Source organism: Nocardioides sp. NPDC058538 (assembly GCF_042719275.1).
Classification (GTDB): domain Bacteria; phylum Actinomycetota; class Actinomycetes; order Propionibacteriales; family Nocardioidaceae; genus Nocardioides.
On sequence record NZ_JBHXNY010000030.1, the window covers coordinates 1 to 56,378 of the forward strand.

Annotated in this window: 51 protein-coding genes and 3 tRNA genes (1 of these 54 running past the window's edge); 30 read left to right on the top strand and 24 right to left on the bottom strand. The window is 69.3% G+C overall.

Going from position 1 to position 56,378, the window contains the following annotated elements; translation table 11 throughout:
• Positions 1-66: 66 nt before the first annotated feature.
• The gene (locus tag ACFWQC_RS21860) at positions 67-3,444 is read right to left on the bottom strand and encodes a pyruvate carboxylase (protein WP_378682806.1); all 3,378 of its coding nucleotides are present in this window, start codon (positions 3,442-3,444) and stop codon (positions 67-69) included.
• 137 nt (positions 3,445-3,581) lie between these two features.
• Between ACFWQC_RS21860 and ACFWQC_RS21865 the strand changes: the two genes are divergently transcribed.
• Complete coding sequence (locus ACFWQC_RS21865; RefSeq protein ID WP_378682809.1) at positions 3,582-4,502, top strand: hypothetical protein; 921 nt, start codon at positions 3,582-3,584, stop codon at positions 4,500-4,502.
• 3 nt (positions 4,503-4,505) lie between these two features.
• On the opposite strand, the gene ACFWQC_RS21870 is transcribed toward ACFWQC_RS21865, so the two are convergent.
• From ACFWQC_RS21870 to ACFWQC_RS21880, 3 genes are all read right to left on the bottom strand, one after another.
• Complete coding sequence (locus ACFWQC_RS21870) at positions 4,506-5,171, bottom strand: hypothetical protein (protein ID WP_378682812.1); 666 nt, start codon at positions 5,169-5,171, stop codon at positions 4,506-4,508.
• Positions 5,171-6,301, bottom strand: coding sequence for a hypothetical protein (locus ACFWQC_RS21875; RefSeq protein ID WP_378682815.1), 1,131 nt, complete (start codon positions 6,299-6,301; stop codon positions 5,171-5,173). The genes ACFWQC_RS21870 and ACFWQC_RS21875 overlap by 1 nt, the downstream gene beginning before the upstream one ends.
• A gap of 70 nt (positions 6,302-6,371) precedes the next feature.
• Positions 6,372-7,280, bottom strand: a complete 909-nt coding sequence (locus ACFWQC_RS21880) for a LysR family transcriptional regulator (protein WP_378682818.1) — start codon at positions 7,278-7,280, stop codon at positions 6,372-6,374.
• A 94-nt stretch (positions 7,281-7,374) separates the two neighbouring features.
• Here ACFWQC_RS21880 and ACFWQC_RS21885 point away from each other — a divergent pair, with 94 nt between their 5' ends.
• Both ACFWQC_RS21885 and ACFWQC_RS21890 read left to right on the top strand, forming a co-directional pair.
• Entirely contained in the window at positions 7,375-8,763 is a 1,389-nt protein-coding gene (locus ACFWQC_RS21885) for an MFS transporter (protein WP_378682821.1), read from the top strand.
• On the top strand, positions 8,760-9,545 hold the full coding sequence (locus ACFWQC_RS21890; protein ID WP_378682824.1) for a 3-hydroxybutyrate dehydrogenase: 786 nt from the start codon (positions 8,760-8,762) through the stop codon (positions 9,543-9,545). The genes ACFWQC_RS21885 and ACFWQC_RS21890 overlap by 4 nt, the downstream gene beginning before the upstream one ends.
• Before the next feature lie 17 nt (positions 9,546-9,562).
• Here ACFWQC_RS21890 and ACFWQC_RS21895 read toward each other — a convergent pair whose 3' ends face one another.
• Complete coding sequence (locus ACFWQC_RS21895; protein WP_378682827.1) at positions 9,563-10,492, bottom strand: NAD-dependent epimerase/dehydratase family protein; 930 nt, start codon at positions 10,490-10,492, stop codon at positions 9,563-9,565.
• Between the two features lie 147 nt (positions 10,493-10,639).
• Here ACFWQC_RS21895 and ACFWQC_RS21900 point away from each other — a divergent pair, with 147 nt between their 5' ends.
• Entirely contained in the window at positions 10,640-11,356 is a 717-nt protein-coding gene (locus ACFWQC_RS21900; protein WP_378682830.1) for a TetR/AcrR family transcriptional regulator, read from the top strand.
• Positions 11,357-11,400: 44 nt separating this feature from the next.
• Here the strand turns inward: ACFWQC_RS21900 and ACFWQC_RS21905 are convergent, their stop codons facing one another.
• Together ACFWQC_RS21905 and ACFWQC_RS21910 are read right to left on the bottom strand one after the other, a co-directional pair.
• Positions 11,401-13,170 (bottom strand): acetyl/propionyl/methylcrotonyl-CoA carboxylase subunit alpha, encoded by a 1,770-nt coding sequence (locus tag ACFWQC_RS21905; protein WP_378682833.1) that lies wholly within the window; start codon positions 13,168-13,170, stop codon positions 11,401-11,403.
• An 82-nt stretch (positions 13,171-13,252) separates the two neighbouring features.
• The gene (locus ACFWQC_RS21910; RefSeq protein WP_378682835.1) at positions 13,253-14,215 is read right to left on the bottom strand and encodes an N-acetylglucosamine kinase; all 963 of its coding nucleotides are present in this window, start codon (positions 14,213-14,215) and stop codon (positions 13,253-13,255) included.
• Positions 14,216-14,339: 124 nt separating this feature from the next.
• On the opposite strand from ACFWQC_RS21910, the gene ACFWQC_RS21915 reads away from it, so the two are divergent.
• From ACFWQC_RS21915 to ACFWQC_RS21940, 6 genes are all read left to right on the top strand, one after another.
• The gene (locus ACFWQC_RS21915) at positions 14,340-15,113 is read left to right on the top strand and encodes a sugar isomerase domain-containing protein (protein ID WP_378682837.1); all 774 of its coding nucleotides are present in this window, start codon (positions 14,340-14,342) and stop codon (positions 15,111-15,113) included.
• Positions 15,114-15,164: 51 nt separating this feature from the next.
• Positions 15,165-16,574, top strand: a complete 1,410-nt coding sequence (ngcE, locus tag ACFWQC_RS21920) for an N-acetylglucosamine/diacetylchitobiose ABC transporter substrate-binding protein (protein ID WP_378682839.1) — start codon at positions 15,165-15,167, stop codon at positions 16,572-16,574.
• Positions 16,575-16,578: 4 nt separating this feature from the next.
• Complete coding sequence (locus ACFWQC_RS21925) at positions 16,579-17,604, top strand: carbohydrate ABC transporter permease (RefSeq protein ID WP_378682842.1); 1,026 nt, start codon at positions 16,579-16,581, stop codon at positions 17,602-17,604.
• A 79-nt stretch (positions 17,605-17,683) separates the two neighbouring features.
• On the top strand, positions 17,684-18,571 hold the full coding sequence (locus ACFWQC_RS21930; protein WP_378682845.1) for a carbohydrate ABC transporter permease: 888 nt from the start codon (positions 17,684-17,686) through the stop codon (positions 18,569-18,571).
• 66 nt (positions 18,572-18,637) lie between these two features.
• Entirely contained in the window at positions 18,638-19,816 is a 1,179-nt protein-coding gene (locus ACFWQC_RS21935) for an acyl-CoA dehydrogenase family protein (RefSeq protein WP_378682848.1), read from the top strand.
• Between the two features lie 94 nt (positions 19,817-19,910).
• Positions 19,911-20,516, top strand: a complete 606-nt coding sequence (locus ACFWQC_RS21940; protein ID WP_378682851.1) for a GtrA family protein — start codon at positions 19,911-19,913, stop codon at positions 20,514-20,516.
• On the opposite strand, the gene ACFWQC_RS21945 is transcribed toward ACFWQC_RS21940, so the two are convergent.
• Positions 20,473-21,072 carry a Maf family protein gene (locus ACFWQC_RS21945; protein ID WP_378682854.1) on the bottom strand — a complete coding sequence of 200 codons (600 nt, stop codon included), beginning with the start codon at positions 21,070-21,072 and terminating at the stop codon, positions 20,473-20,475. The genes ACFWQC_RS21940 and ACFWQC_RS21945 overlap by 44 nt on opposite strands.
• Here ACFWQC_RS21945 and ACFWQC_RS21950 point away from each other — a divergent pair.
• The 4 genes from ACFWQC_RS21950 (at position 21,000) to ACFWQC_RS21965 (ending at position 22,641) form a co-directional block, all read left to right on the top strand.
• Positions 21,000-21,401 (top strand): DUF805 domain-containing protein, encoded by a 402-nt coding sequence (locus tag ACFWQC_RS21950; RefSeq protein ID WP_378682940.1) that lies wholly within the window; start codon positions 21,000-21,002, stop codon positions 21,399-21,401. The two genes, ACFWQC_RS21945 and ACFWQC_RS21950, sit on opposite strands and share 73 nt — an antisense overlap.
• Positions 21,402-21,472: 71 nt before the next feature.
• Positions 21,473-21,955, top strand: a complete 483-nt coding sequence (locus ACFWQC_RS21955; protein ID WP_378682857.1) for an HNH endonuclease signature motif containing protein — start codon at positions 21,473-21,475, stop codon at positions 21,953-21,955.
• A 69-nt stretch (positions 21,956-22,024) separates the two neighbouring features.
• Positions 22,025-22,106: transfer RNA gene (locus ACFWQC_RS21960), tRNA-Leu, on the top strand.
• Positions 22,107-22,218: 112 nt separating this feature from the next.
• Positions 22,219-22,641, top strand: coding sequence for a hypothetical protein (locus ACFWQC_RS21965; protein WP_355021105.1), 423 nt, complete (start codon positions 22,219-22,221; stop codon positions 22,639-22,641).
• Positions 22,642-22,643: 2 nt separating this feature from the next.
• Here the strand turns inward: ACFWQC_RS21965 and bcp are convergent, their stop codons facing one another.
• Positions 22,644-23,114 (bottom strand): thioredoxin-dependent thiol peroxidase, encoded by a 471-nt coding sequence (bcp, locus tag ACFWQC_RS21970; protein ID WP_292651693.1) that lies wholly within the window; start codon positions 23,112-23,114, stop codon positions 22,644-22,646.
• Between the two features lie 82 nt (positions 23,115-23,196).
• On the opposite strand from bcp, the gene ACFWQC_RS21975 reads away from it, so the two are divergent.
• Together ACFWQC_RS21975 and ACFWQC_RS21980 are read left to right on the top strand one after the other, a co-directional pair.
• Positions 23,197-23,454 (top strand): DUF3618 domain-containing protein, encoded by a 258-nt coding sequence (locus tag ACFWQC_RS21975; RefSeq protein WP_355021104.1) that lies wholly within the window; start codon positions 23,197-23,199, stop codon positions 23,452-23,454.
• 53 nt (positions 23,455-23,507) lie between these two features.
• Positions 23,508-23,810: a co-chaperone GroES gene (locus tag ACFWQC_RS21980; RefSeq protein WP_355021116.1), complete on the top strand. Its 303-nt coding sequence runs from the start codon at positions 23,508-23,510 to the stop codon at positions 23,808-23,810.
• Here the strand turns inward: ACFWQC_RS21980 and ACFWQC_RS21985 are convergent.
• The 4 genes from ACFWQC_RS21985 to ACFWQC_RS22000 form a co-directional block, all read right to left on the bottom strand.
• Complete coding sequence (locus ACFWQC_RS21985) at positions 23,807-24,412, bottom strand: class F sortase (RefSeq protein ID WP_355021103.1); 606 nt, start codon at positions 24,410-24,412, stop codon at positions 23,807-23,809. The genes ACFWQC_RS21980 and ACFWQC_RS21985 overlap by 4 nt on opposite strands.
• On the bottom strand, positions 24,405-25,643 hold the full coding sequence (locus ACFWQC_RS21990) for a hypothetical protein (protein ID WP_378682862.1): 1,239 nt from the start codon (positions 25,641-25,643) through the stop codon (positions 24,405-24,407). The genes ACFWQC_RS21985 and ACFWQC_RS21990 overlap by 8 nt, the downstream gene beginning before the upstream one ends.
• A gap of 103 nt (positions 25,644-25,746) precedes the next feature.
• Positions 25,747-26,610, bottom strand: coding sequence for a DUF1524 domain-containing protein (locus tag ACFWQC_RS21995; RefSeq protein WP_378682865.1), 864 nt, complete (start codon positions 26,608-26,610; stop codon positions 25,747-25,749).
• A gap of 216 nt (positions 26,611-26,826) precedes the next feature.
• Positions 26,827-28,134, bottom strand: a complete 1,308-nt coding sequence (locus ACFWQC_RS22000) for a hypothetical protein (protein WP_378682868.1) — start codon at positions 28,132-28,134, stop codon at positions 26,827-26,829.
• Positions 28,135-28,606: 472 nt separating this feature from the next.
• On the opposite strand from ACFWQC_RS22000, the gene ACFWQC_RS22005 reads away from it, so the two are divergent.
• Both ACFWQC_RS22005 and ACFWQC_RS22010 read left to right on the top strand, forming a co-directional pair.
• Positions 28,607-29,278 (top strand): heme oxygenase (biliverdin-producing), encoded by a 672-nt coding sequence (locus ACFWQC_RS22005; protein ID WP_378682871.1) that lies wholly within the window; start codon positions 28,607-28,609, stop codon positions 29,276-29,278.
• Positions 29,279-29,290: 12 nt separating this feature from the next.
• Entirely contained in the window at positions 29,291-29,854 is a 564-nt protein-coding gene (locus tag ACFWQC_RS22010) for a TetR/AcrR family transcriptional regulator (RefSeq protein ID WP_378682874.1), read from the top strand.
• A 168-nt stretch (positions 29,855-30,022) separates the two neighbouring features.
• Here ACFWQC_RS22010 and ACFWQC_RS22015 read toward each other — a convergent pair whose 3' ends face one another.
• Positions 30,023-30,484: an Lrp/AsnC family transcriptional regulator gene (locus ACFWQC_RS22015; RefSeq protein ID WP_378682877.1), complete on the bottom strand. Its 462-nt coding sequence runs from the start codon at positions 30,482-30,484 to the stop codon at positions 30,023-30,025.
• Between the two features lie 223 nt (positions 30,485-30,707).
• Here ACFWQC_RS22015 and ACFWQC_RS22020 point away from each other — a divergent pair, with 223 nt between their 5' ends.
• Positions 30,708-33,050 carry a transketolase C-terminal domain-containing protein gene (locus tag ACFWQC_RS22020; protein WP_378682880.1) on the top strand — a complete coding sequence of 781 codons (2,343 nt, stop codon included), beginning with the start codon at positions 30,708-30,710 and terminating at the stop codon, positions 33,048-33,050.
• Between the two features lie 538 nt (positions 33,051-33,588).
• Here the strand turns inward: ACFWQC_RS22020 and ACFWQC_RS22025 are convergent.
• The 5 genes from ACFWQC_RS22025 to ACFWQC_RS22045 all read right to left on the bottom strand — a co-directional run bounded on the left by ACFWQC_RS22025 (position 33,589) and on the right by ACFWQC_RS22045 (position 37,006).
• On the bottom strand, positions 33,589-34,152 hold the full coding sequence (locus ACFWQC_RS22025) for a DUF1254 domain-containing protein (RefSeq protein WP_378682883.1): 564 nt from the start codon (positions 34,150-34,152) through the stop codon (positions 33,589-33,591).
• Between the two features lie 226 nt (positions 34,153-34,378).
• Positions 34,379-34,451, bottom strand: a tRNA-Lys gene (locus tag ACFWQC_RS22030).
• 83 nt (positions 34,452-34,534) lie between these two features.
• Positions 34,535-36,112: a phytoene desaturase family protein gene (locus tag ACFWQC_RS22035; protein WP_378682886.1), complete on the bottom strand. Its 1,578-nt coding sequence runs from the start codon at positions 36,110-36,112 to the stop codon at positions 34,535-34,537.
• A gap of 10 nt (positions 36,113-36,122) precedes the next feature.
• A complete protein-coding gene (locus ACFWQC_RS22040) occupies positions 36,123-36,545 on the bottom strand; it encodes a hypothetical protein (protein ID WP_378682889.1) in 423 nt (140 codons plus the stop codon).
• Between the two features lie 2 nt (positions 36,546-36,547).
• On the bottom strand, positions 36,548-37,006 hold the full coding sequence (locus tag ACFWQC_RS22045; protein WP_378682892.1) for a MarR family winged helix-turn-helix transcriptional regulator: 459 nt from the start codon (positions 37,004-37,006) through the stop codon (positions 36,548-36,550).
• Positions 37,007-37,082: 76 nt separating this feature from the next.
• On the opposite strand from ACFWQC_RS22045, the gene ACFWQC_RS22050 reads away from it, so the two are divergent.
• The 4 genes from ACFWQC_RS22050 (at position 37,083) to ACFWQC_RS22065 (ending at position 41,271) form a co-directional block, all read left to right on the top strand.
• A complete protein-coding gene (locus ACFWQC_RS22050) occupies positions 37,083-37,463 on the top strand; it encodes an MmcQ/YjbR family DNA-binding protein (RefSeq protein ID WP_378682895.1) in 381 nt (126 codons plus the stop codon).
• Positions 37,464-37,472: 9 nt separating this feature from the next.
• The gene (locus ACFWQC_RS22055) at positions 37,473-37,697 is read left to right on the top strand and encodes a transcriptional regulator (RefSeq protein ID WP_378682898.1); all 225 of its coding nucleotides are present in this window, start codon (positions 37,473-37,475) and stop codon (positions 37,695-37,697) included.
• 129 nt (positions 37,698-37,826) lie between these two features.
• On the top strand, positions 37,827-38,411 hold the full coding sequence (locus tag ACFWQC_RS22060) for a hypothetical protein (protein ID WP_378682901.1): 585 nt from the start codon (positions 37,827-37,829) through the stop codon (positions 38,409-38,411).
• A 133-nt stretch (positions 38,412-38,544) separates the two neighbouring features.
• Positions 38,545-41,271 carry a BTAD domain-containing putative transcriptional regulator gene (locus tag ACFWQC_RS22065; RefSeq protein WP_378682904.1) on the top strand — a complete coding sequence of 909 codons (2,727 nt, stop codon included), beginning with the start codon at positions 38,545-38,547 and terminating at the stop codon, positions 41,269-41,271.
• Positions 41,272-41,280: 9 nt separating this feature from the next.
• On the opposite strand, the gene ACFWQC_RS22070 is transcribed toward ACFWQC_RS22065, so the two are convergent.
• Positions 41,281-42,906 carry a long-chain fatty acid--CoA ligase gene (locus tag ACFWQC_RS22070; protein WP_378682907.1) on the bottom strand — a complete coding sequence of 542 codons (1,626 nt, stop codon included), beginning with the start codon at positions 42,904-42,906 and terminating at the stop codon, positions 41,281-41,283.
• Between the two features lie 114 nt (positions 42,907-43,020).
• On the opposite strand from ACFWQC_RS22070, the gene ACFWQC_RS22075 reads away from it, so the two are divergent.
• The gene (locus ACFWQC_RS22075; RefSeq protein ID WP_378682910.1) at positions 43,021-44,085 is read left to right on the top strand and encodes a DUF1152 domain-containing protein; all 1,065 of its coding nucleotides are present in this window, start codon (positions 43,021-43,023) and stop codon (positions 44,083-44,085) included.
• Between the two features lie 6 nt (positions 44,086-44,091).
• Here the strand turns inward: ACFWQC_RS22075 and ACFWQC_RS22080 are convergent, their stop codons facing one another.
• Positions 44,092-45,522 carry a PLP-dependent aminotransferase family protein gene (locus ACFWQC_RS22080; protein ID WP_378682913.1) on the bottom strand — a complete coding sequence of 477 codons (1,431 nt, stop codon included), beginning with the start codon at positions 45,520-45,522 and terminating at the stop codon, positions 44,092-44,094.
• A gap of 78 nt (positions 45,523-45,600) precedes the next feature.
• Here ACFWQC_RS22080 and ACFWQC_RS22085 point away from each other — a divergent pair, with 78 nt between their 5' ends.
• On the top strand, positions 45,601-46,224 hold the full coding sequence (locus ACFWQC_RS22085) for a YitT family protein (RefSeq protein WP_378682916.1): 624 nt from the start codon (positions 45,601-45,603) through the stop codon (positions 46,222-46,224).
• Between the two features lie 22 nt (positions 46,225-46,246).
• On the opposite strand, the gene ACFWQC_RS22090 is transcribed toward ACFWQC_RS22085, so the two are convergent.
• Positions 46,247-46,323, bottom strand: a tRNA-Arg gene (locus ACFWQC_RS22090).
• 405 nt (positions 46,324-46,728) lie between these two features.
• On the opposite strand from ACFWQC_RS22090, the gene ACFWQC_RS22095 reads away from it, so the two are divergent.
• Positions 46,729-48,540 carry a hypothetical protein gene (locus tag ACFWQC_RS22095; RefSeq protein ID WP_378682919.1) on the top strand — a complete coding sequence of 604 codons (1,812 nt, stop codon included), beginning with the start codon at positions 46,729-46,731 and terminating at the stop codon, positions 48,538-48,540.
• Positions 48,541-48,607: 67 nt separating this feature from the next.
• Here ACFWQC_RS22095 and ACFWQC_RS22100 read toward each other — a convergent pair whose 3' ends face one another.
• Positions 48,608-49,396 (bottom strand): N-acetylmuramoyl-L-alanine amidase, encoded by a 789-nt coding sequence (locus ACFWQC_RS22100; protein ID WP_378682922.1) that lies wholly within the window; start codon positions 49,394-49,396, stop codon positions 48,608-48,610.
• 124 nt (positions 49,397-49,520) lie between these two features.
• Positions 49,521-50,945, bottom strand: coding sequence for an aminopeptidase P family protein (locus ACFWQC_RS22105; RefSeq protein ID WP_378682925.1), 1,425 nt, complete (start codon positions 50,943-50,945; stop codon positions 49,521-49,523).
• 124 nt (positions 50,946-51,069) lie between these two features.
• Here ACFWQC_RS22105 and ACFWQC_RS22110 point away from each other — a divergent pair, with 124 nt between their 5' ends.
• The 4 genes from ACFWQC_RS22110 to ssb all read left to right on the top strand — a co-directional run.
• A complete protein-coding gene (locus ACFWQC_RS22110) occupies positions 51,070-52,236 on the top strand; it encodes a PrsW family intramembrane metalloprotease (RefSeq protein WP_378682928.1) in 1,167 nt (388 codons plus the stop codon).
• Positions 52,233-54,110 (top strand): dynamin family protein, encoded by a 1,878-nt coding sequence (locus ACFWQC_RS22115; protein ID WP_378682931.1) that lies wholly within the window; start codon positions 52,233-52,235, stop codon positions 54,108-54,110. The genes ACFWQC_RS22110 and ACFWQC_RS22115 overlap by 4 nt, the downstream gene beginning before the upstream one ends.
• Before the next feature lie 42 nt (positions 54,111-54,152).
• Positions 54,153-55,805 (top strand): YfjP family GTPase, encoded by a 1,653-nt coding sequence (locus ACFWQC_RS22120; protein ID WP_355021061.1) that lies wholly within the window; start codon positions 54,153-54,155, stop codon positions 55,803-55,805.
• A gap of 149 nt (positions 55,806-55,954) precedes the next feature.
• Positions 55,955-56,378 carry the 5' portion of a single-stranded DNA-binding protein gene (gene ssb / locus ACFWQC_RS22125; protein WP_378682934.1) on the top strand. 128 nt of this gene lie beyond the right edge of the window, so 424 of the gene's 552 nt are visible here — the first part of the coding sequence; it begins with the start codon at positions 55,955-55,957; the stop codon falls past the right edge of the window.

Below are 56,378 nucleotides of genomic sequence, written 5' to 3' on the forward strand. Positions count from 1 at the left end.
CCCCTCGGCCGGGGGGCCCCCCCCCCCCCCCACGCGGCTGACGTCTCGGCCGGCGGGGGTGACGTCTCAGTCGAGGACGAGCACCAGGTCGCCGCCGTCGACGGCCTGGGTGCCGGAGAAGGCGAGGCGGGAGACGGTGCCGTCGACGGGGGCGGTGATGGCGGCCTCCATCTTCATGGCCTCGATGGTGGCGACGGTGTCGCCGGCCTTGACCGACTCCCCGGCCGCGACCGAGATGGTGACGACGCCCTGGAACGGCGCCGCGACCTGGCCGGGAACGGCGGGGTCGGCCTTCTCGGCGGCGGCGACCTCGGCGGCGACGGAGCGGTCACGTACCCCGATCGGGCGCAGGTGGCCGTTGATCGTCGCCATGACGGTGCGGATGCCGCGCTCGTCGGGCTCGGAGACGGCGGTGAGCCCGAAGATGACCGTCTTGCCCTCGGAGAGCTCGACGATGTGCTCCTCGCCCTCACGTAGACCGTAGAGGTAGTCGAGCGTCGAGATCACCGATACGTCGCCCCACTTCGAGCGGGCCTCGGCGAAGTCCTTCGTCGGTCCGGGGAAGAGCAGCCGGTTGAGCGTCCCACGGCGGTCGGAGGCGAGCCCGGCGGCGTCCTCGGCCGATAGCGTCGGCGACGCCGCCTTCCAGGTGCGTCCCGCGGTCGCCTTGCTGCGGAACGGCTCGGGCCAGCCGCCCGGCGGGTCACCGAGCTCCCCGTTGAGGAACCCGATGACCGAGCCCGGGATGTCGTACGCAGCCGGGTCGGCCTCGAACGCGGCCGGGTCGGCACCGGCCGCGACCAACGACAGAGCCAGGTCGCCGATGACCTTGGACGATGGCGTGACCTTGGGGACGCGACCGAGGATCTGGTTGGCCGCGGCGTACATGTCCTCGATCTGCTCGAACTTCTCGCCCAGCCCGAGCGCGATCGCCTGCTGGCGCAGGTTGGAGAGCTGGCCGCCCGGGATCTCGTGGCGGTAGACCCGGCCGGTCGGCGCGGGCAGTCCGGACTCGAAGGGCGCGTAGACGCGGCGTACGGCCTCCCAATAGGGCTCGAGCGAGTTGACCGCCGCCAACGACAGGCCGGTGGCACGAGAGGTGTGGTCGGTCGCCGCAACCAGGGAGGAGAGCGGCGGCTGGGAGGTGGTGCCGGCCATCGACGCGGTCGCGGCGTCGACGGCGTCGACACCGGCCTCGATCGCGGCCGTCAGCGTGGCCAGCTGGCCACCGGCGGTGTCGTGGGTGTGCAGGTGGACCGGCAGGTCGAACCGCTCCCGGAGCGCGGTCACCAGGGTGCGCGCAGCGGGCGCCCGCAGCAGCCCGGCCATGTCCTTGATCGCGAGTACGTGTGCACCGGCCGAGACGATCTCCTCGGCCAGCCGCAGGTAGTAGTCGAGCGTGTAGAGCTTCTCGTCGGGCGAGGAGAGGTCGCCGGTGTAGCAGAGCGCCACCTCGGCGACGGACGTCCCGGTCGCCCGCACCGCGTCGATCGCGGGCCGCATCTGGGACACGTCGTTGAGCGCGTCGAAGATCCGGAACACGTCGATCCCGGTCTCCGCGGCCTCCGAGACGAACGCATCGGTGACCTCGGTCGGGTAGGGCGTGTAGCCCACCGTGTTGCGACCGCGTAGCAGCATCTGCAGGTTGATGTTCGGGATCGCCTCGCGCAACGCGGCGAGCCGCTCCCACGGGTCCTCGGAGAGGAAGCGGAGAGCCACGTCGTACGTCGCGCCACCCCATGCCTCCATCGACCACAGCTGCGGCGTCAGCCGGGCGACATGGCCGGCGACGCCGAGCAGGTCGGTGGTGCGGACCCGGGTCGCCAGCAGCGACTGGTGGGCATCGCGGAAGGTGGTGTCGGTGACCGCGACCGACTCCTGGGAGCGCAGCGCGGCGGCGAAGCCCTCCGGCCCGAGCTCGCGAAGCAGATCGCGAGAGCCCTTCGGCGGAGTCTCGGAGAGGTCGAGCTTCGGCAGCTTCTCGACCGGGTGGAGCGAGACCGGCGCGGCGCCGTGCGGCTGGTTGACGGTCACGTCGGCCAGGTAGGTGAGCAGCTTGGTGCCGCGGTCACCGGAGGCCCGCGCGGTCAGCAGCTGCGGGTGGGTCTCGATGAACGAGGTCGTGATCGAGCCCGAGATGAAGTCGGGGTCGTCGAGCAGCGCCTGCAGGAACGGGATGTTCGTCGCCACACCGCGGATGCGGAACTCCGCCACGGCCCGTCGGGCCCGGGTGACGGCGTCCTCGAAGGTGCGCCCGCGACAGGTGAGCTTGGCGAGCATCGAGTCGAAGTGGGGCGAGACCTCGGCTCCGGCGTACGTCGTGCCGCCGTCGACGCGGATCCCGGCACCGCCGGGGGAGCGGTAGGTGGTGATCATGCCCGTGTCGGGGCGGAAGTTGTTGGCCGGGTCCTCGGTGGTGATCCGGCACTGCATCGCCGCGCCGCGCAGCTGCACCGAGTCCTGGGTGAGCCCCAGGTCGGCCAGCGTCTCGCCGGACGCGATCCGCATCTGCGAACGCACCAGGTCGACGTCGGTGACCTCCTCGGTCACGGTGTGCTCGACCTGGATGCGCGGGTTCATCTCGATGAAGACGTAGTTGCCCGCGGGGTCGAGCAGGAACTCGACGGTGCCGGCGCAGGAGTAGCCGATCTCCTTGGCGAACCGCACCGCGTCCGCGCACATGCGTTCCCGCAGCTCAGGAGGCAGGTTGGGGGCGGGGGCGATCTCGACGACCTTCTGGTGGCGGCGCTGCACCGAGCAGTCACGCTCGAAGAGGTGGATCACCTCACCGGTGCCGTCGGCGAGGATCTGCACCTCGATGTGACGCGGCTCGACCACGGCCTGCTCGATGAAGACGGTCGGGTCACCGAAGGCCGCCTCGCCCTCGCGCATGCAGGTCTCGACCGCCTCGCGCAGCTTGTCGGGGGAGTCGACCCGCCGCATCCCGCGACCACCGCCACCCGCGACCGCCTTCACGAACAGCGGGTAGGGAAGGGCGGAGGCGGCGGAGACGAGCGCGTCGACGTCGGTGGACGGCTCGACCGACTGCAGGGTCGGCACGCCGGCAGCCTTGGCCGCAGCGATGGCGGTGGCCTTGTTGCCGGTGAGCGTGAGGACCTCCGCCGACGGTCCGATGAACGTGATCCCCGCCCGGGCGCAGGCCTCGGCCAGCGCCGGGTTCTCGGAGAGGAACCCGTAGCCGGGGTAGATGGCGTCCGCGCCGCTCTGCTTGGCGACCTCGACGATCGCGTCTGGATCGAGATAGGCCCGGATCGGGTGACCGAGCTCTCCGATCTGGTAGGCCTCGTCGGCCTTCAGCCGGTGCTCTGAGCCCCGGTCCTCGTAGGGAAAGACGGCGACCGTCTTGGCCCCGAGTTCAAAGCCTGCGCGGAAAGCTCGGATCGCGATCTCGCCGCGGTTGGCAACCAACACCTTCGTGAACATGGCGGCCACGCTACCCATCCGAAGTGCGTCGTCCAGGTTATGGGACGATTTCGCCCAGTCAGTGGACGTTGAGAAGTCGCGAACTGTGCGGATTCGTTGGGACCGCTGAACGGGTCGCGAGCCATACCCTCGGCGACATGAAGATCAAGACTCGACAGCGTCGTTCAGCTCTGGTCGCCATCGCTGGCACGGCCCTGCTGGCCGGATCGCTCACCGCGCTCGGAGCGGCGAGCTCGCCGGCCGCCGCAGCAGGCACGGTGAACTGCTCCGGCTCGATCAACGGCAAGGCCGGCGGCTACATCCGCAAGCGCGGCATCAAGAACAGCACGATGACAAGCAACTATCGCAGCGCCGGCACCGTCACCTGGTCGCCGCGGGCGTGGATCGAGATCGGCGGAGCCGGTGACGAGACCACCTGGAAGACCAGCTACATCGTGCCCGGCACCGACGGCACCGGCCGCACCGTGACCATCGGCGGGACCAACGGGCAGTCCGTGCTGTCCGAGACCAGGTCTGCGCAGCTCTACCGCTCCAACGGCACCGCGGTGACCGGCTGGAACCCCAAGAAGGTCGTGAACGGCCCGACGACGGCGGTCTACAGCGTCACGACGTCCGGCGTCGTGCAGCAGACGGCGCTCTCGTACTCCACTGCGGGCACCCGCCTCGGCACGGTCACGAACCTGCCGGTCACGCTGCCGAGCACGACGACCGTCGCAGGCGTGTGGACGAGCCACAACGGGGTGATGTACAACCTGCTCTACTCGATCAACCCGAGCACCAACAAGCTCGAGCAGATCGTCGTACGTCCCGACCGCCCGGCGGAGGCGAAGAAGTACGTCGTCCGCAGCCTCGGCACCGGATGGCGCTACATGTCGGTGCACAACTGCTACGACGCCGACGGTGCGGTCGCGGCCAAGGACATCGTGCTGATCAACCCCACGACCGGCAAGGCCGTGCGCATCCGTCAGAGCAGCGGCATCGGGCACAGCACGACCTTCTCCGCCTCGACCCGGGTCGGCACCGACGGCTCGTGGAAGTGGAGCGGGATCAGCAGCTAGCGCTCACCCTGGCCAGAGGTCGAGCAGGTCCCCCGGGCGCAGCCCGAGGGCGTGCTCGATGTCGCCGGGCGAGGTCTCGCGCAGGTACTCCGAGACCAGCTGCGCGAGCTCCATCCAGTAGCCGCGCAAGGTCGACTCGGACAGATACATCGACCGGCTCATCTCGGCGTACGTCAGACCGCGGGCGCGATGGGCGAGGACCTCGCGCTGCCGCGGCGTGAGGACGGTGATGCTGCGGCGGCGTACGAGGACCTCGATGAGACCGGTGATGCCCGGGGGGATCACCGGCTCTCCGGCGGCGACCGCACGGAACGCCGCCTCCGCCTCGGTCAGCGAGGCCGCTTTCGAGACGACTCCGGTGGCCCCGGCGGCGAGGCAGGCGGCGAGCACGAAGCGGCGCTCCTCCTGGGAGTAGACGCAGACCCGGTAGCCGGCATCGACGATCCGTCGGATGGCCGTGGTGCCCTGTGAGGCGTCGGGCTGGCCGGTGTTGGCGAGGTGGAGGTCCAGGATCACCACGTCGGCCGCCGGCCGCGCCGTGAGCAGGTCCTCGACGGATCCGTGGCTGGACACGAAGTTCAGATCGGGCAGGAGCAGGCTCAGCGAGGCGCGCATCGCCGTCGCGTCGTCCACGTGGCTGAAGCGCGGCCCGGGGGTCACGGCAGACATCACGAGACCTCCGCGGCGGTCGTCTGCGCGAGCGTGACCGTGGTGCCGAGGTCGCGGATGCTGTTGATCTCGACGTCGATGCCGGAGCGCGCGAGCTGCGCGACGACCACCTCCCGTAGCCCGACCCCGTACGCCGTCGCGGAGGTGTCGAAGCCGATACCGTCGTCGTGGAGCGTGACCTCCCAGCCGGAGCCGTCCTCGTCCTCGGCGGCGTGCAGGACGACCCGGCCCGCCTGCGCGTGCTGGCGTACGTTGAGGAGCAGGCTGCGCATTGCGGCGGCCAGGTCGTCGGCGAGCGCGCGTCGGAGCGCGACGTCCTGGGCGAGGTCGGCGACCACCGTGATCGGCAGGTCGTCGAACTCCGCGCCGACGGCGGTGACCACCGCGGCCAGGTTGGTCGCCTCGCTCACCGGAGGCGGGGTCTGACCGCTCAGATAGGCGCGCATCCGGTTGAGCTCGACCTCGGCCTGCGACCGCAGCGCGCCGTTGCCGCTGGCGGTGTCGGTCTCCACGAGCAGTCGCATCATCGCGGTGCCGTTGTGGATCGCGAGCCGAGCACGTCGCTCCTCCTCGGCCTTGGCGGCCTCGGCGGCATAGCGCCGGGCCTCATCGGCCTCCGTCCCGATCCGCACGATCGTCTGACAGCCGAACCAGGCCAGCGGCCCGAGCACGAGCAGCGTCAGGCACGTGCTCAGCGCACCGGTGAGGTCGGCCCAGCCGCCCACGGTCGGCGCGATGTAGACCGCCTCGGCGACCGCCAGCGAGGTGAGCAGGGACATCCACAGCCACCGCGAGCGTACGGCCGAGAGCCCGCAGGACACGCACAGCGCGTAGCCCAGCTGGAACCCCACCCAGGTGCCTGTACGCAGCTCCACCGGCACCGTCCACAGCCCCACGATCAGCAGCGCCACGGCCACGGCGACGTCGAGCACGGCGTACGTCACGCCCGGCGGGCGCCGGGTGACCAGGGTGATCGCCGCGATCGCGACGAGCATGACGGTGGCCAGGATCCAGCTCGCCCCGGTCAGCCAGGGGTGGTCGACGCGGGAGAGCGCGGGCATCGCCGTCAGCAGCGACGGCGCCATCTGCGCGAGGGTCGCCAGTCGCATCCCGGCCACGAAGAATGCCACCAGGCGCGTAGCGTCTGCCCGAGTCGAATGTGGCACCCGTGAATTGTCGCTGATGGTCGACCCGCGGGCGTCACCGGCCGATCAGGGCACCTCGCTGCTCGTCCATCTGCTTCCGCAGACCGCCCACGACGGCGGCCACGGCCGGCCTGCGCCAGGACTCGGGATGCACGACCGCCCAGTAGGGCAGCCGCTGGTGGATGTCCTCGTGGAGCATCCGGACGAGGTCGGGGTGCCGGTCGGCCATGAAGCAGGGCAGCAGGCCCAGCCCGGCGCCTGCCCGGGTCGCCTCGACGTGCACGAACACGTTCGTGGAGGTGACCGCGTCGCGGATGCCGGGCAGCAGCCGCCGGGGGATGTCGAGGTCGTCGACCTGGAGCATCGAGTCGACGAAGTAGACCAGGCGGTGGCGTACGGCCTCCTCGATCGTGCCGGGAGCGCCGTGGCGCTCCAGATAGCCGGGGGAGGCGTAGAGGCCGAGCTCGTACTCACCCAGGTGCATCGCCCGGCCGCGGTTCACCGCCGGCTCGCCGACCACCACCTCGATGTCGACGCCGGAGCGGTGCTGGGCCGCCTGCCGGGTCACGGTGACGATCTCGACCGAGAGCTCGGGATGGTCCTGCCGCAACACGGCCACCGCAGGCGAGGCGATGTACGCGGCGAACCCGTCGGTCGTCGACATCCGGACCACGCCGGCCACCGGGTCGGCCGGCTCGTCGGCAGCCAGCCGGGCCAGCGACTCGGCGACTCCCTCGGCGGCCCGCGCCGCACGCTCACCGAGAGCGGTCAGCGCCCAGCCGTCGGAGCCGCGCAGCAGGACCCTGCCGCCGAGGGCGCGCTCGAGGGCGGAGATGTTGCGGCTGACCGTCGTGTGGGTCAGGCCCAGCGAGCGGGCGGCGGTGGTGAAGCGGCCGCTGCGCGCCACCTCCAGCAGCACCAGCAGCTGGTCGGCGGAGGGCGGCGTCGACGGGGAGGTGGCCATCGGGCCACCCTATCCGTGGATGTGCATTTGCGTTCACGCCGTGTGCCAACATGCGCGTTGCAAGCACATTATGATCGCTGTCACACTCCGAGCCATGTCCACGACACAGCCGGGCGCCACTGCCGCCCCCAACGACCCCCCAGTCGACGAGCAGAGCCTGCTCCGCAGGACCGTGGCGGCCTCCATGGCCGGCACGGTCGTGGAGTGGTACGACTTCTTCCTCTACGCCACCGCCTCGGCGCTGGTCTTCGCCAAGGTGATCATGCCGGCCACCGGCAACGCCTACGACGCGATCATCGCCGCTTTCGTGACGTACGCCATCGGGTTCGTCGCCCGCCCGCTGGGTGGCGTCGTCTTCGGCCACATCGGCGACCGCCTCGGCCGCAAGTACACGCTGCAGCTGACCATCATGCTGATCGGTGTCGCCACCGTGCTGATGGGCTGCCTGCCGACGTACAACCAGATCGGCCTCGCCGCGCCGATCGCGCTGGTGGTGCTGCGGTTCGTGCAGGGGCTCGCCCTCGGCGGTGAGTGGGGCGGCGCCGTCCTGCTGGTCGCCGAGCACGCCCCCGACGACAGGCGGGCGACCTGGGCCGCGTGGCCGCAGGCCGCGGTGCCGGTGGGCAACCTGCTCGCCACGCTGGTGCTCACCGTGATGACCCTCGCGCTCTCCGACGCCGCCTTCCTGGCGTGGGGCTGGCGGGTCGCGTTCTGGCTCTCGGCCGTGGTCGTCGTTGTCGGCTACTTCATCCGCCGCTCGGTGACCGACTCGCCCATCTTCGAGGAGGCGAAGGCGGAGCAGTCCGAGTCCGCATCGGCCGGTTACGGCGTCTTCGAGGTGCTTCGCCGCTACCCGCTGGGCGTGCTCAAGGGCATGGGCCTGCGGTTCGCGGAGAACATCATGTACTACCTGGTGGTGTCCTTCTCGATCGTCTACCTGGTCGAGGACCAGAAGATGGACCAGGGTGCTCTGCTCGGCCTGATCGCGGTCGCGCACGCCTGCCACTTCTTCTTCATCCTCGCCGTCGGCCGGATCGCCGATGGCGTGGGCCGCAAGCCGGTCTACCTGATCGGCGCGGTGCTGGGCGCGACCTGGGGTTTCTGGGCGTTCCCGATGCTCGACACCAAGAACAACCTCGCGATCGTGGCGGCGCTCATCGCCGGTCTGGCCATCCACGCGCTGATGTACTCCACGCAGCCCGCGATCATGGCCGAGATGTTCCCGACCCGGATGCGCTACTCCGGCATCTCGATCTCCTACCAGGTGACCTCGATCTTCGCCGGCTCGCTCGCGCCGCTGCTGGCCATCGCCTGGCTCAAGGACACCGGCACCTGGACCAACACCGCGATCTACCTCGCGGTGGCCGGCATCATCACCAGCCTGGTCGTGCTCACCCTCAAGGAGACCCGGGGCACCTCGCTGCGGGCCCTGGACCGTGCCGACGCCGACCGTGAGGCCGCACGCGAGGTGAGCCCGGCGTGAACTCCGCTACGGCTGTCTCGGGCGCCGTCGATTCCGGACGTACGCTGCAGGGTCGGCAGGCCCTGGTGACCGGCGGCGCCTCGGGGATCGGTGCGGCGGTGGCCCGCGAGCTCGCTGCCCGCGGCGCCCGGGTCGTCGTCGCCGACGTGGCCGGCGATGCCGCCCATGCCCTCGCCGGGGAGATCGGCGGCGAGGCGTGGGTGGTCGACCTGACCGCCACCGAGGCCTTGGACGATCTCTCGCTGGAGGTCGACATCCTGGTCAATAACGCCGGCATCCAGCGGGTCAGCCCGATCGAGAAGTTCGACCCCGACGACTTCCGCAGGATCCACTCGATCATGCTCGTCGCTCCGTTCCTGCTGGTCAGGGCCGCCTTGCCGCACATGTACGCGAACGGCTGGGGCCGCATCGTCAACATCTCCTCCGTGCACGGCCTGGTCGCCTCCCCCTTCAAGAGCGCTTACGTCTCGGCCAAGCACGGTCTGGAGGGACTCTCGAAGGTCACTGCCCTCGAGGGCGGCCCGCACGGGGTGACCAGCGTCTGCGTCAACCCGGGCTATGTGCGTACGCCGCTGGTGGAGAAGCAGATCGCCGACCAGGCCGAGGTGCACGGTGTCCCGGTCTCCGAGGTCGTCGAGCAGGTGCTCCTGCAGGACGTGGCGGTGAAGCGGCTGGTCGAGCCGGACGAGGTCGGCTCCCTGGTCGGCTGGCTCACCGGCCCGGACGCTTCGATGGTCTCCGGCGCCTCCTGGGCCATCGACGGCGGCTGGAGCGCCCGGTAGCGTCCCGCCTTCCGTCCTCAGTCCTGGGTACGCCACCAGTCCACCGTCGCCTTGGCCCCGGTCTCGAGCGGGGTGGGTGCCAGGCCGAGCAGTGACTCGCTGGCCGAGGAGTCCAGCACGAACGGCTTGTCGAACTGGTAGACCATCTCGGCCAGCTCCCGGGTGCCGGGGTGCACCGCGCCGATCGCCTTCATCGTCCAGGTGGGGATGCGGCCGACCCGAGGTGCGGGGACCCCGGCCAGGTCGGCATAGAGCTGGACGAGCTCCCGCTGGGAGATGGCGGGCGCGGTGGGCGCATGCAGGAACGAGTTCCACAGGCCCTCCTCGTCGGCCGCCCGGATCATCGCGGCGCCCAGGTCGGGGACGTACGTCCAGGAGTGCGGTGCGTCCGGGTCGCCGAGGACGCGCATGGTGCGGCCGGCGAGGACCGTCGGCACCATGCGCTCACCGGCGTGGGCGTTGCGCACCAGTGGACCGTAGAAGTCCGAGGCCGCGACGCTGACCGTCGGGGTCGGGGAGGCGTCGCGGGCGCGGAGCAGCTCGACCCGCACCGCGGGCTTGCCGAAGTCGGCGGTGCGCGGCGTCTGTTCGGTCATCGGCCCGGTGACGTGGCCGTAGGCGTAGAGGCTCTCCGGGAAGAGGACCACGGCACCGGCCCGTCCGGCGCCCTCGAGCACGACCTTCTCTGCCCGCGGGAGCTCGGCGCGCCAGGTGTCGGCGGCGTAGGCGCTGCCGTGCATGCAGTGGAAGACGGCGCTCACGCCCGCTGCCGCGTGGGTGACGGTGTCGAGATCCGTGGCGTCGCCGCGGAGCCGCTCGATGCTCGCGTGCACCGGGCCGCTGCCGGAGCGAGTGAGGAGGCGTACGTGATCCCCGCGGGCGGCGAGCTGCTGGGCGATGGTCGCGCCGACGGGGCCGGCGCCGATGACGAGGTAGGTGCTGTTCATGGCTGTCTCCTGTGTTTCGGATGGTCGAGCCTGTCGAGACTTCGAGAGCGGTGCTCTCGGAATGAGTCTGACGCGAGCCTTCGGCAAAAGCAAGAGCAGTGCTCACTTTTGTTGACAGCGCTCTCTGGATCGGGTCACGATGGCGTCATGACAGCCACCTCACGAGACGGCACCCCACGCGAACGGGCGCGGGCGCAGACCATGGACGAGATCGTCCGGATCGGCCGCGAGCACCTGGCGATCCACGGTGCCGCCGCGCTCTCGCTGCGCGCGGTCGCCCGCGATCTCGGAGTGGTCTCCTCGGCGGTCTACCGCTACGTGAAGAACCGCGACGAGCTGCTGACCCTGCTCCTCGTCTCCGGGTACGACGAGCTGGGCGACGCCGCCGACACCGCCGTCGCCTCGGCTCCCGCCGACGACTACCGAGCCCAGTTCGTGGCGCTCGGCCGCGCGGTCAGGTCCTGGGCGCTCGCCGAGCCGGCGACGTACGCCCTGCTCTTCGGGTCGCCCGTCCCCGGTTATGCCGCTCCGGACGAGCGCACCAGCGTGCCCGGCACTCGCGTCCCGACCGCGATGCTGCGTCTGGCTGCCGATGCGATGGCGGCCGGTCGGCTGCGTGTGCCCGAGGAGCCGGGGGAGGTCTCACCCGCACTCGCGATGGGGCTCCAGGGCATCCGCGACCAGCTCGGCCTCGACCTGCCCGACGCCTGCCTCACCCGCGGCGTACTCGTCTGGACGAGCCTCTTCGGCCGGGTCAGCTTCGAGGTCTTCGGCCAGTTCGGCCCCGACGCGTTCGGTGACCCCGCCGCCCTCTTCGAGCTCCATCTGGCAGTCCTGGCCGACTCCCTAGGACTCGCCGAGTAGTCAGAAACTGACTATTCGCCGTCAGGAACTGACGTCTCGGCGGGCTACTTGATCTCGGCGATGACGGCGCCGTTGGCGACGGTCTCGCCGACGGTGGCGGTCAGGGCGGTGATGGTGCCGGTCTTGTGGGCTTTGAGGGGTTGTTCCATCTTCATGGCCTCGATGACCACGACGACGTCGCCTTCGGTGACTTCTTGGCCTTCGTCGACGGCGATCTTGACGATGGTGCCCTGCATGGGGGAGGTGACGGAGTCGCCGGAGGCGGCTGCGCCGGCCTTCTTCGCGGAGCGCTTGGGCTTCTTCGCGGCACCGGCACCGGCGCCGCCGCCGGCGAGTCCGCCGAGCCCGGCGGGCAGCGAGACGTTGAGACGCTTGCCGCCGACCTCGACGACCACGGTCTGGCGTTCGCCGGTCTCTTCGGCGGGTTCACCGGTGGTGCCGGCGTAGGGGGTGATCTGGTTGTCGAAGTCGGTCTCGATCCAGGTGGTGTAGACCTCGAAGGCGCCGTTGGCGGCGGTGTAGGCGGGGTCGTTGACGACGGCCTGGTGGAAGGGGATGGCGGTGGGCATCCCGTCGACCTGGAACTCATCGAGCGCCCGCCGCGAGCGCTCGAGTGCCTGCTCGCGTGAGGAGCCGGTGATGATGAGCTTGGCGATCAGCGAGTCGAAGGCGCCGGGGATGGTCTCGCCCTTCTCATAACCGCCATCGAGGCGTACCCCGGGCCCGGCCGGGGGCGCCCATTCGGTGAGGGTGCCGGGGGCGGGCATGAAGTTGTTCCCGCCGTCTTCGGCGTTGATGCGGTATTCGATGGAGTGGCCGCGGACCTCGGGGTCCTCATAGCCGAGCTCTTCGCCGGCGGCGATGCGGAACATCTCGCGGACCAGGTCGATGCCGGTGACTTCCTCGGAGACGCAGTGTTCGACCTGGAGGCGGGTGTTGACCTCGAGGAAGGAGATGGTGCCATCGGCGGCGACGAGGAACTCACAGGTCCCCGCGCCGACGTAGCCGGCCTCACGCAAGATGGCCTTGGAGGACTCATAGAGGCGCTTGTTCTGCTCCTCGCTCAGGAACGGGGCGGGGGCCTCCTCGACCAGTTTCTGGTGGCGACGCTGCAGCGAGCAGTCACGCGTGGAGATCACGACCACGTTGCCGTGGGTATCGGCCAGACACTGGGTCTCGACGTGGCGGGGCTTGTCGAGGAACTTCTCCACCAGACACTCACCCCGACCGAAGGCACCCACGGCCTCGCGGACGGCGGACTCGTAGAGGTCGGGGATCTCCTCCAGGGTCCGGGCGACCTTCAGACCGCGACCGCCACCACCGAAGACCGCCTTGATCGCGACCGGGAGGCCGTACTCCTTCGCGAACGCGGTGATCTCGGTGGCGTCCTTGACCGGGTCCTTGAGACCCGGAGCCAGCGGCGCCCCGGCCTTCAAAGCGATCTGCTTGGCTTTGGCCTTGTCACCCAGGGCGTCGATGGCTTCGGGGGAGGGACCGATCCAGGTCAGACCGGCCTCGATCACCGCTTTGGCGAAGTCGGCGTTCTCGGCCAAGAACCCGTAGCCGGGGTGGACCGAGTCCGCGCCGGACTGACGCGCGACGTCGAGGATCTTCTCGATCGAGAGATACGACTCCGCCGGGGTCGCACCATCCAACGAGTAGGACTCATCGGCCAGCCGCACGAACAGTGCGTCACGGTCGGGGTCGGCATAGACCGCGACCGAGCCGATCCCGGCGTCCTTGCACGCACGGATCACGCGAACAGCGATCTCACCACGGTTGGCGATCAGGACCTTTGTCAGTGGCTTGCTCAACGAGAACTCCTCCATCGTGAATGCACGGACATGCTAGGGGAGGCCATCTCGCCCAGACTCCGGCCGCCCGTCGTAACGATTGTCACACCTCGGTGAGCTGAGCGAGCGAAGAGGTTACTCGGCGGTACACGGCGTCGTCGACGAGCACGCCCGCATGCCGCAGCGCCAGCACGGCCGCTCCAGCCAGGCCGTCGGTGGCGACGACAGCCCCGGGAGCGACCCGGGCGGCGAAGTCGGGTTGCCGGGCCAGGACGCTCCCGGCCGCGACCAGCGGTCCCTCGACCTCAGGCGTACGCACGGCCGCCAGCGTCTCCCTCAGCCCCTCAGCTGCCTGGTCGAGGATGCCCGCGGCGACCTGGTCGCCAGCACCGGCCGCGGTGAACACGAGCGAGGCGAAGTCGGCCAGCCGGAGCGGCGGCATCGCGTAGAGCGCCGCCGTCGCCGCGACGAGGGTCCCGGTCCGTCCGCCCTGTGGCCGTTCGTCCCGGATGGTGCCGAGCCGATCGAGCAGCAGGCCGGTCAGCAGCGTCGCTGCGCCGCGCCCGTCCAAGGGCGCCAGCCCGGCACGTACGACCTCCCGGCCCAGCCAGAAGCCCGAGCCGACGTCCCCGAGCAGCCAGCCCAGTCCGTCCGAGATCCCCGCGAGCCGGCCGTCCTCGACCCGCACCGCCGACGCCCCCGTTCCAGAGAGCAGCACATAGCCGTCTGGTGCCGCCGTCCCCGAGAAGTATGCGGCCAGCACATCGAAGTCGAAGACCGGCTCGACCGCCACCAGGTCGGAGAGAGCGGCGGCGATCGCGGCGCGGTTGCCGGCGTCGCCCGCCCCCGCCACCGCGAGGGCCGCGCCGGCGAGCCGACCGGTATTTGCGGAGGTCACGGCCTGGGTGACCGCGTCCCTGATCGCCGTCGTGGCAGCGTCGATTCCGGCGGAGGTCGGGTTGCCGCTGCCGGCCTTCCCGATGCCTCCGCATCGTCCGTCGGAGGAGACGACGACGGCGCGAGTGCTGGTGCCTCCCGCGTCGAGTCCCAGATAGTTGTCATTCATTGACACCGTTTCGTAACAGAAAACCATTGCCAGGCGTACTCTCTCCAAATAGTTTTCGAGCGCAGGCCTCGACATACGGTTGCGGCCGGAGTTTGCTAGGTGGGTGGACTAATTGACCAGAGACGTGTTCGTAGCCTTCGATGAGCAGGTTCGCACACGCCTGTCCGAGCTGCAGTCGATGGCGCAATCCGGCGGCCTCGACGAGGCGGTCGAGGCGATGGTCGGCAGCATCCGCAACGGCGGTGTGCTGCAGGCGTTCGGCACCGGCCACTCGCAGGCGTTCGCGATGGAGATCGCCGGGCGGGCCGGTGGTCTGATCCCCACCCACGCCATCGCTCTGCGCGACACGGTCCTCAAGGGCGACCGGCCGGCGAGCGATCTCAAGGGCGGTCTCCTCGAGCGTGACACCAACATCGCCAACGAGCTCTGGGAGCTCCACGACTTCCACCCCGAGGACGTCTTCCTCATCGCGTCCAACTCCGGTGTCAACGGCTCCATCGTCGGCATCGCGCTGCGCGCGAAGGAGGAGGGCCACACGGTGATCGCGGTGACCAGCCTCGAGCACACCAACGCGGTCACCCCCAAGCACCCCAGCGGCAAGCGCCTGGCCGAGATCGCCGACGTGGTGATCGACAACCTGGCTCCGTTCGGCGATGCCACGGTGCCTGTTGGCGCCTCCGGAGCCGGGGCCCCTGAGAGCTCCGGCGTCATGGCCGGAGCCGTCTCATCCATCACGGCGGCCTACATCGCCCAGCTCCTGACCCTCGCCACCGCCGCGAGGATCGAGGAGACAGGCGAGACCCCGCCCCTCTACCTCTCCGCCAACATCCCGGGTGGCGATGAGCACAACGATGCGTTGAAGGCTCGCTACGGCGAACGCATCGGAAGCATGGCCTGAACACCCGTAAAGAAGAAGTAACGAGGAATCCACCCGAAAGAAGGCAGCACGATGTCCCAGCAGCTTCACCGGCTCGATCGCCGGACTCTTCTGCGCGGCACCCTCGCCGGCGCGGCGCTCGTGTCGTTCTCTGGAGCGCTCGCCGCGTGTGGCGCGCCCGGTAGCGACAGCGACAACTCCGGCGGTGGCACCAAGTCCGCGTCCAACCCGTTCGGCATGCCCAAGGACGGCACCGTCGACGCGGTGATCTTCGACGGTGGCTACGGCTACGACTACGTCGAGTTCGCCGCAGGCGTGGTCGCCAAGGAGTTCGCCGATGCCGACCTCAAGATCAGTGCCACGACCAAGATCGCCACGGAGCTGCAGCCGCGCTTCGTCGGCGGCACGCCTCCGGACCTGATCGACAACTCGGGTGCGGACCTGATCGGCTTCAGCTCGATCGCCGCCCAGCTCGAGGAGCTCGACGACGTCTTCGAGGCCGAGAGCTACGAGGGCGTCAAGATCGAGGACACCCTCTACCCCAACGTGAAGGTGCCCGGCACCTACAGCGACCGGTTCGTGGCGATCAACTACGTCATGACCCTCTACGGCGTGTGGTACTCCAAGTCCCTCTTCGAGGAGAACGGCTGGACCGCCCCGAAGACCTGGGACGAGGCCCTCGACCTCGGCGCCAAGGCCAAGGCCAAGAAGAAGTACCTCTGGGTCTGGGGCAAGGAGGCGGCGACCTACTACCGCACCCTGGTGATCGACTCGGCGGCCAAGGAGGGCGGCGACGAGGTACGCCTCGCGCTGGAGAACCTCGAGAAGGGCGCCTGGTCCCACCCGGTCGTCCAGGGCATCCTGGAGAAGCTCGGTGAGATGGTGAGCCAGGACATGTTCGTCCCCGGCGGTGCCGGCACCCAGTTCACCGCCGCGCAGGCCAAGTGGTCCAACGACCAGCAGGCGCTCCTCTACCCGAGCGGTGGCTGGATCGAGAACGAGATGAAGGACGCCACGAAGGAGGGCTTCGAGATGACCGGCATCCCGGAGTTCGTCCTCAGCGACAGCCCGTCGCTGCCGTACGAGACCGTTCGTGCCGCGGCCGGTGAGGCGTTCATCGTCCCGAGCAAGGCGAAGAACCCGGCCGGTGGCAAGGAGATCCTCCGCGCCATGCTGTCGAAGGAGGCCGCGACCAACTTCGCCAAGACGAAGCTCGCGCCGACCATCGTCAAGGACACCATCCCCGCCGACGGGTTCGGCTCCGCGGCGCTGAAGTCGCAGAGCGCGATGCTCGACGCCGCCGGTGAGAACACCTTCAACTACCAGTTCTACGACTACTACGGCACCAACGCCGACGAGCTGGTCGTGTGGAACTCGTTCCTCTCCGGTGACCTCGACGTCAAGGGCCTGACCAAGGCCGTCCAGGGCATCTTCGACAAGGTTGCCGACGACTCATCGATCGAGAAGCTCAAGGTTTCCTGACACCATGCCGGACCCATCAACCACGATGGCCCAGACGGCCGGCGGCCCCTCCGAGGAGAATCCTTGGGGGGCCGCCCCCGGCCGGCGCCGCCGCAAGCTCACCCTCGACCGGGCACTGTTCATGACGGTCTTCCTCGGCCTACCGGTCGCGGTATTCGTCATCTTCGTCGTGGTCCCGATCGGGCAGGCCCTCTTCTACTCGCTGACCGACTGGACCGGTTTCTCGCCGGTCATGAACTTCGTCGGCCTGGACAACTACGCCAAGCTCCTCGACGACGAGACCTTCCTCAAGGCGCTGCGCAACAACGTACTGCTCACGATCGTGGTGCCGTTCGTGACTCTGGTCGCGGCGCTGGCGATCGCGGTGGTCGTGACCACCGCCGGTCCCAGCACCGGTCAGGTCCGCGGTCTGAACGGGTCCGGCTTCTACCGGGTCGTCTCGTTCTTCCCCTACGCCGTCCCGGCCGTCGTCATCGGTCTCCTCTGGGCTCAGGTCTACGACCCGGCCGCCGGCCTGCTCAACGGCATGCTCACCGGCATCGGGCTCGACGGGTTCAAGGACTACGCCTGGCTCGGGGAGGTGCGGGCGGCGATGCCGGCCTCGATGTTCGTGATCATCTGGGCGAGCATCGGCTTCTACACCGTGCTCTTCGTGGCGGCCATCAAGGGCGTACCCGCGGAGATCTACGAGGCGGCCCGCATCGACGGTGCCGGCCGCTTCCGCACCGCCATCTCGATCACGCTCCCCTCGATCCGTGACAACGTGCAGACGGCCTACATCTATCTGGGGATCCTCACCCTCGATGCGTACGTCTTCATGGCGGCGCTCGCCCCTGGCGGCGGCCCTGCCAACAGCACGCTGACGATGAGCCAGCACCTGATGAACACCGCCTTCAAGAAGAGCCAGTTCGGCTACGCCACCTCGATGGGCGTGGTGCTCGCCCTGGTCACGCTGCTCTTCGCCGCCCTGGTCTTCGTCGTCTTCCACTTCGCTGGCGGACGGGACAAGAAGGGAGACGTACGCCGATGAGCGAGCGTCAGCAAGTGAACATTGGATCTTTCATCGGGCCGCGTCCGTATTCTGGCGCCTGCGCTACGGAGGTGGCCCGATGAGCGCCGTCACTCTGGACAAGCCTGTCGCTACCCGATCCGAAGGCGGGCGACGTACGCCCGGTGACGCACTGGTCGCCGGCACCTCGCACACGATGCTGATCATCTGGTCGGTGATCGTCATCGTGCCCTTCTGCTGGGTGGTGCTCTCCTCGTTCAAGACGTCGAAGGAGATCCTGTCCTCGCCGTTCTCGCTGCCCGCGGAGTGGAACTTCGACAACTACGCCAGCGCCTGGACCAAGGCCGGCATCGGGACGTACTTCTTCAACACCGTCATCGTCGTCGGCACCGCTCTGGTGCTGGTGATGCTGCTGGGGGCGATGTGCGCCTACGTGCTGGCGCGGTTCGAGTTCTTCGGCCGCAGGGTCATCTACTACACGATGCTGGCTGGGCTGACCTTCCCGGTCTTCCTGGTCATCGTGCCGCTGTTCTTCGTGCTCCAGGGCTTCGGGCTGCTCAACACGCTGCCCGGGCTGACCCTGACGTACGTGGCCTACGCGCTGCCGTTCACCGTCTTCTTCCTCTACGCCTTCTTCAAGACGCTGCCCGACGACGTCTACGAGGCCGCGATGATGGACGGTGCGGGCGAGTGGCGCACGTTCTTCCAGATCATGCTGCCGATGGCCGCACCCGGGATGGCCGGGGTGGCGATCTTCAACTTCCTCGGGCTGTGGAACCAGTTCCTGCTCCCGGTGGCGCTCAACACCGACCGGGACAACTACGTGCTCACCCAGGGCATGGCGTCGTTCTCCTCCCAGGCGGGTTACAACGTCGACTTCGGTGCGCTCTTCGCCGGGGTGGTGCTGACCGTGCTTCCGGTGCTGGTCGTCTACCTGATCTTCCAGCGGAGGATCGCTGGGACGGTCTCGACGGGCACGTTCCGCTGAGCCCGATCTGATCCAGATGTGATGCGGGTCTCGCGCCCCAGGTTAATAAGCGCTAACCTGGGGCGCGTGACCGCTTTTCTCCAGCCCGAGCACGAAGAGTTGCGTGCTGTCGTCCGTGACTTCGCCCAGAAGGAGATCGCGCCCCATGCCTCGCAGTGGGACCGCGACCATCACTTCCCCGTCGACGTGGTCCACAAGATGGGTGAGCTGGGCCTGTTCGGTCTGACCGCCCCCGAGGCGTACGGCGGGGGCGAGGGTGACCTCGTCGCGCTCTGCGTCGCGATCGAGGAGCTCGGCCGCGTCGACCAGTCGATCGGGATCACGCTCGAGGCCGCCGTCGGCCTGGGCATCAACCCGATCCTCACCTACGGCACCGACGAGCAGAAGGAGCGCTGGCTCCCCGACCTCGTCGCGGGCAAGAAGCTGGCCGGGTTCGGGCTGACCGAGCCCGGTGCCGGCTCCGACGCCGGCGCGACCGCCACCAAGGCCGTCCTCGACGGCGAGGAGTGGGTCGTCGACGGCGCCAAGCAGTTCATCACCAACTCCGGCTCCTCGATCACCTCGGTCGTCACCGTCACCGCCCGCACCGGGACCCGCGACAACGGCAAGCCCGAGATCAGCACCATCATGATCCCCTCGGGCACGCCCGGCTTCACCGCCGAGAAGGCGTACGACAAGCTCGGCTGGCACGCCTCCGACACCCACCCGCTCTCCTTCGACGGCGCCCGGGTTCCGGCCGACCACCTCCTCGGTGAGCGCGGCCGCGGCTACGCTCAGTTCCTGGCCACCCTCGACGACGGCCGCGTCGCGATCGCCGCGCTCGCTGTCGGCTGCATCCAGGCCTGCCTCGACATGGCGCTCGAGTATGCGGGGGAGCGGCAGACCTTCGGTGGCCCGATCGGCCGCAAGCAGGGCGTCGCCTTCCAGATCGCCGACCTCGAGGTCATGCTGCGGGCCTCGCGCCTGCTGACGTACGAGGCCGCGGCGATGAAGTCCGGGCTCGACTCGGGCGCTGTGACGATGAAGGAGTTCAAGCAGGCGGCTGCCGCCGCCAAGCTGTACGCCACCGAGTCGGCCGTCACCGCGACCCGCATCGCCACCCAGGTCTTCGGCGGCTACGGGTTCATGGAGGAGTATCCGGTGGCTCGCTTCTACCGCGACGCGAAGATCCTGGAGATCGGCGAGGGCACCTCCGAGGTGCAGCGCATGCTGATCGCCAGAGGTCTCGGCCTCCCGGTGGAGTAGAGCCCGTCGAGTAGGCGCGAATCCTACGGCACGCTGAACGAAACCCGCGAAGTAATCAAGAGCCATCTCACCATTGACCGTTTACTGTGGCCACATGGTGTTCGGGGGACAGCTGCTGGGACGGCTGCGTCGCACCCGCCTCTTCGGAGAGGCGGTCCGCTTCATGATGGTCGGCGGAATCGCGACAGCAGTCGCTTTCGTGCTGTTCAACGGACTGGTCCACGGCTTCTTCATGGGCGCCGGGCCGATGAACGGTCAGCCGATCCCTGCCTACGTCATCGCCAACACCGTCGGCATGCTGATCAGCTACGACCTGAGCCGCCGCTGGACATTCCGTCACCGTGTCTCCGACCATGCCGACGGCGGGTTCACTGCCTACGTCGTGATCAACGCGGTCACGATGCTGCTGCCGATCGCCTGCCTCTACGTCACCCGTAGCGTGATCGGCTGGGACAGTGCGATCGCCGACAACCTCTCCGCCAACGTGGTCGGCGTGCTGCTGGGCCAGATCGCCCGGTTCTACCTGTTCCGGAAGTTCGTCTTCGGCCGCCCGATCCGCTACACGCAGGTCTACGGCAGCGTCGAGGAGGAGGCCGCTGCGCTCGGCTTCACCGACGACAAGACGGTCCTGATGGGGCCGGAGCGCCGCGAGCCGGTCAGCGGTTCCACAGAGCCGGCCACGCATGACCGAGCCGGCTGAGCAGGTCGCGTAGCAGCGGCAGGCTCAACCCGACCACGTTGTGGTGATCGCCCTCGATCCCGGTCACGAACGCCCCGCCGAGCCCGTCGATCGTGAACGCACCGGCGACGTGCAACGGCTCACCGGTCGCGACGTACGCAGCGACCTCCTCGTCGCTCACATCGGCGAAGTGCACCGTGGTGACAGCGGTCTGCGACACCTGCTGACCGGTCGCGGTGTCGACCAGCGCATGCCCGGAGACGAGTACGCCGCTGCGCCCCCGCATCTCCCGCCAGCGCTGGGTCGCCTCCTCCGGATCGTGCGGCTTCCCCAGGGGCTTCCCGTCCAGCTCGAGGACGCTGTCGCAGCCCAGTACGAGCGCCCCTTCGGGCACCTCGGGACGGCCGGCGACGGCGTCGCGCTTGAGCTCGGCGAGCCCGAGCGCCAGCTCCGTCGGCGGCAGCCCGTCGAGCTTGCTCTCGTCGACACCAGAGACGATCACCACTGGTTCGACACCCGCGCTGCGCAGCGTCTGCAGCCGGGCGGGGGACTTGGAGGCAAGGACCAGCGTGGTCATGGCTCAACCCTAGGGGCAGTGGTGCTTTACCCCGGAGTCCGTCCAGCCGGTCCGAGTTCTGGTGGCCCTGGGGTGCTGCTGTGGTCGTCAACATGGCGATCAACCTGCTCCTCGGCGCCGACTCGACCGCCGGCTCCATCATCGGCGGCATCTTCGCGCTCGCCATCCTGGTCCCGTCCCTCGCGGTCGGCGCCCGACGTCTGCACGACACCGGCCGCTCCGGCTGGTGGCAGCTGCTCTGGCTCCTCCCGTGCATCGGGTGGATCGCGCTGATCGTCTTCTGGGTGCTGCCCGAGAAGGCCGAGGGCGACAAGTACAACGTCGCCTGACGCGACTCTGGTACTTCGCCAGACAAAGCCTGGCCACCGAAAATGTCGGTGGCCAGGCTTACTGTCATTCCATGGCCTGGCGGAAGTACACACAGGAGATGCTGCAGGAAGCGGTCGACAACTCGACATCCGTCGCCGGCGTACTGCGGCATCTCGGTCTCAACCAGGCGGGCGGAACCCACGCCCACATCAGCAGGATGCTCAAGAACATGAACATCGACACCAGCCACTTCGTTCGGTACGTCGGTACGGGCGCACATGCCCGACACTCGGCGGACAAGATCCTTGTCGTACGGCCGCCAGGCAGCGGGCGAGCGAAGCCGCAGATGCTGCGACGAGCGCTCCTCGAGATAGGTCGGAGGTACGTGTGTGCAGAGTGTGGCTGCGGCGAGAAGTGGCGAGGAAAGCCCCTTCGACTCCACATCGATCACATCGACGGCGACTTCCATAACAACGTCGCCGGCAATCTTCGGTTCCTCTGCCCCAACTGCCACAGCCAGACCCCGAACTTCAGTGGTGCGAGTCGCGGGAAGTACACCTTGGCCGGCGGGTAGCCACCACCGGCGCGTTTGCGCCGTCGGCTGTCTGGTTGCGGTCGTCAGCCCCTAGACTGATCGCTGCTCGCCGAAGTGGTGGAATTGGCAGACACGCAGCACTTAGGATGCTGTGCTCCAGGGCGTGCGGGTTCAAGTCCCGCCTTCGGCACACAGAATCCGGGTCCGACCCGGGGCTTCCCAGGGTCGATCCCCATGGACAACAGACACCTGACCCTCAAGGATGGAAGAACAACACCCCATCCAGGAAGAGGGATGAAGTCATGTCGTTCAAGGACAACGCGTCCAACTGGCGCGATGGCGTCCAGAATGGCGTCCACAAGGGCGTCGAAGGCGCCAAGCCTGCTGTTGCGGACGCCAAGGTGAAGTCGGCACCCCACCTTGTCACCGGCGGCGAGAAGACCGTCGAGAAGGCTGGCGAGTTCAAGGCTCAGATCGAGGCCAAGCGGGCCGAGATGGCGTCCGCACCCGACGCGGACACGCCGCGCAACCAGGCCCTGTCGGGTCTGCTCCAGGTCGGCGCGGCCGCCACCGACGTCGCCGCACAGGCGGGCGAGTGGCTGATGGAGACCGGTGCCAAGTGGAGCGCCGACACCGGCCCCGTCGTCGTCGAGCCGCCCAAGGAGATCCCGGGAGAGGACGTACCTCCTCCGCCTGACTTCAAGAAGCCCGACGACCAGCAGTAGAGCTACGAGGCGAGGCCGAGGTCGCGGCGGAGCTTGGCGACATGACCGGTCGCCTTGACGTTGTACTGCGCGACCTCGATCTTGCCCTCCTCGTCGACCACGAACGTCGAGCGGATCACACCCTCGACGACCTTGCCGTAGAGCTTCTTCTCGCCGTAGGCGTCGTACGCCTTGTGGACCGAGAGGTCCTCGTCGGAGGCCAGGGTGATGGTGAGCCCGTCACGCTCGCGGAACTTCGCGAGCTTGGCGGGCTTGTCCTTGGACACGCCGATGACCTCGTAGCCGGCGGCCTTCAGCGAGTCGATCGAGTCGGTGAAGTCGCAGGCCTGCTTGGTGCAGCCGGGGGTCATCGCGGCGGGGTAGAAGTAGACGATCACCTTGCGGCCGCGGAGGCTGCTGAGCGAGACCTCCGCACCGGTGTCGTCGGGAAGAGTGAAGTCGGGGGCCACATCGCCCGGCTCGAGACGCGTCATGGAGCCAACCTAGCGAACATTCCCAGACGAACCGCAGCGGTGGAGCGCGCAGTGGACGTACGCCGGTTGCTAAGGTCTGCGCATGTCCAAGGACCAGACTTCCTCGCTCGAGTCCGAGATCGAAGAGATCCGCGAGCGGCTCGCAGGCACCATCGACGAGCTGATCTATCGGGGCAGGCCGAAGACGATCGTGCAGCGCCAGGTGGCGGCCTTCAAGGCGGTCTACGTCGACCCGGTCTCCGGCGAGCCGAAGATGGGCAACATCGCGAAGACCGTCGGCGGGGTGGTGGGCACCGTCGTGCTCATGGCCACGCTGCGTAAGATCACCAAGGCCAACTGACCACTCCCCACCGGCAAGGCAACACGGACGTGACCGACAAGACCCCCATCAAGATGCTCCACGACCGGGTGCTGGTCGAGGTCGGGTCCGACGCCGGTGAGCGTCGTTCCTCGGGCGGCATCGTCATCCCGGCGACGGCCGCCATGGGTGCGGCCCGGCGGCTCACCTGGTCACGGGTGGTCGCGGTCGGCCCGCACGCGCGGGCCGTCGAGATCGGTGACCGGGTGCTCTTCGACGCCGACGACAAGCCGGAGGTCGAGGTCGCCGGAGAGGTCTACATCCTGATGCGTGAGCGGGACGTGCATGCGGTCGCGGCCGAGCGGATCGCCGACGACTCGACGGGCCTCTACCTCTAGCTCGTCTTCTGAGCCTTGGGCAGCGCGTTGAACCGGTGCGCCAGCACGACGACGTTGCTGTCGTAGCTCGAGCCGTTCCAGTCGGTGCAGGTGATGATCACCAGCCGGCCGTCGCCGTGGTCCTGCCCGAAGAGGCGCTGAGCCTGCTCGGCCAGCTCCTTGCGGCTGAGCACCTCGACGGAGTCGACCTGGTGCTGGAAGGTCCCGTCCTTGGTGACGATGTCGACCTCCTGCCCCTTCTCGATGTGGTCGAGTTTGTTGAGGCTGCCGCCACCGGTGTGCACGGTGTGGCCGGTGACGACGGTCTGACCCTGCGCCGAGCCGGGCTTGGCGCTGCCGACCCACCAGCCGATCTCGCGCGGGTTGCGCGGCGGGTCGAGCACCTCGCCCTCGAGGCGGATCGGGACGACCCTCGCCTTCGTGTTCAGCCCGGGCAGCTCGAGGCGCTGCGGGGCGCCGGGCGGCACCTCCACCGCGGCGCTGCCGCTCGGCCACAACATCCCGGCCAGCACCATCGCGACAGCGAGTACGACCAGCGCGGTCCAGAGGCCGCCCGCCGCCGCGGCAAGCCGCGGCGGCGAGTCAGCAGAGGTGTCAGCCACGCCGCAACATGCGGACGTACGTCGCCACACCGGCGCCCGCGGCCGCGAGGAGCAGCAGGGTGACGAGGGCGATGCGTCCGGCGCTGCCGTCGTCGTAGCTCTCCATGCCGGCGGTCACCACGGTCGGGACCGAAGCCGGTGGGTTGTCTGCCTTGGGCGGATTGTTGACGACCGTCTTCGGGGCCGGGCTGTTCGGGCCACAGCTGCTGGTGCCGATGGTCAGGTGAGTCAGCGGGCCACCGACGAACGGCTCGGCCGCGGGCAGGATCTTCGCGTCGAGTGCGGTCACGGTGATCGCGCCAGGAGAGGTCTTCTGGGCGTTCAGGGTGATGTCGAGGAGGTTGTCCTCCAACGGCGCGAGCTGGCCCTCGATCGAGGTCAGCAGCGTGTTGAGCACCTGCTTCTGCAGCTCGACGACGACGGGATCGATCGGCTGGAGCGCACCGCCGAGGCCGTTGGCCAGCTGGGTGCGCAGGCCCTTGATGACGACGTCGACCACGCCGGAGAGGTCGGTGACGACCTTCTGGTTCACCGCGGGGTCGACAGGCAGATCGACGACGGTCTCCCGTTTGCCGCCGGGCAGGACCACGTAGACGGACGAGCTGGCGATGGTGCTGTCGCCTCGCGCGGTGTCGTCGTTGGCCGTGCAGTGGCTCTGTACGGCGCCGAGGTCCACGTAGAGACCTGCGCCGTCCAATCCGTCGACCACGGGGGCGAGGAGCTGGTCGAGTGCGCCGGTGATCTGGGTCTGGAACGGCTTCAGCGCATCCTGGACCTCGGCATCCATGCCCTGGAACAGGTCGGACTGGATCACTCGCAGCTTGCTGAAGTCGAGGCTGGCGGCGTCGAGCTTGATGTTGTCGCCTCCGCTGAGGCAGTCGCCGGATCCGGCCGCGATCAGGGTCGCGCCGTCGCCGGCGAGACCCGAGCAGGCCGCCGATGTGGCGTTGCTCTTGGCCACGGCGTCCTGGGCCAGCGTGCCGGCCTGGATCGCGTCCTGGCCGCCGAGCGCGGTGATGATCGGCTCGTTGGTGCCTTCGGCCGACTCGGTCGAGCCGTCGTTGGTGACGGTATAGGTGCCTGAGTCGGTCCCGGTGCCGGCGACCTCGAGGCTCAGCGCGGTGGCGGACGCCTGCGACACCGTGGCGGCGCTCGCAGGTGCGGCTGACAAGGCAACCATGGCGGCTGCGGCCGCCACCGCGGCTCCCCGCGCGATGAGTGTTGTGCGCACGTGAATATCCCTCCCTTTGACGTTCGTCACACTCAACGGAGGAGGAGCCACGTACGTTACGGGCTGGGGTATCGCTTCTGACCTGCGGAATCCGCGTGTTGCGTCAGCTGTCGCAGACCGTGCCGTCCTTGTCGCCGTCGCGGTACCACTCGTACTCGGCGTCGCGGCCCTTCCGATACGGCCCGTAGCCCTTCGCGGTCGCCTTGGCGCAGGTGTCGAAGCGGGGGTCGTCACCCGAGCCGCCCTCGGGAGCGTCGCTCTGGTCCGGGGCGCCTGGGGCCTGACCGGCCTGGGCCAGCCGCACGGTGATCTCGGGGTTGTCGCATCCGGCGGCGATGTCCTCGAGCGCGGCCTTCTCCGCACGGTCGGCGAAGAGGCTCCAGCGGATCTTCACGGCGACCCAGTCGGCGACGTACGTGCAGTGGTAGCTCGTGGCGTCGGGCATCCAGTCGGCCGGGTCCTGGTCTCCCTTGCTGCGGTTGGTCGCGGCGGTGACGGCGATGAGTGCGCGCGGGTCGCCGAGGTCGTTGGCGTACGCCTCCCGCTGCTCCTCCGTCCACGCGTCGGCGCCGGACTCCCAGCCCTCCTTGAGCGGGACCATGTGGTCGATGTCGAGGCCGCCGGGGCGCTTGAGGGTGTGGCCGTCGTACGTGGAGAGCCATACGCCCCTGGTGACGTCGCACCTGCCGCGCGCCTTCTTCTTCGACTCCTCGAGGAGCACCTCGGTGCGGGCGTCCTGGCAGTCGCCGTCGGCGTCGACCCAGTGGTTGAACTTCTCCCGCTCGTAGCCGGAGGTGACCTCCTTGGCGACCGGGAGCTTCGCGATGGCCTCGGTCAGCGGAAGGCTGACCTCCTCGCCGCTGTCGGCGCCGTATCCGGCTTGGACGGCGGTGTCGGGCTGGGAGACCTCGGCGCAACCGGAGCAGAGGAGTACGACGGCGAGCAGGGTCGCCAGCGGGCGCAGCATGGGGTGACTCCGAAGAGTTGGGGGAAGAGCTCTGGGGAGCATCGGGGGCGGCCCAACTTTGTCGGATCCCAGGGCAGGCGGCACGCAGGCGCGCCGCCCAGAAACTGCCCTCTTCCGATAGAACGAGCGCATCCCGGGCCGAGGCTGGAGCCTTGGCCCGGGATGCGGGTGTTGCAGGTTCTACAACGGTCCTACAAGAGATTCCTGATCAGCGGATCAGGCGTGCGCGCGGCGCAGCAGGAACCACCGGGTGGCGGCAGCAGCGGCGACGAGCAGTACGAGCGCGCCGGCGGCGAACCCGCCCTTGGCGGCCGGGGAGGAGAGCAGGTTGAGCTCGGCGTTGGCCGGGGCGTTGTCCGGCTTGGCCTGAACGCTGGTGTCCGGGTCGGACTTGTCGCCGGAGACGACGACGTCGACGTTCTTCTTGTCGCCGCTGGCCGCAGCCTTCTCCTCGGAGGCGGTGAGGCCGTTGGTGCCGCAGGTGCTGGTGCCGATGGCGACCTTGGCGGCGGTCGGGGTGCCGACCTTCTTGACGGCGTCGAGGACGTTGATGTCCAGGGCGGACACCTCGAGCGACTTCGCGGTCTTGTCCTGCTTGTTCAGGGTGAGCTTGACCAGGTCGGTCTCGAGGCCCTTGAGCAGCACGGCGAGCTGCTCCTTGATGTGCTCGATCAGGTCGACGCGGATCGAGACGTCCAGGACGCCCGGCGCGATCTTGCTCTTCAGACCCGACTGGAGCAGCGTGTCGACGCGGCCGAGGACGGCGTCGGTCACCGGGGACAGGTCGGGGACGACCGTCGTGTTCTTCTTGGGGTTCGTCGGAAGGTCGGCGACCTTGATGTCGCCCTTGCCCGGGACGTTGACGGTGACGGCGGCGTTCTTGAGCTGCGTCTTGCCCTTGAAGTCGGAGCCCTGCGCCATGCAGGTGCTCTCCGCGGCGTCGAGGTCGACGCCGACCGAGAGACCGCCGACCTTGGTGAGCACGCCGGAGACGACGGTCTGGACCAGGTCGTTGACCGGGCCGAGCTTCACGTGGACCGACTTGCTCTGGTCGTTGAGCACGTAGTCGGTGGTGGCGCCCAGCTTCTCGAGGTTGAGCTCGGCGAGGTTCACGGTGACGGCCTCGCCCGGCTTCACGCAGCTGGAGCCGTCGCCGATGGCGACCAGGGTCGCGCCCTTGCCGGCCAGGGCCGAGCAGGCGCCGGAGTAGGCGGTGCCGTTCTGGAGGGCGGCGGCCGCGTCCTGGGCGAAGACGCCGACCGAGAGTAGCTGCTGGTCGCCCTTGAGGATCGGGAGGGCCGGCTTGTTGGTGCCGGAGTTGACGGTCTTCTTGCCGTTGTAGGTGGCGGTGTAGCGACCGGTGTCGACCTTGACCTTGTCAGACACGTTGACGGTCAGAGCGACCGACGAGGCCTTGGCCTGGGGCTTCTCCGCCGCAGTCGCCGGGGCCGCGGTCACGGAAAGACCGATCATCGCGGTCGCCGCAGCAAGGGCGGCTCCGCGGACCGAGAGTGGGGAGCGCAAGTGACTTCTCCAATGGTGTTGATAACTGTCGATGACAGGGCACGACGAGTAGAAGTCAGCCTCTGCAGCCCCCCGGTTGCTGTGACTCGCCGTGACGAAGCGGGGAGTCTAGCCACGTCGGATCGCGGGTGCATAGGCGTACGACGGGCCCGGATGACCCGCGAAATCGGCCGTAACTTTCGCGGCAACACCTCGTCCTCGAGCACCTGATCGGACCCCTTGTGGATCTTCGTCGTGATCGAAACTCGGACGTCTGAGATGCCTGGGCAAGTTGTGGTCAACACGTTGCGCTCCCGGATTCGTGAACAATGTTATGTAGGCATCTCCACAACCGGTCCGTTGCGCGATTGCTCACCGCCATCGGGTGGTTTTGTTAGGGTGGCCTAACTAAAGCCTTGCCGACTTTCTGACAGTGTGTCAGTATCTTTGCCGGACAGCCGATCGCTGCCGCCCGACCCTGATTGGAGCACACATGTCCGCCCTCCTCGCCGACGAGATGCACGACGCTCCACTCTCCGCGCTGATGCGCGAGGGGTCCCGGATCCAGCACACCGCAGCCGAGAGCTCCTCCTTCATGGAGGAGCTGCTGGCCGGCCGGGTCAACGAGCAGGGGTACGCCGACTATCTGCTGCGCCTGCGCAAGGTCTACGTCGCGCTCGAGTCGGTCGGCCGCGACCTGGCCGCCACGGATACCGTCGCCGAAGCCGTCCATGACGTCGCCCTGGAGCGCCTGGCCGCGATCGATGCCGACCTGGCTGTGTGGGCGCCAGGTGTCGATGGTGACGCCGTGGAGTCGGGTGCCGCCGATGCGTACGTCGCTCGGATCGAGGCCACCCGCGCCTGGGGTGGTCTCTACGCCGCCCACCACTACACCCGCTATCTGGGTGATCTCTCCGGAGGTCAGGCGATCGGCCGGCTGCTCGACCGGTTCTTCGAGCTCGACGGCGAGGGGGTGGCGTTCTACGAGTTCGCCGAGATCCCCAAGCCGAAGCCCTACAAGGACGGCTACCGCGCCCGCCTCGACGAGCTGCCACTCGACCCCGCGGAGAAGATCCGCATCGTCGAGGAGGTCCAGGTCGCCTTCGGCCTCAACCAGGGCCTCTTCGAGGAGCTCAGCGCCCGCCTCGACACCTATCGCAGGTAGGGTTTCGTCCTCGTGCCCCGTATCGCCGCCGAGAACGTTCCCGAGCACCGCAGACTGGTGCGCGAACGGATCTTCGCGGCGTTCGCGGAGCTGATGGCCGAGGGCAGCTACGACGCGGTCAGCATGTCGAAGCTGGCCCAGCGCGCCGAGATCGGGCGCACCGCGATCTACCACCACTTCAAGGACCGCGACGCGGTGATGGTCGCGTTCGCGACCCACGAGACCTCGGAGTACGTCACCTCCCTCCAGGCCCAGCTCGCCGCGAGCGAGCAGCCGGCCGAACGGCTGCGGATCTACGTACGCAACCACCTCACCCTCGGCGAGAAGTTCCACATGGGCTTCGGCCCCCAGGTCTACGGCGGGCTCCCCGAGGAGGCCCGCCAGGAGATCCGCGAGCACGTCGTCGCCGTCGAGCAGGTCCTCGCTGAGATCCTCGAGCAGGGTGCCGAACAAGGCATCTTCGCCGTCACCGACGTCGACGCCACCCTCGCCCTCGTTCACGCCGTCCTCGGCACCCGCAACCTCCCCGCCGACCGGATCGAGGAGTTCGTCCTCCGCGCGGTCGGCGTCCTGTGAACGGGTCGTCCTCTGCGCCCGGCCGCGCAGCTCATCGGTCACGGTGACCGGCCGCCGCCGTCGGCGGCTTCTCCCGCCGTGGCCCGTGCCCGCGGTCGGGCCCGGCGCTGGGCGAACGAACGTTCGTTCGCCCCCGAGGGACCCTGGCCCAGCGCTTCCTCCAGCCTGTCAGTCGAGCGAGGTCGCGCCGGCGTCGTCGAGGGCCCGGCTCCAGCTCCGCATGACGATGAGCGTCTTGGTGCCCGAGAGCTTTCCGGTCCGCCGCAGCGAGTTGACGACCCGTTGTAGGTGGTCGACGTCCTGGACGCGGATGCGCAACAGGGCGTCGGGGTCCCCGGAGATGGTGAAGAACTCCTGGACCTCGGGGATCGCACGGGCAAGGTCTTCGATGTCGCCGGTCTCTGTCGGGCCGGTCAGGCGGACCTCGGTGAAGGCTTCCAGAGACCCGGCGTGGGCCTCATCGAGGATCGTCGTGTAACCGAGGATCACGCCGGACGACTCCATGCGCTCGATGCGCCTGGAGACCGGCGCTGCCGAGAGGCCGACCGCTCGGGCGATATCCACCACCGGCGCGCGGCCGTTGCGGCGGAGGACGCCGAGGATACGGCGGTCGATGTCATCGAGATCCATGCTTGATTCTTGCACTGGACCAGAGATACATGCGCAGACGTCCCAGGCCGCGCGCACATCGCATGCGTTTCTTGCGCAGTTGATGTTGATACCTGTGCGTTAGACGACAAATCTGCTTTCGTACCGACAGGGCGATCCCCTCCCTTCCGTTGCGTCGGTCAGCCACCAGCCCGGTCGATGCATCGGGAGCTCAGCACCCGTCACGACCCGAGGAGATGCCCCCATGCCCGAATCCGACGCCCAGCCAGCCGTCGACGTCCCGACCCTCCGCGAGATCGCCCAGCACGTGCTGTGGCTGAGTGCGTCGATCGTGGACGCAGCCAATGCCGGCCGGCCGAACGACTCCGGGATCAAGACCGGCGGCCACCAGGCCTCGAGTGCCTCGATGGTCGACATCATGGTCGCCCTGTGGTTCGCCGAGCTGCGCGATCGCGACCGGGTGTCGGTGAAGCCGCACGCCTCACCCGCGCTCCATGCGATCAACTACCTGCTCGGCGACCTCGACGAGTCGTACCTCCCGACGCTACGGGCCAAGGGCGGGCTCCAGTCCTACCCCTCGCGGTCGAAGGATCCGGACACCGTCGACTTCTCCACGGGGTCGGTCGGAATCGGGGCGACCGCCGCGCTCTGGGCGGCGATGGCGCATCGGTACGTCGCCTCGCACTTCCCGAGCGCGCCGGAGGCCGGGCGGTTCATCAGCCTCATGGGTGATGCCGAGCTGGACGAGGGTGCCATCTGGGAGGCGGTGATGGATCCTGCCGTCGCGCAGCTCGGGGAGCTCTTGTGGGTCGTCGACCTCAACCGGCAGTCGCTGGACCGCGTCGTACCCGACATCCAGATCGCCAAGCTCGAGGGCATGTTCGCCGCGGCAGGGTGGCAGGTCGTCGTCCTGAAATGGGGACGACTCATCTCGCGCCTGTTCCAGCGACCGGGGGGACAGGCGCTGCGGGCACGGTTGGAGGCGATGCCCAACGAGGAGTACCAGCGGATGCTGCGGGCCGACTCCTCCCAGATCGTCGAGCGGATCCTCGCCGGCACCGACGGCGGCGACGAGACCGAGGCGTTGAGATCTCTCTTGGCCGAGACGCCGCCGGCCGAGCTCGCAGCCGCGATCCGTGACCTCGGCGGTCACGACCTCGGGCTGCTCGTCGACACCTTCCGGGATGTCGACGACCACCGGCCGACCGTGGTGTTCGCCTACACCATCAAGGGCCGCGGTCTGCCGACCGAGGGACACCCGAACAACCACTCCGCCCTGCTGACCCCCTCGCAGATGGACGCGCTCGCCGCGGCGTCGGGAGCGGATCGCCAGGCACCGTGGGCACGGCCCGCGCCCGACACCGCTGCGGGTCGGCTGTGCCTGGACCGGGGCCGCACCCTGCATCGCGCGCCCCTCACGCCCACCCCGCCGATCCCCGTCCCCGCCTCGCTGGGGCACCCCTATCGCAAGCCCGTCTCGACCCAGGCGGCCCTCGGCCGGCTGCTCGCCGACCTGCCCCGCGACGCTCCCCAGGCCGCCGCACGGGTGATCACCTGCAGCCCGGACGTCGCCTCGTCGACGAACCTCGGCGGCTGGATCAACAAGACCGGTGTCTGGTCGGTGACCGACCGGCGCGACTGGTTCGCCGACGACAGCGAGCGCGTCCTGCGCTGGCGCGAGGTGAGCAACGGCCAGCACATCGAGCTCGGTATCGCCGAGGTCAACCTCGTCTCGCTGCTCGGCGAGCTCGGCGCGACGTGGTCCCGCTGGGGCGAGCGGCTGATCCCGATCGCGACGATCTACGACCCGTTCGTGTCCCGGGCGCTGGAGCCGTGGTCCTACGGGATGTACGCCGGTGGACAGTCGATCCTCGTGGGCACCCCGTCGGGGGTCACTCTCGCCCCCGAGGGCGGGGCGCACCAGTCGATCACGACACCCTCCATCGGGCTCGAGCAGCCCGGCTGCGTCGCCTGGGAACCGGCATTCGCCCAAGACCTCGAGTGGTGCTTCCTCCACGCGATGTCCCAGGTCGGCGTCGAAGGTGGCACCTCCGCGTACTTCCGGCTCTCCACCCGGCCCATCGACCCCGCCCTCGCACGTCTCACCGACGACCCCGACGGCCGCGAGCGGCGTCGCCGACAGGCGATCGCCGGCGGCTACCGCCTCCCGGCGGATCACCACCCCGAGGACGAGGACGTCACCCTCGTCGGCGTCGGCGCACTCATGCCCGAAGTCCTCGCAGCAGCCGAATCCCTGGCCGCACAGGGCATCTCCGCGGGCGTGGTCTGCCTGACCAGCCCCGATCTCGTGTTCCGGTCCTTCCAGCAGCGAGGCCGCCGCGAGCCCGGCGTCGGCGGCGGAATCCTCGACGAGCTCCTACCTCCGGCGCACCCCACCCCCCTCGTCACCGTCCTCGACGGCCACCCCCACACCCTCGCCTTCCTCGGCGCGGCTCGCGGGGACCGCTCCCGCTGTCTGGGTGTCACCGAGTTCGGCCAGTCCTCCAGCCTCGCCGATGCCTACGGCATCCACGGACTCGACGCCGGCTCCATCGTCGACGCGGCCCTCACCCTGATCGGCAGATGAGCGACGAGGACGCCCGTCGGGACCAGGGGTCGCGCTCCCGGCGGCTCGGTGCGCGATCAACAGACCGAAAGGGCCCCGGAACGGGCCGCCATGTCGGCAACCTTCCGGTAACTTCTTGACCGCATGTGCGTCCCCCGCCTGTTCCGTTGTGCAGCGCAAATGGCCTCTGACCTGGTTGACTAGGTCAGAGGCCGTTTCCGACCCCTCGCCCCCAGTCCTCGAGATCACCAAGGACTTTGCCACGAGCCCGCCGCCACGAAACTCACTCGGGCTGCGTATCAGCAATCACGCCCGTCGCTCCCTACACATCGGCCGGAACTCAGCCGCCGATCTCTGGTTCCGATTCCGCGGTAGAGGGGTGAGGGACCCTCAGCCCGGCGCCGCTGACCCCTGGTTCCGATTCCGCAGCGACGAGATGCGAGACTCCGAGTCCTGGGACCTCGAGTCGTGAGAACTTCTCTACTGGCTCAAGGCGCGCTCCGCGTGCGAGCTAGCTGTTCTGCCCACGGACGGGCTGAGGATCAGGTGACAGATTGGGTCATGCAGCCTGAGTGGCTGGAGCGGCGCCCGGTCCTCGTCGGTCGTCCATGAAGATCCGTGGGATCGCATTCGCCAACGCCATCGGGGAGCGCAGCACCTCCACGAACCCGTCGGACACGTCACCGTCCCGGTCCGGCCCGATGAGCAGGTAGTGCCCGGGCCGGCTGCCGTACGGCGCCCCGACGTGGCCGAACTGGTCGGTGCGCGCGTCGTAGAAGGCGTAGACGAAGAATCGGTCGCCGAAGTCGGGGACCTGAACCACCACCGGCTGCGTGTCGAGGTCGAAGTAGCCCAATCCGTACACCACGTCCTGGTTGGGGCAGGCGATGAAGGTCTGGCCCGGATCGATGTAGTAGTTGAGCATCGCGATCTGGCCCGTCGGCGACGCGGGTAGCACGCCGCCCAGCCGACCAGGCTCGGGTGCGGCGCTGAGCCGGTCGCTGCGGTTCAGCATGTTCACCATCGCGTAACCCCAGACGTACGCCAGCTGCGACAACGACGCCACGTAATCGGCATGCAGCCTCGACTCACCGCTGGCCTGTGCCAACTTCGAATGCTCCACCACGTCCACCCCTCACGGCTGCTCCTGACGGCCATGCGATCCTCACGGGCCGCAACCACCACGCGCGGCTCACCCGTTGCGGGTGGCTTTCGTGCGTCGAGCGGGGCACGTCGACGGCTCTTCGGGCCCGACACCGGTTCGGCCTTGTGCGCCCCATCATGTGCCCGGGGCAGACAGCAAAGAACCGGCCCTCACCTGAAAGTCCAGGTGAGGGCCGGTTCCGATGTACGCCATGTAGGACTTGAACCTACAACCCGCTGATTAAGAGTCAGCTGCTCTACCAATTGAGCTAATGGCGCATGTCAGCCGGCCCGTCAGGCGCGCTCGGCGACGAGAAGAACAGTAGCAGCGGGCTCGGATCGGCCCCAAATCGAGGGCGTGGTCAGCGGAGCTCCAGGACGGCTTGGGCGGCGTTGTGGCCGCCGAGGCCGGAGACGGCGCCGCCGCGGCGTGCGCCGGAGCCGCAGAGCAGGATGGTGCCGACGTCTGTGGCGACGCCCCAGCGGGCGGCGGGAGTGGAGAGGTCAGCGGAGTCGGGGGCCCAGGGCCAGGCGAGGTCGCCGTGGAAGATGTGGCCGCCGGGCATGGCCAGGTCTGCCTCGATCTCCTGGGGGATCTTGGCCTCGATGCACGGCTCGCCATCCACGGTCCGGGCGACGACGGAGGAGATCGGGTCGAGCAGGTGGCGGTCGAGGGAGGCGATGGCTCGCTCGACCGCCTGGGCCTTGCGCTCCTCACGCGTGGCTTGGTCCTCGAAGAGGGTCGCGGGAGCGTGCAGGCCGAAGTAGGTGAGGGTCTGGGTGCCGGGCGGTACGTCGCCGAGGATGGAGGGGTCGGTCAGCGAGTGACAGTAGACCTCGCCGGGCATCTCGGTCGGCACCGAGCCGGCGGCGGCCTCGGCGTACGCCTTCTCGAGATCGGAGTAGGACTCGCCGAGGTGGAGGGTGCCGGCGAAGGCGACCTTCGGGTCCTCGCCGGAGCGCAGCCGGGGGAGGCGCTCGAGGAGCATGTTGATCTTGAGCTGGGCACCCACCGGCTTGGTCGCAGCGGGCGGGGTGCGGCCGAGGAGGCCGTCGAGGACGTACGGAGCCAGGCCGGAGAGCACGTGGTCGGCCGCCACCGTGTGGGATCCGGAGGCGTCGGTCCAGGTGACCTCGGCACCCTCGCCGACGGCACCGCCGCGGATCGAGGTGACGGTCGCGCCGGTGAGGACCTGCGCGCCACCTGCGTACGCCGCCTTGGCGATCGCCCCGGTGACCGCGCCCATGCCGCCGATCGGGACCCGCCACTCGCCGGTCCCATTGCCGATCAGGTGGTAGAGGAAGCAGCGGTTCTGGATCAGGCTCGCCTCGCCGAGGCCGGCGAAGGTGCCGATCAGGGCGTCGGTGGCGACCACGCCGCGGACCAGGTCGTTGGCGAAGCGGCGCTCGATCGCCTCCCCGAGCGGCCGCTCGACGATGTCGCGCCAGATCGGCGCCCCCACCTCCGAGCGGATCGCGGCACCGGCCGGAAGCGGGGAGGTGAGGGTGGGCGCGACGGCCCGGGCGAGGTCGGAGACCTCCTCGTAGAACGACTGCCACGCGGCGTACTCCTCGTCCGACCCCGTCACCGCGCGGAAGCTGGCCGCGGTGGCCTCGCCCTCGGGCGTCTCCACGAGAAGGCCGGTTGCCCGCGAGCCGTCGAGGTAGGGGGAGTACGACGCGGTCTGCCGTGACGCGAGCTCGATGTCGAGCCCGAGGTCGGTGCGGATCTGCTCGGGAAGCAGCGAGACCAGGTAGGAGTAGCGCGAGAGCCGGGTCGGGAAGCCGTCGAACGCCTGCGCCGAGATCGCTGCACCTCCGACGTGGTCGAGCCGCTCGAGCACGAGGACCGAGAGGCCCTCCCGGCTGAGATAGGCCGCGGCGGTGAGGCCGTTGTGTCCGCCGCCGGCTACCACTACGTCGTACTTCTCCTGTGCCATGACCCTGATCCTAGGAGGTGGCCAGAGCGGCGTTGGCCCGTTCGGTGAGGGTGGCCAGGACCCGCGCGGTCACGGCCAGGTCCTCGGCAGGGATGTCGGCGAAGAACGCCCTGGTCAGCGGCTGGGTGCGCTCGGTGATCTGCTGCTGGAGACGGTCACCCTCCTCGGTCAGGGTGAGGCCGTCGGCGATCAGGCCGCGGGCGATCGCGGCGTCGAGATGCGACTCGACCTCGGCCGCGGAGACCTTGATGTTGTCGGCCGTCGACGTGACCAGATCGGCACGCGCGGCATCGCCCTGGCGCAGATAGTTGAGCAGGAGCGACTGCTCGAAGGTCAGGTCGTAGTCGTCGAGCACGTTGAGAAGGTTCTTGCGCACGGCGAAGTAGGCGACGCCCAGGTTGGCGCCGGTGAGCGGGGGCGTGGCAACGGTCATGATCAGTCTCCAGGTGCGGGGTCGGTGTCGATGGGGGCGGCGAGCATCGCCTCGAGCGCTGCTTGCGCCTCGGCGGCACGGCGGCTGTTGCGGCCGCCGAGCGGTGCGGTGAGCTGGTCGAGCAGTCGACCTGTCACCGCGATCGCCTCGCGGGTCACCTCGGTGCCCTCGGGCGTGATGACGAGGCGTACGGCTCGGGTGTCCCTGGTGTCGCGGACGCGCTCGATCCAGCCCCTGGTCTCGAGCTGGCGGGCGAGCTTGGAGACGTACATCGGCTCGAGGCCGGTGAGGTCGGCCAGCTGCTTCTGGGTCGGGGCCTCCGAGGCGTGGAGGCCGTGGAGGGAGGCGATGAGCGAGTACTGCGCATGGGTGAGGCCCAGCGGCGCGAGCGCTCTGTCCATCGACACCCGCAGACGCATGGCGAGGCGCCACACGACGTATCCGATCGTCTGCTTCTTCATGGCAGAAACGGTACATGTTGATCATAAACATGTATAGCAATTAACGGTGTCGGTGGTGCCTGGCAGGATCGGATGCATGGCTGAGCGTCCTGTGGTCCCCGAGGCGATGGTGGTGCGGCTGAGGGGGGTCCTCGGCGCGTTCCCGAAATGCCTGGAGGACGACGCCTGGGTGGGGGTGCGCTGGCGGGTCGGCCAGGCGACGATCGCGCACGTCTTCGGCGGCGAGGACCAGCTCTTCCGGATCGTGTTCCGGGGTGAGCCCGACGAGGTGGCGGCCTTCGAGCACCTCGGCCACCCGTATTTCAAGGCCGGCTGGGGCGGCAACGTGGTCGGGATGATCCTCGACGACGACACCGACTGGGACGAGGTCGCCGAGCTCCTGACCGACTCCTACTGCATCCAGGCTCCGGTCAAGCTGGCCGCCCTCGTCGAGCGTCCGGCCATGACGACCGAGTAGGGTCCGCTCGTGCATGTCGAGCGTGATGTTGCACTCACTGGCGAGGCCGCTTTCGGCGCGACCGGCGCCGACGAAGGTGGCGTGCGTTCGGGTCTTTTCGTGATCCAGGTGCCGCTGCGAGCGGGGGCAGTGGTCGACGTACGCCTGATCAACAAGCTTCCGCTGGTCACGCCCTGGTTTCTCGTGGCGCCCGTGATTCCGGTGCTCGTCCACTACCTCGTGCTGTGGAGATGACTGCGAAGAGTTGCAGCCAGGATTGGGACCTTAGGCCCTAGGCCGAATGCTTGGACTCCGGCATGTTGCCATGGTAAATCAGAGGGAACAATTTCCTTTCCAGTGCAACAAATTTCATAAGGAGTGCGTGTGCGTCGTGTGGCCATGCTGATCCTCGGGGGAGCCGTCGCGGCGGCCGGGGTTGGCTGCGGTTCGGACAGTTCCATCGACTACGGGTTCTACAGCAACAACCATGGCGAGAACCCCGCGATGGAGAAGAAGGTGATCACCGTCGACAGCACCGAGAGGATCGAGCAGAACCAGCAGCTCGGGTTGACGACTGAGGGAACCATCAAGGGCGAAGCACCCGGAATCCTGTTGAGGGTGATCGTGCAGGACGTCTTCGAGACGTCCTTCACGGACGGCACGGAGACCCCGCCGGGGTCGCGGGTGATGGCCGTCGAGATCCAGGTCGTCAACGCCGGGTCGAGGGTCTTCAACGACACCCCGGCCATCGGCACGACGGTCATCGATGCCTCGGGCAAGAAGTACAAGAGCCTGTCCAGCACGGTGAGGGTCGACGGCGGCGAGGTGTTCCCGAATCCGTTCGGGCTGCAGCCGCGGGATCAGCGGACGGCCCTGGTGCCGTTCGTCGTCCCGGTCGGGGCGAACATCAAGCAGGTCGGATTCCAGATCGACAAGGGCGGCGAGAGCGGCCTGTGGCGGGTTCCGTGAGCCAGAACCCCTAAATCTGGATTCAGCACCAACCTCTAAGCAACCTTCTGGCGGCATTACGCGTCACCATCTCTGTGGTGATGAGACGATGTGTCTTCTCGGACGTAATGCTGCGTGGTCAACAGGAGGTGTGGTGCGGGTCCGGGTCCTAGGTGCCGTCGAGTTGGTGTGTGACGACGGCACGGTGCAGAAGCTGTCGCGTACGCGGCGGACTCTGCTCGCCCTGCTGGCGGCCGCGCGCGGAGCGCCGGTCTCCTCGGACCTCCTGGTCGACGAGCTGTGGAGAGGTTCACCCCCGGCAACGGGGGTGAACCTGCTTCACCAGCGCGTCCGTGACCTGCGCCGGGCGCTCGGCGAGGATCGCCGCCACCTGCAGAGCCGGGCGAACGGCTACGCGCTGGTCGGTGCGGACATCGACCAGGCCCGCTTCGAGGACCTGGTCGAGCAGGGCCGTGCCTCGGCCGAGACCGGAGACCACGAGCGGGCCAGCATGCTCTTCGACGCTGCCCTGGGGCTGTGGGCCGGGGGTGCGTACGGCGCGGTCGGTGAGTCGCCGATGATCGCGACCGAGGCGGCTCGGCTCGAGGAGCTGCGGCTCGTCGCCGTCGAGTCCCGGGCCGCCGCTGACCTGGCGCTCGGCCGGCAGGCCGCGGTCGTGGCAGACCTGGGACCGGTCGTCCGGGCCAACCCCCTCCGGGAGGGCCTGTGGCTGCTGCTGATGACGGCGCTGTGGCATTCCGGCCGTACGGCCGAGGCTCTGGACGCCTATCAGCGTCTCTTCCGCGTCCTCCGCGAGGAGCTCGGGGTCGAGCCGTCCAAGGACGTACGCGACCTGCAGCTGAGGATCCTCGAGGGAGACGACCCTGAGCCCGCGCCGGCACGGACGTACGAGGAGATCGTGCCGCGCCAGCTGCCGCCGGTCGTCTCTGCCTTCGCCGGCCGCGAGGACCATCTGACGATGCTGGACGAGCTGGTGACGAAGGTTGATGGCGGGGCCGTCGTGATCTCGGCGATCGCGGGCACGGCGGGGATCGGCAAGACGACGCTGGCGCTCTACTGGGCGCACCGGACCGCTCCCCGCTTCCCGGACGGACAGGTGTTCGTGAACCTGCGGGGCTTCGACCCGTGCGACGCCCTCGACCCGTTGGATGCGCTCGGGGTGGTGCTCGAGGCGTTCGGGGTGGAGCGTTCCCGTCAGCCCCAGGACATCGACGGCCGGGCCGGGCTGCTGCGCAGCAAGCTCGCCGGCAAGCGGGTGCTGCTCGTGCTCGACAACGCCCGCGACAGCGAGCAGGTACGCAGCCTGATCCCCGGCAGCCCGGGGTGCGTGACCCTGGTGACCAGCCGAAACAGGCTCTCTGGCCTGGTCGCGGAGGCCGGTGCGAGTCCGATGGAGCTGGGCCTGCTCAACGACTCCGAGGCCTATGAGCTGCTGGCCGGGCGGCTGGGTGAGGACCGACTCCTGGCCGAGCCCGAGGCTGTGGAGCGGATCGTCGAGCTGTGCGCCTCGTTGCCGCTGACGCTCTCGGTCGTGGCCGCCCGGGCGGCGGTCCGGCCGGCCTACTCCCTCTCCGACCTGGCCGAGGAGCTCGGCGAGTCCCGCCTGGACGGGTTCGGCGGCGGGCGGGGTGATCTTCGGGCGACCTTCTCGTGGTCGGTCCAGCACCTGTCCGACGCCGCGGCCCGGCTGTTCCGGCTGATCGGCCTGCATCCCGGGCCGACGCTGACCGTCCTGGCTGCGGCCAGCCTGGCCGGGCTCTCCCGCGTGCGGGCCCGCCGCCTGCTCGACGAGCTCACCGAAGCCAACCTGCTGACCGAGGTCGCGCCCGGACGGTTCGTGCTGCACGACCTGCTCCGGGAGTACGCCGCCGATCTCGCCACCGGCGAGCCCGCTGAGGTCCGCGAGGCGGCCGAGCTGCGGATGATCGACCACTACGTCTTCAGCGCTCGGGCGGTGCACAGCGCCTACGACCCGCACCAGCGCCACCTCGATGCGCTGGTGCCGATGCGCGACGGGGTCAGCCCCGATGTCGTCGGCGACAGCGTCGAGGCGCTGGCCTGGATCGGCACCCAGCTGCCGGTGATCTCCCGGGTGATCGACGTTGCCGTCGCCCGGGGAATCGCACCCGACCGGATCGTGCTGCTCGTCGGTGCCCTCGAGCGTCTGCTCGACCTCCAGGGACGCTGGATCGAGCTGGCCGCGCTGGCCGAGGCCGCGCTCCCGGGTGTGCGCCGCAGCGTCTCGCAGGGCGGTGACCCCGCCGGTCTCGGCGTCATGCACCGCGCTGCCGGGGCGGCCTGCGGGCGGCTGGGGCGCGTCGAGGACGCCCTCGACCACCTCGGCCGGGCCCTCGATCTGGCGATGGAGTCCGCCGATCTGGTGGGCGAGGGAAAGACCCTGCACCGGCTGGCCACCGTGGCCACCGCCTCCGGCGATCATGCCGGGGCTGCTGCGTACGCGGCTCGGGCGGCAGAGGTCTTCGCTCGCGCGGGCGACCCGATCCGGGCGGCCTGGACGACCGGGCGGCTGGGTCTCTACGAGGCCCTCGACGGTGCGTACGAGGCCGGGCTCCGGCACTGCGAGGCTGCGCTCGCGGACCTGCGCCGGGTGGCGCCCGGCTACCGCAGCGAGGGCAACGTCATCGCCACCATCGGCTGGATCCACCAGCAGCTCGGCTCCGTCGACGAGGCGGCCGGTCACTTCGAGGAGGCCGTGACCAAGCTCCGTGCCGCCGGTGACCTGCCCGGTCTGGCCGACGCGCTCGGCCACCTGGCCGACGCCCGCGCCGCCCTCGGCAAGGACGAGGACGCCCGCTGCGCAAGGGTCGAGTCCGCCTCGATCCTCGCGCAGCTGGGCTGACCGCTCCGCCTAGGCGGTTGGCAGCTTGTAGTCGGCGTACTCCTCGCGCAGGGTCTTCTTGGAGAACTTCCCGACCGAGGTCTTGGGCACCTCGTCGATGAAGACCACGTCATCGGGCACCTGCCACTTGCCCAGGTTGTCGGCGAGGTAGCCGAGCAGCTCCTCCTTGGTCACCGACTCGCCGTCCTTGACCACCGCGAACGCCAGTGGCCGCTCGCCCCACTTCGGGTGCGCCACCGCCACGACGGCCGCCTCGGCGATGCTCGGGTGGCCCATGATGAGGTTCTCGATCGCGACGGTCGAGATCCACTCGCCACCCGACTTCACCAGGTCCTTGGTGCGGTCGACGATGCGTACGTAGCCCAGCGGGTCGATCGCGGCGATGTCACCGGTGCGCAGCCAGCCGTCGGGCGAGAACGACGTCGGTGCGTCGACCTTGTAGTAGCCCGACGCGATCCACGGGCCGCGGCACTCGAGCTCGCCGGTCGTCTCGCCGTCCCAGGGAAGCTCGTCGGTGGTCCCGGGCTCCACGATGCGGAGCTCGACGCCGACGGCGGGGATGCCAGGGGACGTACGGTAGTCGGCCTTCTCCTCCTCGGAGAGGTCCGTGATCTCGGCGCGCTCGTTGTACACGCTGCCGAGCGGCGACATCTCGGTCATGCCCCACGCCTGGGTGATCGGCAGGCCGATCGCCTCGCGCCAGGCCTCCGAGAGCGACTTCGGCACCGCGGAGCCGCCGCAGACGACCACCCGCAGCGAGGAGAGATCGGCGTCCTTGAGCAGCGGGACCATGCCCATCCAGATCGTCGGTACGCCGGCCGCGATCGTCACCTTCTCGGCCTCGAGGAGCTTGACGATGCCGGCGGGCGAGAGGTCGGGACCGGGCAGGATCAGGTTGGCACCGGCCAGCAGGGAGGAGTGGGCGAAGCCCCAGCCGTTGGCGTGGAAGAAGGGCACCACCGGAAGCACGCGGTCGCAGTCGTTGGTGCCGAAGAGGGTGCCGGCCAGGGAGGCCAGCGCGTGCAGGTACTGCGAGCGATGGGTGTAGACGACGCCCTTCGGGTTGCCGGTGGTGCCGGAGGTGTAGCAGATCCCGGCAGCGGTGCGCTCGTCGGTGACCCGGCCCTCGATCACCGCCTCGTCGGCGTCGGCCATCAGCTCCTCGTAGGAGACGACCCGCGGGTCGTCGGGAAGCGGGGTCGGCACCCCGTCATCCATCACGACCACGTGCTTGAGCGTGGTCAGCTGGGGAAGAAGCGGAGCCAGCAGACCGAGCAGCGACCTGTCCACGAAGACGGCCTCGTCCTCGGCGTGGTTGAACGTGTAGACGAGCTGCTCGGGGAAGTAGCGGATGTTGCCGGTGTGCAGCACCCGGCCGGTGCAGGGGACGGAGTAGTAGAGCGCGAGGTGGCGCAGGGTGTTCCACGCGAAGCTCGCCACCCGGCCGTCCTCGGAGATGCCGAGCCGGTCGAGGACGGTGGCCTGCTTGCGTACCTCCGCGGCCAGGTCCTTGAACGTGTTGCGCTCCAGACCTGTGGCGGTCTTGGTGACGATCTCCCGCGTCGGGAAGACGCGCTCGGCGCGCCGGATGATCGTGTCGATGGTCAGCGGTGCGTCCTGGATCAGTCCTTGCATGCTGCACATCGTGACCCAACGTGGCGCGCGTCACAACGAGTTCCCGCGAACTTCTTGCCAGGCGATGCGGCCGACCTGTGGCGCCTCGGGTGGCCAGCGGTCAGAATCGACTGCGTGAGCACTCTCTTCGTCGCGGCCGGTGGTGGGGGTGATGCGCTCGGCGTGCTCCTGGCGCGCCGGGTCCTCGAGCCCGAGATGGACGACGGTGACGTGGTCGTGTCGACCTGCGCCTGGGAACGGCTCCGCATCGACCCGGTGCCTGGCCCACGCTCGCGTGGCGACTTCATCGGGCTCCGCCTGGTCGATGGTGTGCGGGCGGAGATATCGACCACGACGGACACTCTTCCTCCAGGCCGGTCCGTGCTGCCGCGGCTTGCCGGCGACGTCGACGCGCGCCTCTTCCTGCACGACCTCGCCGGCGGTGCGGTCGGACTCGCCGAGCAGCTCCAGCATCTCGCTCGGGCACTCGGCGCCGACTCGCTCACGGTCGTCGACGTCGGTGGCGACGTGGTCGGGCGGGGGGACGAGCCCGGCCTGCTGAGCCCGCTGGCCGACTCGCTCACGCTTGCTGCGGCATTGCGCAGCGGGCTGCCGGTGCGGCTCGCCGTCGTCGGCCCGGGTGTGGACGGGGAGCTCCCCGCCGAGCAGGTGATCGCCATCCTCGGCGGGCTCGGCGGGGCCCAGGTGGGAACGCTGGGGACCGTGGATGTGGACCGGGTCGGCGACTCGCTCGGCTGGCATCCCACCGAGGCGACGACGCTGGCCGCAGCAGCCGCGCGCGGTCTTCGAGGCGCCGTGGAGATGAGGCGAGGGCAGACCCCTGTGCCGGTGAGCGAGGCGAGTGCGACCGTGTGGCGTCTCGATGCCGTCGTGACGTACGACTTCCCGCTCGCCGAGGCGCTGATCAACACCCGATCTCTGGGGAGCGCCGAGACGATCATCCGCGGCATCACCGTCGACGAGCTCGACTACGAGCGGCGACGGGCTCGGGAGCGTCGCGAGATCCCGTCGCGAACCGTGACCGCTGCCGACATCGCGAACGCGAGCCTCGCCCGGGGGGCTTCGCACATCACCACCCGCAGGCTCCTGGAGGCGACGAGCGGGGACGTACCGAGCTACGAGTCGGCGCGCTTCGACGGGCTCGGGCTGTGGGCTCTGGATGCCCTCGCGCGGGGTTGATGCCGGTCAGACGACGGCCTCGGAGGTGGTGAGGGCCAGGGCGGGCGTGGAGGCGGCACGAGGCCAGACCTCGGCGAGGATCTCGACCCCGCGGCGGACCAGCTCGGGCCGGGGCGTGATCGCCAGCCGCAGGTGACGCTCGTAGGCGCCGTCGACCCCGAACCTCGGTCCGGCGGTGACGAGCAGCCCATGGGGCCTGGCGGCGAGGGTGAGCTGGGAGCTGACCGGCGCGGGCAGGCCGACCCAGGCGGAGAGACCGCCGTCGATGCGCGGCGGCAGCTCCCAGTCGGGCAGGTGCTCGCGCATCGCGTGGTAGAGCGCGGCGCGGCCGGCGGCGAGCTGGTCGGCTCGCTCGCGCAGGATCTCGGGCAGGTGCCGGAACAGGATCGTGGTGACCAGCTGCTCCCAGATCGGGGTGCCGAGGTCGGTGGCGGAGCGTCCGCTGGCGATCTGGGTCAGCAGCACCGGATCGGCGCGGATCCAGCCGACCCGCAGCCCGCCCCACAGCATCTTGCTCGCCGAGCCGATGTGGACGACGCGGGCCCCGTGCTCGCCGGCCATCGCGGCCAGCGGTGGGTAGGTGTGAGGTCGGTCGATGTTCAGCTCGGCGGTGGTGTCGTCGGCCACGAGGAGGGTGTCGACCTTCGCCGCGGCGTGCAGCAGGCGGAGCCGGTCCTCGGTCGACATCGAGCGAGACGTCGGGTTGTGGAAGTCGGGCATGACGTACGCCATCACGGGGGTGGTCCGGGCGATGGCCGCCTCCATCGCGGGCATGTCCCAGCCGGCATCGGTGGTCACCGGGCTCGTGATGATCCGGGCTCCGGCGAGGCTCAGGGCGTCGTACGCGTTGGGGTAGGACGGGCTCTCGGCGTAGGCCCGGTCGCCGCGGCTGATCACGGTGCGGGCGAGCAGGGCGATCGCGCTCTGGCCACCGGTGGTCACCATGATCTGGTCGGGATCGGTCGGCAGTCCGCGATCGGTGTAGCGCGCCGCGATCTCCGCGCGGAGCTCCTCGATGCCCCACAGCGTGTAGCCGGGGCCGGTCATGTGGTCGGCCAGCCGACGGGTCGCCTCGACCGCGGCCTCCGGAAGCCGCCGGGTGGCCGGCAGGGTGGCCCTGACCAGGTCGATCTCGCCGCCCTCGGTGAAGGAGTCGGGTGCGGTGGGTGGCAGCTTCGTCGTCGTACCCGACCCCTGGACGCTCAGTGCGTAGCCGTGCTCGCGCAGACGCCGGTAGGCGGCCGTGATCGTGGTGCGGCTCAGCACCAGCCGCTCGGAGAGCTCGCGCTCGGAGGGGAGACGTACGTCGGCCGAGAGCCGTCCGTCGATCAGCAGCAGCTGGATCCGTTCGGCGAGGTTCTCGTACGCCGGGCCCTCCCCTTGCCACTGACCGAGAAGGCCAGCAAGCGCAGTGGCACCAATTCTTCCGCGAGGCATGAGGCCACCTTACCGTGATTGGCTTCTTTACCTTCGATTGGACTCGTGATTGGCTTTGCAATCGTGAAGGATCTCTCTGTGAAGTCGCTCTCTTGGTTGATAACTGGACTCTTCCTCTACGGCATCGCGCTCGCCATGCTCGTGCAGGGCTCGCTGGGCCTGGCGCCCTGGAACACGCTGGCATCGGGACTCGTCGAGATCACCGGGATCTCCTTCGGGATGATGACCAACCTGATCGGGCTCGTCGTCCTGCTGCTCTGGATCCCGCTGCGACAGCGGCCCGGCGTCGGCACCGTGCTGAACGTCCTGCTCGTCGGCACCTCGGCGGAGATCGGCCTCTGGCTGCTTCCGCAGCCATCGGACCTGGTGGCACAGGTCGCGCTCTTCACCGGCGGCCTGCTCCTATTGGCCGCGGCGACCGGGATCTACATCGCGCCCGGCCTCGGCCCGGGTCCGCGCGACGGCCTGATGACCGGCCTGCACGAGCGCACCGGTGCCCCGGTCTGGCTCTGCCGTGGGGGCGTCGAGCTCACCGTGCTGGCAGTCGGCTGGCTCCTCGGCGGAATGGTCGGCATCGGCACCGTCGCCGAGGCGCTGCTCATCGGTCCGATGGTGCACCGCACCCTGCCGTTCTTCCGGACCCTGTACGCCGGGCGGCCGGACGCCGCGGCGGTCGCCGCCGAAACACGCGCGAGTGCATGATTTAACCCACACGAATTTCCTGTGGCGCCCCCGACAGGATTCGAACCTGTGACCGTCGGATTAGAAGGCCGATGCTCTATCCAGCTGAGCTACGGAGGCGTGGCCTGTGTGAGCACCCCGCTGGAAGGGGGTTTGCGCAGGCCGCGGACGATCTTACCGGTGCCCGTATCCCTTGTGTGCATCGGAATCCGAAACGCTGGCCGGAGTGTTACCAAGGTGTGGGGGGTATTTGGGTGCACTGTCCCCGCACTGTCGACGTGAGTGTCCGATTGGCGGACCACGAGGGTTCGAGACTGGGCCCGATCATCGGTAAGGTCCCCGGACATGACTATGGAGTCCATGTGCACCTCGTGCGGTGCGGCCGTCACCGGTATGCGCTTCTGCACAGGTTGTGGGACCCCCGTCAGAAGCGCTCATCAGCCGCCGTCGCAGGGTGCACCGGAGCCGGTTGCACCGCCGCGACTGCCGCAGCGGGGTGCCGATCCTGAGCAGGGTGGTCTGTCGTTGCCGAGGCGTGGGCAGGGAGCTGCTGCGCCCGCGCCTGAGGCCGACCCGGAGCCGGCCCCGTTGCCGCTCGAGCAGGTCAGGCGTACGCCGGGGGCCTCGATGGCGCCTCAGCTGAACATGACCGCGCCGAGCGGTGAGCAGCCGGCCTTCGGCGGTGGCATGGCCCCGCCGCCGGCGGGTTCGGATGATGGTGGCCTGTTCGGGCTGGCGGCGCGTACGCCGAAGTTCGAGCCCGAGCTCGCCTCCCAGTCGCAGTCGCTCTTCCTGCCCAAGCGCAAGCGCGCCGCAGAAGAGCCCGAGCCGACCCCGGATCCTGAGCCCGAGGCACAGGCCGCCGCGCCGGCGCCGCTCCCGGATCTGCCGACGCGGCCACCGGCGCAGGAGCGCACGCCCGAGCCGCCCGCTCCCGCGCCCACGCCGCAAATGCCCGAACCGCAGGCGCCGCAGACCCCGGAGCCGATGGCCGCGCCTCCGCTGCCCGAGCGTCCGGCCGCGGCGTACCACCAGAGCGCGGAGCACCCGACCTTCGTCGACCCCGCGCCGCAGTTCGGTGGCCCGGCCCCCGAGGCGACCCACGAGGCGATGCCGCCGGTCGAGCGACGCCAGCCCGAGCCGGTCCGTCCGGACGAGACCCAAGTCGCGATGAGCCCTCGGTTCGACGCCGTCGACGAGGAGGCCTCCGGAGGCACCCGTCCGCGTGACGAGTTCGAGCAGTTCGCGCCGCCACAGCCGCAGTTCGACGCCCCGGCGCCCGAGTCGCGCTACGACGACGGCCAGCCCGATCTCGGCCAGCAGGCCCCGACGTACGGCGACCCCGCCTACGCCCCGCTCGCGCCGCAGCTCGAGCCCGACCAGGCCCAGTGGTCCCAGGGCTACGACCAGCCCTACGACCAGCCGTACGATCAGCCGTACGGCCAGGGCCCAGGCCCCGACCAGGGCTTCGGCCAGGCGTACGAGCAGCCCTACGAGCAGCCCTACGGCCAGCCGCAGGACCGGTCCCAGGACGAGCTCGGCCAGCCGTACGGTGATCCCTACGGCCAGAACCCCTACAACGACGCCACCCTGGTCGGGCAGCCGCCGGTCGGCGGTGGGCCCAACACCCCGGCGCCGCCGCCGATGGCGCCGCAGGGCTATGACCCGTACGGGAACGGCTACGACGCCCGCTACGAGCCGCAGCGCGGTCAGGGTGGTCAGGGCAAGGGGCCTGGTGGTCTCGACCTGAAGCGCTGGGGCCTGATCGTCCTCGCGCTGGCCGTCGTGGTCGCGATCATCGCCTTCGTCATCGGCCTGATCAACAGCAACGGCGACGACGCCAACGCCGAGACCGGCACCACCCAGGGCGCCACCACGACCGAGGGCGGTGCCGCCGCCGAGGCCAAGAAGATCGACGACCTCATCAAGACCTCGGCCAAGGACAAGGCGGCCATCGGCGCGGCGCAGGCCGACCTCGAGGCCTGCGAGAACATCGACGAGGCGATCCAGACCTTCCAGGACGCCGCGGCCTCTCGCGAGAAGCTGGCAACGAAGGTCGCCAAGATCGACACCGCCGTCCTCCCGGGATCGCGGAAGCTCGTCAAAAACCTCGAGTCAGCGTGGATGACCTCGCAGAACGCCGACCTGGCCTTCGCCGCCTGGGGCGAGAAGCGCAAGGTCAACGCCGACGGCGAGTGTGTGGGCGGCAAGGGCAAGCTGGAGAAGGCGACCACGCTCAGCCTGGCCAGCCATGACCCGAAGAAGGCAGCCGCCAAGGCGTGGGGGCCGATCGCGGAGGAGTACGGCCTCGAGCCCGTCGAGTGGAAGAAGCTCTGAGACGACTGGAGCGAGGCCGAGCGAAGGAGTGACCGCGCGAAGCGCGGAGCTGACCTGGGCTTGAGGCTCAGCGTGAGCGGAGGTACGCCGCCATCGCACGTTTGATGGCGGCGGCCGTCCGCGCCTGGAACCGGTCGGACTTCAGCAGGCGTGCGTCCTCGACGTTGCGCATGTTTCCGGTCTCGAGCAGCACCTGGGGGACCGTGGTGAGGTTGAGGCCGGCCAGGTCGTCGCGCTCGACGAACCCGCCCTCACCGAGGTAGCTGGCCAGCGGCATCCCGGTCTTCCGCATCTCGGTGCGGAGCAGCTGGGCGTAGCGTCGCGAGGGCTCGACGACCTCGTCGTTGGTGCCCGAGGGCACCGGGATCAGCAGCGAGTAGCCCCGCTCGGACGCGACCGCGCCGTCGGCGTGGATGTCGATCGCGACGTCGGCCTTCGCGTCGTTGATGATCTTCGCGCGCTCGTCGATGCATGGCCCGACCCCGTCGTTGCTGTCGCGGGTCATGACCACCTTCGCACCCGACTCGCGCAGATCGGCCGCGAGCTTCGTGGCAACGGCCCAGGTGAAGTCGGTCTCCGGGTAGCCGTCGTCGGTCGCGGTGCCCGTCGTGTTGCACGGGCTCTGCGACCGCCCGTTCCACACCGGCTCGTTGATCACCTCGGGCGCGCCCGCGTTGCCGCCGTTGTGGCCGGGGTCGATCCCGACCACGGCTCCCTCGAAGATGTCGTCCGATCCGCTCGACGCGGAGGTGGACGGGGACGCCGTGGCTGAGGGCGATGCGGCGGGCTGCTGCCGCGGCGTACTTCCTGGGCTGCAGGCCATCAGGGCCGATGCCAGCGCGAGGCAGCCAGCCACGGCGGCCGCCGACCGAGTTACCTCGGTGGGCAGCCACTTCCCTCGTGGAACTCCACGAGGGAAGCGCGACTCGACTGAGTTACCCTTCGACAAGCTCAGGACATCGCCTCGGTCAGCATTCACGTCACAGATGCTGACCCATCCACGCCTCGACGTCGTCGGCCGTACGCGGGAGGCCGGCGGAGAGGTTCACGGAGCCGTCCTTGGTGACGACGATGTCGTCCTCGATGCGGATGCCGATGCCGCGCAGCTCCTCGGGGACGAGCTTGTCCTCCTTCTGGAAGTAGAGGCCCGGCTCGACGGTGAGGACCATGCCTTCCTGCAGCGGCCCCTCGATGTAGGTCTCCTTCGACGCGGAGGCGCAGTCGTGGACGTCGAGGCCGAGCATGTGGGAGACGCCGTGGAGGGTCCAGCGGGAGTAGGTCTTGTTGTCCTCGGAGAGCGCCTCGTCGACGGACACGGGGAGCAACCCCAGGTCGTCCAACCCATGCGCGAGGATCTCCATCGCGGCGAAGTGGCCGGCGCGGAAGGTCACGCCCGGGCGGATCGCCTCGATGCCGGCCTGCTGTGCCTTGTAGACGAGCTCGTAGAGGTTGCGCTGCAGCGGCGTGAACTTCCCGGAGATGGGCAGGGTGCGGGTGATGTCGGCGGTGTAGAGGTTGTGGCCCTCGACGCCCATGTCGAGCAGCACCAGCTCACCGGGCACGATCGGGCCGTCGTTGTCGATCCAGTGCAGCGTGGTGGCGTGGGACCCGCCGCCGACGATCGAGTCGTAGCCGAGGTCGTTGCCCTCCGCGCGGGCGCGGCGGAAGAAGGTGCCCTCGATCCAGCGCTCGCCGTGCTTCAGGACCTGGTCCCACTCACGCACCGCGTCGGTGAAGCCCCGCACGGTGATGTCGCAGGCCTCCTTGAGCTCGCCGAGCTCCCACTCGTCCTTGATCAGGCGCAGCTCCGAGAGCGCCTTGGCGAACTCCTCGTCGCGGGAGGCGTCGGCCGGGGCGACCAGCTTGTCGACGTCGCCCGAGACTCCGCGGAGGACGCGGGTCGGGGTGTTTCCGGAGAGGTCGGACTCGAGCTGGTCGACGTGGCGTACTTCGATGCCGAGCGAGTCGGAGAGCTCACGGGCTGAGGGGCGCGCCCCGGCCCAGAGCGCGCCGTACTGACGGTCGCGGAAGAACTCGTCGGTGTCGCGACCGCTGCGCGGGCGGGCGTACAGGACCGAGCTGCCGTCGGGCTCGATCACGACGACGGCGTCGGAGGTCTGGTTGCCGGTCAGATGCACGTGCGCGGTGTCGGCGCGGAAGCGGTAGTCGGTGTCGTTGGCGCGGACCTTGTAGGTGCCGGCCGGGACGATCAGGCGCTCACCCGGGAAGATGCCCGAGAGCCGCTCCCGGCGGGCGGCCGCCCACGGCGTGATCGGATGCTCGGGAACCTCGACCTCGCGGTCGTCCCAGCCCTCCCTCATGAACGTGGACCACGCCTCCGGAACCGTCTGGTCGTGGCTCTCGGTGTGGTCGTCTGCAGGAGTGGGGGCGCCTTTGTCCGTCATACCGGAATCGTACGCCGCGCCGGATCCACAACGCTCGTGAGTTCCCAGGCCACGCGGGTGGCGGGGACGTCTCGATCGGTGTCTGGTCGCACGTGCGGTCCGTACGCCCGATAGTCTGGCGCGCATGGGGGCGATCCCGAAGGATCCGACGAGAAGCAACCGCACGTTCACCATCGTGGTGGGCGTGCTTGTCGTGCTGACCTCTTTGCCGGTGCTCGGCATCGTTCTGCTCAGCACCAGCGTCGTCAACGACCATCTTGCCCCGACCGGCGCGATCCTGGGAGTGCTCTTCGCAGCCATCCCGGTGGTGCCGCTGGTCTACGCCTTCCTGTGGCTGGACCGCTACGAACCCGAGCCGAAGTCGCTGCTCGCGCTCGGTCTGGGGTGGGGCGCCTTCGTCGCGGTCGCCGCCGCGCTGATCGTCCAGAGCGTCGGGGCGCTGCTCGCCGGGTGGAGCCAGCCGACCCAGCTCGCGATCGTGGCTCCGGTCACCGAAGAGGCGGCCAAGGGGCTGTTCCTCCTGGTGCTCCTGGTCTGGCGTCGACACCTCCTCGACGGAGTGCTCGACGGCATCGTCTACGCAGGCATGGTCGGCATCGGCTTCGCCTTCACCGAGAACATCCTCTACCTGGGCGGCACCTACAACGGCACGCCCGGCATGGGCGACAGCTCCACCGGACACATCGGTGAGTTCACCGCCGTCTTCGTGATGCGCTGCCTGTTCAGCCCCTTCGCACACCCCTTCTTCACCGCCTTCGTCGGCATCGGCATCGGTGTCGCGGTGGTCACGCGCAAGCGCTGGCTGAAGGTCGTGGCGCCGCTGCTGGGCTACGCCATCGCGGTGCTCGCACACGCCACCTGGAACGGCTCGACGCTGCTCTATGACGGGGCCGGGTTCCTGCTGGCGTACGTCGTGGTGATGGTTCCCGCGTTCGTGTCTTTGGTGATCTTCGCGGTCTGGCGGCGAAAGTCCGAGCGGATCGTGCTGACCCGGTCGCTGACCGACGCCGCGCAACGCGGGTTGATTCCCTACACCGACATCGGCTGGGTGGTCGATCTGCGGCGCCGGGAGCAGGCGCGGAGGTTCGCGTCGGCCCACGGAGGGGCTCAGGGGGTTGCGGCCATGCGTGAATACCAGCAGGCTGCCATCGAGCTCGGATACTTGCACTGGCGATTCCTGCGCGGCAACCCGCCGCCAGACTTCGCCGCCCGGGGGAGGGCATACGTTGACCGCATCAGTGAGGTACGTCCACACATCGCGTTCCCGAGTGGGCAGGTGATGACCGGATGAGTGACGAGAACAGGCACGACGACAACGCGCCGGAGCCTGCTCCGGAACATGCCCCTGAGACGCGGCCGGAGCCCTACGAGGCGCTGACCGCGGGGATGCTCGCGGAGAAGCCGACCACCGAGTTCGAGGCCGCCCGGGCAGAGATCGAGGCGTCCGGCGGCGAGAGCAACCGGATGGTCACCTCGCTCATCCAGCTCCACCAGGCGCTGACCGAGGTCACCCTGCCGCTGGACCTGCCCGGCACCGACGAGCAGCGAGCCGCCAGGCAGAACATGGTCGAGCAGCTCGAGGACTACGTCATCCCGCGGATGATGACCATCGACGCGCCGCTCCTCGCGGTCGTCGGCGGCTCCACGGGCGCCGGCAAGTCGACGCTGGTGAACTCGCTGGTCGGCACCAAGGTGACCACGCCGGGGCTGCTGCGGCCGACGACCCGCTCGCCGGTGCTGGTGCACAACCCCGAAGACGGCCGCTGGTTCGGCCAGGACCGCCTGCTTCCCGAGCTGGAGCGGGTCAACCACCCGACCAACGACCCAGGCGCGCTGCAGCTGGTCGCGAGTGACCGGCTCCACCCCGGCCTGGCGATCCTGGATGCGCCCGACGTCGACTCGGTCGAGGAGGCCAACCGGGTGCTCGCGGCCGAGCTGCTCGCCGCGGCCGACCTGTGGGTCTTCGTCACCTCGGCCGCACGCTACGCCGACCAGGTGCCGTGGGAGTTTCTCCAGCTCGCCGCCAACCGCTCCACCGCGGTGGCGGTGGTGCTCGACCGCACTCCGACCGAAGCCGTCCAGACCGTCGCCGGCCACCTGGCCCGGATGCTCGCCTCGCGCGGGCTCAAGGACTCACCGCTCTTCATCGTGCACGAGGGCGAGGTCTCCGAGCACGGGCTGCTGCCGGCCGAACACGTCGCCGAGGTACGCGCCTGGCTCGACATGCTCGCCGACGACGCCACCGCGCGTCACCAGGTCGTCACCCAGACCCTCGATGGTGCGGTGCGGGCGCTGACCCTGGAGGTCCACCCGATCGCCGACACCGCAGACGGTCAGGGAGAGGCTGCGCAGCGGCTGCGTACCGATGCGGACATGGCCTACGACGAGGCGCTCAAGTCGATCATGGCGGCGACCGCCGACGGGACGCTGCTGCGTGGCGAGGTGCTCGCGCGCTGGCAGGAGTTCGTCGGCAGCGGCGAGATCCTCAAGGCGCTCGAGACGAAGGTGGGGATGCTCCGCGACAAGTTCCTCGGCTCGATCAAGGGCAAGCCCCAGCAGGCAGAACGGGTGACCGCGGCCGTACAGGGCGGCCTGGAGATGCTGATCCTGGAGCAGTGCGAGGCGGCTGCCGAGAGGGCAGAGGCGGCCTGGCAGATGAGTCCCGCGGGACGCGGGCTCCTCGCCGCCGGCCCCGCCGACCTCGGCCGAGCCTCGCGTGCGTTGCGGCCCAAGGCCGAGCGCGCGGTGCGCGACTGGCAGCAGGACGTGCTCGACATGGTGCGCAGCGAGGGGCAGGACAAACGTACGACCGCGAAGTTCCTCTCCTACGGGGTCAACGGCCTTGGCGTCGCGCTGATGGTGGTCGTCTTCGCCTCGACCGGAGGAGCGCTCGTCGGTGCCGAGGTGGGCATCGCCGGCGGCACCCTCCTGCTCGGCCAGAAGCTCCTGGAGGCGGTCTTCGGCGACCAGGCCGTGCGCGGCCTCGCGTCCCGGGCGCGCAAGGCGCTGGAGGTACGCATCGTGGGCCTGGTCGACGAGGAGCGTGCGCGTTACACGGGTCAGGTCGACGCGCTGCAGATCGACCATGGTGCACCGGAGCGACTGCGGCACGCTGCGCGGAAGGTCGGCGACGCCCGTTTCGCCAGCCAGCGCGGCGATGGCTGAGACTTGTCAGACTGAGACTTTTCGGGAAGGGAAGGGGGATCATTGAGCGGCCTGCTCGAAGGTGCGAAGAACCTGGTCAGCCGAGGTGGAGATCTCGGTGATCGGCTGGACGGACTGACCGCTGCGACCGTGGCGGCGACGGGGCGCCTCGACGACGGACTCGTCGAGGACGCGCGCGCCGTGGTCAACAAGGCTCAGGGACGCCTCAAGCTCTCCGCCGACCACACGGTCGTCGGGGTCGCGGGGGCGACCGGGTCGGGCAAGTCGTCCACGTTCAACGCCCTGACCGGGCTGGAGCTCTCCGCCGTCGGTGTCCGGCGGCCGACCACCTCCTGGGCGACCGCCTGCGTGTGGGGTTCGGAGGGCGCTCAGGAGCTGCTCGAGTGGCTGGGCATCCCCGAGCGTCACCAGACCACCCGCGACTCGATGCTCGACACCCGCCGTGAGGGGCACGAGCTCGACGGCGTGGTGCTGCTGGACCTGCCCGACCATGACTCCACCGAGGTCTCTCACCATCTCGAGGTCGACCGGCTGGTCGAGCTCGCCGACATGCTGGTGTGGGTGCTGGACCCGCAGAAGTACGCCGACGCGGCCATCCACGACCGCTATCTGCAGCCGCTCCGGACCCACTCCGAGATCATGGTCGTGGTGCTCAACCACATCGACCGCGTTCCCGAGGACCGTCGTGAGTCGATGCTGGGTGACGTACGCCGCCTGCTCGACCAGGACGGGCTGCGCAACGTGCCGGTGATCCCGGTCTCGGCCAAGCTCGGCTGGGGGATCCCGCAGCTCAAGACCGAGATCGCCCAGCGGGCGGCGGCGAAGCGGGCCAACAAGTCCCGGCTCTCCGCCGACATCAAGACCGCTGCCGTGAAGCTCGCCAAGGCGTCCGGTGACGCCAAGCCGCGTTCCCTGGCCAAGCCCCGGGTGGAGGCCCTCGAGGACGCCATCTCCGAGGCCGCCGGGGTGCCGACCGTGGTGGACGCGGTCGAACGGTCCGTACGCACCCGGGCCAGGGCGGCCACGGGCTGGCCGCTGGTCTCGTGGGTCTCCCGGCTGAGGCCGGATCCGTTGAAGCGGCTTCACCTGGCGCTGGGGGAGGAGGCGACCCAGCTGGCCGGGCGCGCCCGGACGTCGTTGCCGCAGACCACCGCCGTCGAGCGCGCGCGGGTCGACACCGAGGTGCGTCAGCTGGCCGACGAGGCCGGCGCCGGGCTCGCCTCGCCGTGGCGCGACGCGATCCGGCGGGCATCGGTCTCGCGAATGGATGACCTCGCTGACAGGCTCGACGCATCGGTCGGCGGAGTCGACCTGAACGCCGAGCGGCTGCCGCTGTGGACCGGGCTGGTCAAGGCGCTCCAGTGGCTCCTCATCATCCTCGCCACCGTCGGGCTGGTGTGGTCGGTCGCACTGCTTCTCTCCGGAGCCGCTCAGCTCGGCGACGTGACGCCCTCTGTGGCCGGGGTCGAGCTGCCGTACGTCCTCTTCATCGGTGGTGTCGGGCTCGGGCTGGTGCTGTGGGCCGTGTGCCATCTGCTGGTGATCAGCACCGCTCGACGGCGGGCGCGGTCGGCCGATGCGCGGCTGCGTACGGCGGTCGCCGACGTCTCCCGTGAGCTCGTCGTCGACCCGATCGAGACCGAGCTGGCCGCCTACACCGCTCTTCGGCACGGGGTGGCCAAGGCGCTGCGCTGACCGGTCGGCGGGCCGATCACTGTCCACAGGCACGGTTCGATCCGGGGTTGTCCACAGGCAGACTTACGCCGCCGGGAACTGTCGGTGGTCGAGCGCAGGGTTGTCTCCGAGGCCCGCATCAGGCGGGCGCGAACTCTGAGGAGACAACGATGAACGACTCGATCATCACCCTGCGCGGCAACGTCGGTGCCGACCCCGTCGTGCGGAGCGTCGGTGAGTTCTCGGTCGCGAACTTCCGGATGGCGTGCACACCGCGGAAGCTCAACCGGTCCACCGGAGAGTGGAGCGACGGCGTGACGCAGTGGTTCTCGGTGAGCGCCTGGCGTCAGCTGGGGGAGAACGTCGGGCGCTCGCTTCGCACGGGCGACCCCGTGGTCGTCCAGGGACGGCTGTCCACCCGCAGCTACGTCAACAAGGACGGGCTCGAGGTCAACACCTTCGAGGTCGAGGCGACCGTCGTCGGTCACGACCTCAACCGCGGTATGAGCAGCCTCTCGCGCAACCCGCGCTCCCTGGCCGCGGTCGCCGCCCCTGCCTCTGGACCCCGCGACGACGACCCAGAGGGCGACCCGC

Bases quoted from the DNA above. Each gene is read 5' to 3' on its own strand.
- ACFWQC_RS22070 (WP_378682907.1), bottom strand. From the start codon at position 42,906: ATGCAAGGACTGATCCAGGACGCACCGCTGACCATCGACACGATCATC.
- ACFWQC_RS21975 (WP_355021104.1), top strand. From the start codon at position 23,197: ATGTCCAAGGACCAGACTTCCTCGCTCGAGTCCGAGATCGAAGAGATC.
- ACFWQC_RS21870 (WP_378682812.1), bottom strand. From the start codon at position 5,171: ATGTCTGCCGTGACCCCCGGGCCGCGCTTCAGCCACGTGGACGACGCG.
- ACFWQC_RS21860 (WP_378682806.1), bottom strand. From the start codon at position 3,444: ATGTTCACGAAGGTGTTGGTTGCCAACCGCGGCGAGATCGCGATCCGA.
- ACFWQC_RS21900 (WP_378682830.1), top strand. From the start codon at position 10,640: ATGACAGCCACCTCACGAGACGGCACCCCACGCGAACGGGCGCGGGCG.
- ACFWQC_RS22015 (WP_378682877.1), bottom strand. From the start codon at position 30,484: ATGGATCTCGATGACATCGACCGCCGTATCCTCGGCGTCCTCCGCCGC.
- ACFWQC_RS21995 (WP_378682865.1), bottom strand. From the start codon at position 26,610: ATGCTGCGCCCGCTGGCGACCCTGCTCGCCGTCGTACTCCTCTGCTCC.
- ACFWQC_RS21930 (WP_378682845.1), top strand. From the start codon at position 17,684: ATGAGCGCCGTCACTCTGGACAAGCCTGTCGCTACCCGATCCGAAGGC.
- ACFWQC_RS22105 (WP_378682925.1), bottom strand. From the start codon at position 50,945: ATGACGGACAAAGGCGCCCCCACTCCTGCAGACGACCACACCGAGAGC.
- ACFWQC_RS21910 (WP_378682835.1), bottom strand. From the start codon at position 14,215: ATGAATGACAACTATCTGGGACTCGACGCGGGAGGCACCAGCACTCGC.
- ACFWQC_RS22115 (WP_378682931.1), top strand. From the start codon at position 52,233: ATGAGTGACGAGAACAGGCACGACGACAACGCGCCGGAGCCTGCTCCG.
- ACFWQC_RS22040 (WP_378682889.1), bottom strand. From the start codon at position 36,545: ATGACCGTTGCCACGCCCCCGCTCACCGGCGCCAACCTGGGCGTCGCC.
- ACFWQC_RS21980 (WP_355021116.1), top strand. From the start codon at position 23,508: ATGCTCCACGACCGGGTGCTGGTCGAGGTCGGGTCCGACGCCGGTGAG.
- bcp (WP_292651693.1), bottom strand. From the start codon at position 23,114: ATGACGCGTCTCGAGCCGGGCGATGTGGCCCCCGACTTCACTCTTCCC.
- ACFWQC_RS21925 (WP_378682842.1), top strand. From the start codon at position 16,579: ATGCCGGACCCATCAACCACGATGGCCCAGACGGCCGGCGGCCCCTCC.
- ACFWQC_RS22050 (WP_378682895.1), top strand. From the start codon at position 37,083: ATGGCTGAGCGTCCTGTGGTCCCCGAGGCGATGGTGGTGCGGCTGAGG.
- ACFWQC_RS21965 (WP_355021105.1), top strand. From the start codon at position 22,219: ATGTCGTTCAAGGACAACGCGTCCAACTGGCGCGATGGCGTCCAGAAT.
- ACFWQC_RS22080 (WP_378682913.1), bottom strand. From the start codon at position 45,522: ATGCCTCGCGGAAGAATTGGTGCCACTGCGCTTGCTGGCCTTCTCGGT.
- ACFWQC_RS21940 (WP_378682851.1), top strand. From the start codon at position 19,911: ATGGTGTTCGGGGGACAGCTGCTGGGACGGCTGCGTCGCACCCGCCTC.
- ACFWQC_RS22020 (WP_378682880.1), top strand. From the start codon at position 30,708: ATGCCCGAATCCGACGCCCAGCCAGCCGTCGACGTCCCGACCCTCCGC.
- ACFWQC_RS21895 (WP_378682827.1), bottom strand. From the start codon at position 10,492: ATGAACAGCACCTACCTCGTCATCGGCGCCGGCCCCGTCGGCGCGACC.
- ACFWQC_RS22005 (WP_378682871.1), top strand. From the start codon at position 28,607: ATGTCCGCCCTCCTCGCCGACGAGATGCACGACGCTCCACTCTCCGCG.
- ACFWQC_RS22045 (WP_378682892.1), bottom strand. From the start codon at position 37,006: ATGAAGAAGCAGACGATCGGATACGTCGTGTGGCGCCTCGCCATGCGT.
- ACFWQC_RS21955 (WP_378682857.1), top strand. From the start codon at position 21,473: ATGGCCTGGCGGAAGTACACACAGGAGATGCTGCAGGAAGCGGTCGAC.
- ACFWQC_RS21945 (WP_378682854.1), bottom strand. From the start codon at position 21,072: ATGACCACGCTGGTCCTTGCCTCCAAGTCCCCCGCCCGGCTGCAGACG.
- ACFWQC_RS21865 (WP_378682809.1), top strand. From the start codon at position 3,582: ATGAAGATCAAGACTCGACAGCGTCGTTCAGCTCTGGTCGCCATCGCT.
- ACFWQC_RS21880 (WP_378682818.1), bottom strand. From the start codon at position 7,280: ATGGCCACCTCCCCGTCGACGCCGCCCTCCGCCGACCAGCTGCTGGTG.
- ACFWQC_RS21885 (WP_378682821.1), top strand. From the start codon at position 7,375: ATGTCCACGACACAGCCGGGCGCCACTGCCGCCCCCAACGACCCCCCA.
- ACFWQC_RS22035 (WP_378682886.1), bottom strand. From the start codon at position 36,112: ATGGCACAGGAGAAGTACGACGTAGTGGTAGCCGGCGGCGGACACAAC.
- ngcE (WP_378682839.1), top strand. From the start codon at position 15,165: ATGTCCCAGCAGCTTCACCGGCTCGATCGCCGGACTCTTCTGCGCGGC.
- ACFWQC_RS22110 (WP_378682928.1), top strand. From the start codon at position 51,070: ATGGGGGCGATCCCGAAGGATCCGACGAGAAGCAACCGCACGTTCACC.